Here is a 45,100-nt window from a genome sequence, read left to right as displayed (position 1 = left end):
TCCACGGTTGACCACCGTTTTGGCCGCCCATCACACCTGGCTGGCCTCCGTTTTGGCCGCCCATCATCATGCCTGGCTGGCCTCCGTTTTGACCGCCTATCATCCACGGTTGACCACCGTTTTGGCCGCCCATCACACCTGGCTGGCCTCCGTTTTGGCCGCCCATCATCATGCCTGGCTGGCCTCCGTTTTGACCGCCCATCATCATACCTGGCTGGCCTCCGTTTTGACCGCCCATCATCATGCCTGGCTGGCCTCCGTTTTGGCCGCCCATCATCATACCTGGCTGGCCTCCGTTTTGACCGCCCATCATCATACCCGGCTGGCCTCCGTTTTGGCCGCCCATCATCATACCTGGCTGACCTCCGTTTTGGCCGCCCATCATCATACCTGGCTGACCTCCGTTTTGGCCGCCCATCATCATGAATCCTTCATCTTGTTGAGGCGATTCTACTGACTCATCATCAAATTGATATTGCATCTCCATTCCCATCTGAGACTCTTTAGGTGACATCCCTGGGACCTGTTGCTGTGATTGAACGGATTGATATTGGTGATAATCCGGATGGTAATGTGCATTGGCATCCATCCCTTGGTTGCCCTGATACTGCCCCTTCACTTCCGGCCCATAAGTTCCAAGTAGCCCCTTATTACAACCGCAATCTTCCTCTTCCTCTTCCTCACCGGCAGTCTGGGAAAAATGCTGAGGGAAGTTTTGATTGTATGAAGGCGATTCGCCTGGTGACTCATAATCTTGTTGCATATATGAACCTGCTTGAAGTTGTTGATTCATCCCTCCATAATAATGGTGCGGAACCGGTGCGGAGGCTTGATATGGATAATATTGCTGGCTTGGTGCATACATGCTCGCCCCTTGGACAAATCCTTGATCCATCATTTGCATGTCAGGAGATTCTTCCCAAATATCAGAGCTCTCTTCCATCATTTGATAATCATGCATTTCCGGAGCTGCCTGATACCCTTGAACGCCTTGGTAAGGGGCTTGCATGCCTTGCATGTGCATATGCGCCCACGGTGGCGGTTGAATGCAATAACCGCTTCCAGGCAGGATTGGCGTTACTGGAATGCAATCATCCTCCGGCTCATCCTGAGCTGGCTGTACAGCTGGCTTTTTCTTCTTCTTTTTAGTGACTGCAGGCTCTTCTTTTTTCTTTGGTAATGGTGGTGGTGCAGGAGGCTTTTGCACACTCATATTGGTCATGTTGACCATATAATAATTATTGACATCGATTTCCGGAATTACCGGCATCGGCACCGGCATTTCTTTTGGAACGACTTTTTGCTTTTCTTTAATGATAGGCTTTGGCTGAACGATCTGCTGCTCTTTTTTTGGTTGTTGAACGATTGGCTGCTCTTTTACAGGCTGTTGAAATTTTGGCTGTTCTTTTACTGGTTGTTGAAATTTTGGCTGTTCTTTTACCGGCTGTTGAAATTTCGGTTGCTCTTTTACAGGCTGTTGAAATTTCGGCTGTTCTTTTACTGCCGGTTTTTGCATAATTTGCTGCTCTTTCATAGGTGCTGGCTGAGCCTGATATGGTTGAATTTGGGATTCTTTCATTCCCTGCTGAATATTCACGTTTGGTTTACCCGTTTCTTTTATTACAGCTCCGGATGTCCCTGGTATTTTAATTTTCATTCCGGGCATCATCATGTCCGGGTTGCTCAATTGCGCGTTAACTTTTTTAAGTTCTTCAAAACTTACGCCGTATTTTTTGGCGAGTTTCCAAAGTGTATCGCCTTTTTGGACTATATGAATTTTCACGCTGTTAACCCCTCCTGTGCATATGTCCATATATTCTATGAAGCAGTGGGTGAAATGCTATTATTTTTATCATGAAAACTTATGCGTGAAAAATGACTTTTATGATTGGATCAATGATTTAGGGACATGGAAGCTACTTTTTTGGAGAAGAAATAAATGATATGACTTCTTCAAAAAGGAAATTCAATTCCATTATTAGATATTGGCCCCATTGCATTCATTCCAAGAAAAGGAGGCAATGGTTTTTTAGTTAGGAAGCCATCATGGTTTGAAACGCTTCTTTCAAGCTTCTGTCTAAACTGAAGGAAATCCGGGTATAAGAAAGTAAATGCCTAAGGCTTTATTCAGGTACTTATCTTACATTCCTGGGGGGAATTCATAATGAAATGGAAAGGTAGACAGGCCAGCTCGAACGTCGAGGACAAAAGAGGCATGACCGGAAAAAGCATGGCCGGAATCGGCGGAGGGGTCGGATTGGCAATTGTCTTGATCGTGACGCTCCTTGGCGGTAATCCAAGTGATTTGCTAGGCAGCTTGAAGCCTACTGAATCGAACAATGGCAGCTCTTATGTCGAAACTGATGAAGAAAAGGAACTTGCGCAGTTCGTATCTGTCGTCCTTGCAGAAACGGAGCAGGTCTGGACAGAAGAATTCCGTAAAAACGGACTCGAATATAAGGAACCTAAGCTTGTCCTGTATTCAGGTAGTGTCGAATCGGCATGCGGGATGGCAGCTTCTTCGGTAGGGCCATTTTATTGTCCTGGTGACATGAAACTATATATTGATCTCAGCTTTTATCAAGAGTTGAAGCAAGAATTCCAGGCACCCGGGGATTTCGCCATGGCTTATGTCATTGCCCACGAAGTAGGACATCATGTTCAGACACTTTTAGGGACAACGGAAAAGGAAATGCCAGATCGATCAAAGGTCGGCGAAACGGAATATAATAGGTATTCTGTCCGTCTTGAATTACAGGCCGATTATTTGGCTGGAGTTTGGGCGCATCATGCCCAAGGAGAGAATTTACTTGAAGAAGGCGATCTTGAGGAAGCCTTGAATGCAGCAAGTGGTGTGGGAGATGACCGTATCCAAAAAAAGGCACAGGGTTACGTGGTTCCAGACAGCTTCACGCACGGTACATCCGAACAGAGAAAACGGTGGTTCAATAAAGGATTTAAATCCGGTGATATGAATGAAGGCAATACATTTAAAGCGAATAGCCTATAAAGGTTCTTAAAACAGTAAAATTTGAACGTTGATTGGAACGTAGGGCACTCGCTTTCCGCAGGCGGTCCGCCCTCGGCGCCCTCGGCGCCTGTGGGGTCTCCCTTGGACACGTTTTCCCGCAGGAGTCTCGTACCTTCCGTTCCTATCAACTGCAATCTTTGACATGACTGCAAGTAAAATCACTTTTCTTTGAATTTGTCTTCAGTCTGAAAGGGGGACAAGCTTCCCAAAACCCTCAACAAACAACGTTCCCGCTGATTTCAGCTATATAAAACAGAAAAAATACATAAGGATAACTACGTCTGGTTTTTAAAATCAAGGAAATAATCCCCGTGATAAATCGTGAAAAGGGATTCGGGATAAGACCATTTCAAACCCCATTAGGTCGACTAACTGGGTGTCTTACCCCTTTTTTCTTATGATCCAAAATCTTTTTTTGAAAGCACTGACTCAAACGCGTTCCAGCATTCTGTTTAAAGCCAGGATGGCATTATCCGCAATGCTCTTCTCCACTTTTATCGGATTGATGATTATACCTTCTTCAATGGATTCAAGCGCCCACAGCAGATGAGGCAGATCAATCCGGTTCATTGTAAGGCATGGACACATATTCGGATTTAGCGAGATGATGTTCTTGTCAGGATTATTGGCGATAAGTCGCTTGACAAGGTTCATTTCCGTGCCGATTGCCCAGGAACTACCTGGTTCTGCTCTTTCGATCATATTTATGATGTACGATGTCGAACCCGCATAATCTGACAGGGCGACTACCTCACGGCGGCATTCGGGATGAACGATGATATTCATTTCAGGCTGCTCCGCTCTAAGCGTTTCAATATTCGCCGTAGTGAAATTTTCATGGACTGAACAATGTCCTTTCCAAAGAAGTACCTTCAGATCTTCCAGTTCCCCTTCATAGATCAATTCATCCTTATGCGGATCCCAAACAGCCATTTCATTCAATGGGATTCCAAGGTCAAAGGCTGTGTTCCTCCCAAGATGCTGATCTGGAAGAAAAAGGATTCTTTCTTTTTGCGAGAGGGCCCACGAGACCATCCCTTGTGCATTGGAAGAAGTCACCGTCGCCCCGCCATTTTTTCCTACAAAAGCTTTGATGGCCGCAGTGGAATTAACATAAGTTAGCGGAAGGATCGTATCACCAAATAAATCCTGAAGCTTTGACCACGCCCGTTCCGTTTGTTCAATATCCGCCATATCCGCCATGGAGCAGCCTGCACGCATGTCAGGAAGGATAACCGTCTGCCCTTCTTCCGTCAAAATATCTGCTGTTTCAGCCATGAAATGCACGCCGCAAAACACGATATAATCCGCTTCGCGATTTTGCGCGGAAAGCTGAGCCAATTGAAGTGAATCCCCCGTTGAATCCGAAAATTGAATGACTTCCTCCCGTTGATAATGATGGCCGGGGATATAAAGACGGTTCCCCAGGCGTTTCTTGATGTCATGGACCCGATTCTCCATCTCTTCCTTTGTCATCGTTTTATACTTTTCAGGCAATGTATTTCCTGCTGTTTTAGCCATCTCCAATATGTTCATTTCAATATCCCCTCACGTTCTTTGACCTTTGCGCTAATATCAAGTGCCCTGACACTGTGCGTCAAGCTGCCCAACGAAATATAATCCACCCCTGTTTCCCGATATGAGGCTAGATTGTCTAAATGGATCCCTCCAGAAGCTTCAGTTATGATGTGGTCGGGAACCAATTTAATCAGTTGCTTGATTTCTTCGGGGCTCCGGTTATCGAACATGATGATATCTGCACCGGCTTCCACTGCTTCAAGCACCTGTTGTGGTGATTCCGTTTCCACTTCCACTTTAGTGGTATGTCCCAGTTTGGATTTTACCGTTTGAACCGCTTTCGTTATCGACCCAGCGAAAGAAATATGGTTGTCCTTTATCATGACTGCATCATACAGACCATTTCGGTGATTGTATGCCCCGCCGGAACGGACGGCATATTTTTCAAGCATCCGCAGTCCTGGTGTAGTTTTCCTCGTATCACAAGCTCTCGTCTTCGTCCCCGCTAAAATCATGGCAGCTTTATGAGCCTGTGTGGCAATGCCGGACATACGCTGCACTAAATTCAAAACAACCCGTTCCCCTTTTAAAAGAGAGGCCATATCACCGGTCATTTTTGCAAGCTGCTGTCCTTCTTCAAAAACTTCGCCTTCTTGAACAAAAACGAAAACTTCGATTTGCTCATCCAACAATGCAAATCCCGTCTTGATGACGTCCCCTCCACTAAAGACCCCGCCTTCTTTTGCGATGAATGTCAAAGTTCCTTGTTCACCTTGATCAAAAATCGTATCACTGGTTACATCGCATTCACCTATATCTTCCATTAAAAATTGTTGCAGCATCTGCTTAAGCTTCAATATATTCATATAGTCGTCTCCCTTGTCGGTTTTTCACATCCGTGCAAGCAAGGATAACCGAATTTTCAAGCCATTGGGTGTCATCTTCACTTGGATAGTCACTGCGGAAATGACCGCCCCTGCTTTCCGTCCTGGTCAATGCGGATTCGGCAATCAGCCACGCCACGATTATGGCATTGATTTTCGTTATTTCTTGTTTCGATAATGTCGTTACTTCCATATGCAGCAATTTTTCGATATTAAAAGTCTCAAGATAATCCTTCAGTCGAGTTAAACCCGCTTCATTTCGAACGATTCCCGCTTCTTTCATTAATTTTTCCTGCAATGTCGTGAAATCAGGTAAAAAGGAAATTTGGCTGGAACTCTTGGACTGGTCTTTTTCTTCCGGTATTGACCTTGCCGGCAATTTAGCAAGGAAACGTCCTAGCGTATTTCCAAAAACCAGTCCTTCGAGAAGGGAGTTGCTTGCCAAACGGTTTGCACCATGTACACCCGTGCATGCCACTTCACCAACTGCATACAAAGAAGGTACTGAGGTTTGCCCCGATTCATCCACTTCAATCCCTCCCATTAGAAAATGGTTTCCAGGAGCAACCGGGATTTTCCCCAATTGAAGGTCCAGTCCGCTTTTTTCACATAATGAGGTCACTGTCGGAAAACGATTTTTAAAATCCTTAATCATCGAAATGTCCAAAAATACCTTTTCACCGCGCTGTATATAAGAAAAAATCGTCTGTGCCACAATATGCCTTGGAGCTAGATCCTTCAAGCTATGGACATCCTCCATGATTGGCTTTCCCATTTCCGTCACTAATCTCGCACCATCCCCGCGAACCGCTTCTGATACCAGACCTTGAGCTTTGCCATTTACAAAAAGCAGGGTCGGATGGAACTGTATGAATTCCATGTCACGAACTTTTGCACCGGCCTTGAATGCAAGTGCGATTCCATCACCTGAAACCGTTTGTGAATTTGAAGTGAAATGGTATAGGGAACCACAGCCGCCTGTTGCCAAAACCGTCTGTTCAGCATGATAGGTTACGAGTTCCCCTGCCTTATCAAGTGTTTTGACACCTATGCAAGAATCATCTTTCCCGATGATCAACTCCACTGCAGTAACATTCTCCATCACAGTAATCGATGATTTTTTCAAGCACCCTATAAGATGTTCCATGATGTACTTTCCGGTAGCATCCCCGTGACTATGGAGGATTCTTCGTTCACTGTGGGCGCCCTCCATGCCAAGCAATAGAGTTCCGTCATGATCATGGTCAAATCGCATACCCGATTCTATAAGTTCAGCTATAACCGAAGGTGCCTCTTCGACGAGTTTTTCCACTGCCTTCACTTTGTTATATCTCTGACCAGCCGTCAGCGTATCTTTTTTATGTAGAGATACTCTGTCACGATCAGATATTGCAGCAGCAATCCCGCCCTGAGCTAAATATGAATTACCATGACGGATATTTGATTTTGTGATGAGTATCACATGCTTATGTTCACTTGCTTCCAATGCCGTTTTCAAGGCAGCAATCCCGCTGCCTATCACGATGATTTCCGCTTTTACCATTATTTCATTCCTCCTGTTTATGACAGGTGTCTTGACAACTATATTTACATATTATTAAACTATTATCAAGAGTTTTTTAAGATTAAAGGATGGAAGTGATTTCTTGATTTATTTGGATTACGCCGCTACAACCCCGATTGATGAGGAGGCTCTCGACGTATTCAGTCAAGCATCCCGGAAGTTTTTCGGGAATGCGAGCAGTTTGCATGATATTGGCTCTGAAGCGGCACGTTTATTGGATATGTCACGGCAGCAACTCGCAGAAATGCTGAACATAAAAAAGGAAGGAATCATCTTTACGAGCGGCGGATCAGAAAGCAACATGCTTGCGATAGATACATTCATCGCTTCGAAACCATCCTGGCAGAACCACTTGATTGTAAGCAAAACTGAACATGCATCTCTTGCCAATTGCGTGGCGAAGCTTGAACAAGATGGCTTCGAGGTTACCTATTTACGGCATTTGGAAGATGGCCGTGTTGATATTGAACATCTGCAGGAAAGCATGTCGGAGAAAACATGCTTAGTCATTGTGCAACATGTGAATTCGGAAATCGGGGTCATTCAACCGATTGAGCAAATAAGTGAAATCGTTCGAAAAAAACAGGCTTTTTTTCATGTGGATTGTGTTCAATCATTTGCTAAATTACCGCTTGGCAAGATAGCCGCCTCATGTGATGGACTATCCGTTTCCAGTCATAAAGTTTATGGTCCAAAAGGGACTGGGGCCGTCATTTTCCCGGCCATCCATCAGTTGAAGGCTTCTGTACCCAATATCACTCATGAATATGGTTTCCGACCAGGAACAGTGGACGTCCCTGGAATAGCTTCCTTCGTAACCGCTGCTAAGAAATTGGGCGATATCATGGAAGATGAACGAAAACGGATTTCCGCACTTAGGATGCAATTGATTCAACGGCTGACGGAAAGGAAAATCAATTTTCAAATCATCGAAGCAAAAAGCGAGCAATTGCCTCACATTCTGGCTCTGACCTTCGCTGGATTGCAAGGACAGTACATCATGCTGGAATTAAACCAGAAAGGATTCGCCGTTTCGACGGGAAGCGCCTGTCAAATCGGCAAACAAGATCCTTCAAAAACGATGATGGCCATTGGAAAAAGCGAAGATGAAGCCCATCAATTCGTCCGCTTTTCCTTTGGCAAAAACACGACGGCCGACGACATCCACAAGTTGGCGGACTGCATCGAAGGAATAGTTGCCATTCGATAAAACCCTCCAATCTATGTTAGAATGTTTGTAATTAAAGAGGTGAATGTTTATGGAAAGAAAGAAATTACTTGGGGAAGAAAGACGGACGAAACTCTTACATTTATTGCAAACAAGCGCAGAGCCTGTAACAGGCAGCGAGCTTTCGCAGATAACGAATGTAAGCCGGCAGGTTATCGTTGGTGACATAACCCTTCTGAAAGCGCGGAATGAACCTATCATTGCCACAAGCCAAGGCTATCTTTACTTACAAACGGGGAGCACGCAAAAGCCGGAAAGGATCATTGCTTGCCAACACGATCCTTCCCGGACCCAAGAAGAACTATATTTACTAGTGGATATCGGCATCACGGTGAAAGATGTCAAAATCGAGCACCCCGTATACGGTGACCTGACCGCTTCCATCATGGTCAGCAGCCGTAAAGAGGTCCAGCAATTCCTTTCAAGGGTGACGGCAACGAATGCATCGTTTTTATCGGAACTAACGAGCGGCATTCATCTCCATACACTGAGCGCATCATCCGAAGAACTGCTCGACGAAGCGGAGTGTGCTTTGAGGGATGCCGGCATTTTAGTCGATTGAATGAACGAAAAATCCTCAAAAGCCAACTCTTTTGAGGATTTTTTTATTGGCCCTCATGCTGACTCATCATTGGAATTGCTTTCATTCGAGCTGCCATCCCCGGAGTCTTCATCTTCGTTACTTCTCAACTGCCCAATAAGACTAATGACGGAACCGACCGCCTGTACCCAGCCTCCCATCACTTGGATTAGCTCAGCATCAGATTGCTTCTCTTCCAAATAAGGATATTGATATTTTTGCAGTTCCTGCTCCTTATCTTGTTCTTCTTGTTCTTGATCCTTTTCTTGGTCTTTTTCTAGAATGCTATTTTTAAGTTCGGCAATTCCACCTATCGCTTGCATCGAATTCCCAATCGCCTGCAACAAATTCCCCGTAGCATTGAAGGCCTGCTCCGGTTCATCCGGATTTTCGTATGCCCCCGCCAAAGCGGTTCCACCGCCCAACGCTTGAATCAGATTGCCTTTGATGATTAATTCCTGTTTCGTTATTTCATCAAAATCAATGACTAAGCCTAAGATAACAGTCGAATTCCCGATCGCCTGTATTATATTGCCGAATTTATCCAGAGACCAGGTTTCTTCCGCGTCCGCCAATAAGGCATTTCCTGTTGCTTGAAGTTCATTTCCAATCAAATCCAAGTTCTTACGAAATTCTTCGTCCAAGACATTGGATGGTGTACCAGCAACAGCTGAAATGACGGTTCCTATCGCTTGAGTCCAAGAACCGAAAGTTTCTTTGAATTGACTATCCATCTCTGCTGACCACCACCCTCTCTCTGCATTTTTGATTAAAAAGATGCATCCACTGAATCAGTCCAAAATCATTCTGCCTATTTCTATATTTCATAAAATGACAGCCAACCATTTTAGGAACTTGTACTTAATGGAAATACAAACCTTAACGAAAACTCACAAAAAAAAATGCCCCGGAAAAACTTCCGGGGCACCTTCGTATTCATTGGATAAAACTCAGCCGATGTTGTACCTTATCATTTTTGATAAAATTTCTCAAATGATTATCGTTGCGGTACACCAGTTTGTACTTTAAAGCATGAATAGCTTCCCATGATCGAAACCGTACATCCTAAGGCCTCGAGCTCAGAGATTGCTCCTGGGATGAGGACATCGTCAAGGGACATTTCTATGTCGATGATGAAAAAGTAATTGCCTAATCCTGTTTTCATGGGTCTTGATTCAATCTTGGAAAGGTTAAGTTTCCTCCAGGAAAACGCGGAAAGCACTTGGTGCAGCTGCCCTGAGTGGTCGGCAGGCAGCTGAATCATCAAGGTCGTTTTCTTATCCCCTTCAACGGTCAAATGCCCTTCATAGTCGACTTCACTGTTGGATACGACGATAAACTTGGTATGATTATGCTCGTAATCGTGAATATTATGTTTTGCAATCGTCAAACCGTACACCTCTGCAGCCATATCATTTGCAATTGCAGCAATATTGATATCGGGATTCTCCATCACCATCTTCGCAGCGGCTGCTGTGGATGTGACATACTCATACGGAATGCCCCTTAGCTCATTATGTAGAAATTTGCGGCATTGAGCGATGGCATGGGAATGCGAATAAACCATGTCAGGTTTGAAACCAGGATATGCATGATCCGGATGCACCATATAATGCTGTTGGATTGGAATCGTCACTTCGCCTTTCATCGGCAATGTGACTTCATGGACTAAGTAATCCATCGTTATATTTACCGAACCCTCCAAAGCATTCTCGATCGGCACGAGCGCGTGATTCACTTCCCCGTCCCGAACGGCATCGAGGCAATCCGGAATCGTGTTCATCGGTATTTTTATATCATTAGGAAATAGTCGCGATACAGCTAAATCCGTGAACGTTGCTTTTGGTCCAAGAAATGCAATTTTTGATGTCATATTATAAACTCCTTTTCACGGAAAATCTATTGTTTATGTTATGCCATTTTCTGATTTTTTACAATAGTTAATCGGTAATTTCCTCTTACAAATGAAAACAGCCTGAAGACAAACCCGATAGTAAATGAGTTTGTCTTCAGGCTGTTTTAGGTTTTTAAACTTTGACCGTTGATTTCCGCTCCAGGCACTCGCATTCCGCGGGCTCCCTTGGACGCACTTTTCCCGCAGGAGTCTCGTACCTTACGTTCCAATCAACTTTGTCTATTCAGCGAGATCAACTTGAAATGATTACTAGGACCAGTTGGTCTTTAGGTTACGGTTTCCATGATAAGTGCCTCACTTCTCAACGTTCGGCAAAGTGACCTCTGTTTGAACAGATTTTCTATCGTATCTTAATGATAGCTTCCGGATTATTTCGCGGTGCCACTCGTCCCCAACACCAATCCATTACGGTCTGCGCCGGAAGAAACGAACAGGCAAACTGTTTTGTTTGTTCACCTTTCACATTGCAGCCACTCTCAGGATCAATTAGACCAATTCGAAACCTTTTGTCTATAGACTGACAGCCTGTACATGTGAAATGTACAGGCTGTTTTCATGCGCCGTTACCAATGATTTCGACTTTTTCGACGAACTCCATTTTACGCAGTTTAGTAAGCAAATCATCAATATCCATCGTCATCCCACCCGTATTCAGGGATAGGGTGACATTTGCACGTCCCTGTAAAGGAATCGTTTGGTGGATGGTCATGATGTTGCAACCGGATGAGGCGACGAGCCGTAAGAGCTCCGATAGAGTACCAGAACGATCTTCGAGATAGAAGAACAGTGTAATCAGCTTTTCCTTAACAACTGTATGAAACGGAAAAACCGTGTCACGGTATTTGTAAAAAGCACTCCTGCTTAGGTCCACTCGCTGTACCGCTTCCCAAACTGATTCTGCTTTTCCCCGTTCAATCATTTCTTTTGCTTCCAGTGTTTTTTTCATCGCTTCGGGAAGGACATCCTCTCGAACGAGGAAAAATTTCTGATCGGCCTTATTCAAACTCCGCACGCCTCCTTATGCCTGCCATCATGGTTTACAATCAATCAACAAATTCAAATTCATATTCAAGGATACGGACGATATCGCCATTTGTCGCACCTTTTTGGCGAAGGCCTTCGTCGACTCCGAATGAACGAAGCTGTCTCGCGAAACGACGTACGGACTCTTCACGGGTGAAGTCAGTCATCTTGAATAGACGCTCGATCTTGAATCCTGATACGGCAAAGCTGCCATCGGATTCGCGTTCAATGTTAAATTCATCAGACTGTGATGTATGTTTATATAGAACCCGATGGATTCCAGTATTCTCTTCTTCATGATCAAGAGGGAACTCAGGCGTTTCTTCGATTTTATCAGCAATTGCATAAAGAAGCTCACGGATCCCTTCACGCGTCACGGCAGAAATCGGGAAGACCGGATAGTCTTCTTCCAGCTTTTCTTTGAATGCAGCTAAGTTATCTGCTGAGTCCGGCATATCCATTTTACTTGCAACAATGATTTGCGGACGTTCAGTCAAGCGCAGGTTATACTCTTCCAATTCTTTATTGATTGTTTGGTAGTCTTCATAAGGGTCCCGGCCTTCGAGACCAGACATATCGATTACATGAATGATTACCCTCGTTCTTTCAATATGGCGCAGGAATTGATGTCCAAGTCCCACTCCTTCTGAAGCACCTTCGATCAGACCAGGTAAATCGGCCATGACGAAGCTTCGGTGATCTTCCGTTTCCACCATTCCGAGGTTCGGTACGATCGTCGTAAAATGATATTCGGCAATTTTAGGTCTTGCTGCGGATACGACGGATAGCAAAGTGGATTTCCCTACACTTGGGAAACCAACCAAACCGACATCAGCCAACAGTTTCAATTCCATGATGATATCGCGTTCTTGGCCTGGTTCGCCATTCTCCGCGATTTCAGGTGCAGGATTGGCAGGCGTGGCAAAACGGGAATTTCCCCGGCCTCCGCGGCCACCTTTGGCGATAATGGCGCGTTGCCCGTGCTCAACTAAATCAGCAATGACTTCCTTTGTTTTATCATCAATGACAACGGTGCCAGGTGGAACCTTGATGACCATATCCTTTGCAGCAGCACCATGCATGTTTTTGGACATGCCATGCTCTCCGCGAGGTGCCTTAAAGTGACGTTGATAACGGAAATCCATTAATGTACGCAAGCCCTCTTCCACTTCAAACACGACATTGGCCCCATTACCGCCATCTCCGCCAGCAGGCCCGCCTTTAGGTATGAATTTCTCACGACGATAAGCAACTATCCCGTTACCACCGTCTCCGCCTTTTACATAGACTTTCGTTTGATCGACAAACATGCTATCACTTCCTTGTTTTCTGCAAGTCAATTCTTGCTGTATACTTCTCTAAAAGTTAATATCCATCTTAAAAAATATTTCATCCTCATTACATTCAAGAATTTCAATTGATTGCTCAGCCGTTAATGAACTTTCCAAAAACTCGATCACTGGGGATTGATCAATGAACCTGCCTTGCATATGAAATGTACAGTGCATATCGCTCACTTCTTTTTTACACATAGAAACAGCCAGTATATTTTCAAAAAACGGATCCAGGTTTTTATCCAGAATTTTGAAGAAATCGTTAGTCCAGCGATACATCAGCCCGTCCATCTCGGTTGAGCCTTCAAAAACATCAATGATTTCATATTCGCAATAAAATGATCCATTATTCCAATTCGACGTCAACAACATCTCGGTGAACTTAGGTAAATTCAAACTGGAGAGTCGTGCTTCATTCTGGGTTTCAACAATGATTTCATCAATGATGCCCTTGACACGATCAATTCTGTTCAACTCCAGATTCCCTTTGATGATTTGAATTTTATTCAGCCAGTCATGCCTGGTTTGACGCAGAGTTTCAATAGTCGTCCAATTTTTATCCATTATTAACACCTTCAATTATGATAAAGAAACTTTTTTCAGCTCTATCATGTTGAATACTTCCATTTGTACAGTATATCAAAAAAACAACAAACAGGAAATGAAGCTCGATTCACATGCCTTCACATGAAAGCCCCCGTCCAAAAAATACAGCCGCACACCCTGAGTTCTTTGGACGATGGTAGAGCCATTTGAACTAAAAAAGAGAATGGGCCTTATTTATGCACCAATTGGAGATATTATAGTTGAATTGGAGTGTCTATTTGGTTTAACCAAATCGGATGGATGAGTAATCTTGGATTTCCCCCCTGAAAGTATAAGAAAGCCCGCCTATTGGCGAGCCTTTTGTAAGTCAGAGGTTGTTTTCCCTATACTAATGACTAAAGTCTCCTGCAAAATGCTGGTTCGTTCTATAGTATAAATAAAGGGCCGGACCCCTTCATCACTATATAGCATACCATTATTAAAAATGACGCGGTATATAGTGTCTTGTAGAAGGAATCAGACCCTTTTGAGTCAGCCTCTGTTCAAAGATGCCAATTATGCTTCTTGTGCAACTGGATATACGCTTACTTTTTTACGGTCACGTCCGAAACGTTCGAATTTAACAACACCGTCTACTTTAGCGTATAGAGTATCGTCTCCACCACGGCCTACGTTCTCACCAGGATAGATTTTTGTTCCGCGTTGACGGTAAAGGATAGAACCACCAGATACGAATTGACCATCTGCACGTTTAGCGCCAAGACGCTTGGAGATTGAGTCACGTCCGTTCTTTGTAGAACCTACTCCTTTTTTCGAAGCGAAGAACTGAAGATCTAATCTTAACATTTGTTCCACCTCCTATTGGTTGAGGATAATTTTCATGTATTTACCATAATCACGTTCGATGGTTTGCAGCGATATGAGCATTCCGTTCAAAAGCAGCTGAACCTTCTCTTCCGATTCCGGCGAAAGATTCCCCGGAATGACGCAGCGAAGATAGCCGCCTTCTCTCCCTTGCTCAATCTCAGGCTCTACGTCCGTTAAGGACAAGATTGCATTGACTGCCCCGAAGGAAACAGCCGATACACCTGCACAAACGATATCAGAACCTTTTTTAGCAAAATTAGCATGTCCGCTTAAGGTGAACGAAGTAATCCGTTCCTGCGGAGCATCAAATACAACTTTGATCATCTAGAATCAGCCCTTACGCGTTGATTGCTTCGATAACAACTTTAGTGTATGGTTGACGATGACCTTGTTTTTTACGATTGTTTTTCTTCGCTTTGTATTTGAAAACAGTGATTTTCTTTTGCTTACCTTGTTTTTCGACAGTACCTGTTACAGTAGCGCCTTCAACTAGTGGAGCACCGACCTTCACGTCTTCGCCACCTACGAATAAAACTTTGTCAAATGTAACAGTTTCGCCTGCTTCTGCGTTTAATTTTTCAATGTAAACCGCTTCGCCAGCTGCTACTTTAATTTGTTTACCGCCAGTTTCGATAATTGCGTACATACTTGCACCTCCTTAAATGTCTCAGACTCGCCAATCACAGGCGTTTTACCGGAAAGGCAAAAGCTTAGGACCTGATGTTGAGCGGTTGTAGCACGGGTGCTACAAACATAACATTAAAATCCTAACATGAAACAGGAAAGGCTGTCAATATATTTATAAGAATTCCCTCTCTTCACTGAAAAGCCCGCCCGATTTCCTGAATGCTTCCGAATCGCTTGATTGAATAGGCATTCGTCGAACCTGGGATTAAAGACAGGAATATCTTTTTAGCGATCAATTCCTCCAATGTCGGCCGATATGTTTCCTTTTCACCAAGCAGTACTTCCGCCACCGCTTTACTGACCTCCACCCAGACCGCTTCATCATCCGTCTTCCTGTGTTCCAGCAGTTCACGTTCCAACCGGAAGGCCACCGTTTCCGGGCTCTCGATTTTACCGCTTCCACTGCACACAGGGCAAGGCACCGTCGTCATTTCACTTAAAGATGGGGAGGTTCGCTTTCTCGTCATTTGTAAAATGCCCAGTTCCGTAAAGCCGATGACCTGGATCCGCTTCTCATCCCTCACCGCTTCCTTTTTAACGATTTCAATGATTTCCTGCTCATGCCGTGAGCTATCCATATTGATGAAATCTATCAAGATGATTCCGCTGATATTCCTCAATCTCAGTTGACGGGCTACCTCTTTCGCCGCAGCCTGATTAACCGCAAACAAGGTTGCTTCCTTCGCCACCTTGCCGGTGAACTTACCTGAATTGACATCGATTACGGTGAAAGCTTCCGTTTCTTCAAAAATTAAATATCCGCCATTCTCAAGCCAAACGATTTTCTTGGCCATTTTCTCAACTTGCGCTTCCACATTCCATTCGGAAAAAATATTCTTCGGACCAGGTATATGGGATATTTCCCACTCCTTACGGTTTTCCTGTATCCACTTTTTCAACTCCCGATAAGCTTCGAAATCATCGATGGCAAGTTCCCCGGTCGCCGTTCCCGACATTTCGGAAATGATCATGTCAAGGTATGCGTCCCTCTCATAGAGAAGGGACGGGGCCTTGAGGGACGAAGCCTTGACTTCAAGCCCTTTATGAAGCTCCCGCAATCCAGTTAACCTGTCAAGGAATACCGATTCACTTTCGTTCTCCATCGAAGTGCGGACAATCAATCCCTCATCAGGATTTTTATGTTGCAAAGCCGTTTCCCGCCACTGCTTCTGAAGATCATCGTTTTTGAATTTCTTTGAAACACCAACATAATCTATTCCATGTATGTATACGAGGGAATCTGTTGAAAACTCGATCAACCCAGTCAATTTAGCCCCTTTTGTGCCCGTTTCATCCCGAGTCACCTGCACAAGCAGCTTTTCTCCCTGACGGACAAATTGACTGATGGATGCTTTCCCATCACTTTTTTTTGTAAGCTGGAAAGAGGGAATCTCGTCACGGTGTAAAAAACCATTCTTCTCTGCACCATAATCAATGAAGACGGCATCCATTCCCGGTAACACCTTCGTCACTTTCCCAAGATAAATATTACCGACCGTACTGCGCTTTTGAGGCGGCATGATTTCAAGTTTACGTAAAACACCATTCTCAAGTACGGCCACTCTTTTTTCGCGTGAAGCTAGGTTCGCGATCATTTTTTTCATCAAAAAAAATCCTCTCCTCAATTTGAAGAAAGGATAACATATTTAATAAGAATATAATAGGTCGCCGATTTTCCCGTTTGTCATTTTCTCTGAAAAATAGGCGTGAAGAATTTCCGTTTCATCCAACGAGCCGCTCTCTTTCCCGTTTTTCATGATGATGACGGGGTGTTTACAACCGCGTTGAAACAGTTCTAGCACTTTATAAATCGGTTCTTGTGAATCCACCGATATCGGCTTAAGTTTCGCCAAATCATTCGTATGCCCGTAATGGCGCTGTAAAAGAAAGCGGATGAACGCATAATACCTCTGCCGCCATTCCATGACGAGTGAGAGACATATGAAAAAGGTGATGAGCCAGATGTTCAAATTGAGCGGATCCAGAATGATCCAGGTCAAAAAAGCCAGGACAGCGAATACTGCAGAAAAGTGAAGTGTATGTTTCTGCGCTTCCAAAAAGGTGCAGTATAGGGATACACCGATGAATAACAGCCGTCCTCCGTCCAAGGGCCAAATTGGCAGCAGATTAAAAACCAGCAGCATAAGATTCATATACAAAAAGGGCTGATACAGCTCATAGGGGATAATAGTAAAGAAATAGAGCAAAAAAGCTGCACCAATAAGCCAAACATGTTGAAGCGGACCGGCAAGCACCACCGCCAAATCCTCCTTCAAACTCTTATTTCCGTACTCCTCAGTCTCGACAGCCCCGCCAAAAGGAAGCAGCTGGATTGACTTTATCCGCCATTTGAAGTGCTGGGCACAGACAGCATGCCCCATTTCATGAATGAAGACGATGAGCAGCAGCATCATCATTTCAACGAAATGGGCAGTGAGGATGGCGATTCCAATGACAAACCACAATGTCGGGTGCACCCTGATTTTAAACAGTAATTTCCCATATTCACTCAAATGAAATCACCTTTTTAGGATCGACGAAAGCATCATTTTCTTTTATCGCTAAATAAAATCTGCCCTTGGATCCATCTTCACTTAGTGTAACCTGTCCGACTTCATTGCCCTTTTTAACGAACTCATACAATTTCACATCAATTCCTTCCAGCTGCCCATACCAAGATTCGCTTTTATTGGCATGCTGAATGACGACAGTCTTTCCGATCCCCTCCTTTTCACCGGCAAAAATGACTACCCCTTCATTGACCGCCTCGACCTTTGAGCCTTTGCTCGTTTCCAATATGATTCCCTCACCGTTCGTCTCGAAGGTTTGGGTAATCTTTGCAGAGGCAGGCATTGCATATTCTTCATTCGAATCAACAGTTTCCGTATCGGCATCATTCGGTAAAAAAGCGATTGGTTTACCAAACGCACTTTCATACCAGTTGGAGATTGAAGCGAACTGAAATTCCTTGTTCATGTTCTCCGTGACAAAACTTCTGGCAGGTTCCAGCCGCACAGAAGGGTGTTTGAACATCACCGCGACAATCAGGAACAGGCATACACTGGCAAGGATTTTAAAGAAAAAATATTCTTTCTTGAAGAGCGGATGATCTTTCTCGGAATACCCGTTATATGAATCAATCCCATATGGTTCCTCATTGTTGATCTCCGTCCAACTGCTGCTTCCTGCCGGCTTATCATTAAACTTGCGTCTCTTGGCGATACGATTTCGGATATCTTTCCTGCGATCATCCATTCCAGATTCCCCCCCTGCTCATGTCAAAGCGCTATATTACAACGTATGAGCAACTTGTCCAGACTATGACGGAGAAAAGATTTTCTTTCTGCACATCCTGAAAAAATTTTTCCCAATGAAAATCATCCGGAAACTTATGGATTTCCAAGGAAATTCGGGTATCGATTCAGAAATTCGAATAATTGAGATTGATATTGTTCCCCTGAATTTGTTATAATAAAGTGGTTTTAACATTATTGAGGGGGAACATTTTTTTATGTCAATCGAAATAGGCAGCAAAGTACAAGGTAAAGTAACAGGTATCACTAATTTTGGAGCATTCGTAGAATTACCAGGAGGCTCAACAGGTCTTGTGCATATCAGTGAGGTAGCAGATAGCTATGTAAAAGACGTAAATGACCATCTTAAAGTAGGCGACCAAATTGAAGTAAAAGTGATTAGTGAGAAAGACGGAAAAACTGCCTTGTCCATCAAAAAGGCTATAGATAGACCCGAAGGGCAAACCTCTTCTTATACCAAACGCCCACCACGCCAAGGGGATAGCCGTTCTAAAGATTTTCGTTCAAAAGGTAATTTCCAACCAAAGGAAAATTTCGAAGATAAAATGGTTCGCTTTTTAAAGACTAGTGAAGAAAATTTATCGACTCTTAAACGCAGCACTGAATCAAAACGCGGCGGCAGAGGCGGAAGACGCGGATAACCCGCTGCATTTTAGCATTATAGAACAGGCAAGCCGGCATACGGCTTGCCTTTTTTATTTACATCGCACAGCATAAAAAAAGCGAGGCATCGAATGCTCCCCGCTTCTTGATATGGTATATAGATTTACCGCACGCTAAAGAATTTTTTCAATTTGGACATGAAGCCCTTTGGTTCGCTGCCAATTGGAGTCAAGGGCACAGATTCACCAAGGATCCTTCTGGCAATGTTCCGATAGGCAAGCGAGACTCTATTGTCCGGATTATAGGCAATGGGTTCCTTTTTATTCGCTGCCACAATGACCTGGTCATCATCAGGAATGACTCCGATCAAATCAATCTTAAGAAAATCGGTAACTCCATCGATATCCATTTCTTCATCCTCATGAAGCAAATGGCCGCGTATCCGGTTGATGATCAATTGAGGCGGTTCAATATGCTCTTCTTTTTCAAGCAGGCCAATAATACGGTCAGCATCCCTTACAGCCGGTCTCTCTGCAGTCGTAACGATGATCGCCTTGTCTGCCCCAGCTATGGCATTCCTGAAGCCCTGTTCAATGCCTGCAGGGCAATCAATGATGACATAATCATAGTCAGGCTTCATATCGCTTATGAGTTTCCTCATCTGCTCTTCATTCACTACTGTTTTATCACTATTTTGCGGAGCTGGAAGCAGATAAAGTAAATCCTCGAAATGTTTATCTTTAATGAGCGCCTGGTGTATTTTACAGCGCCCTTCGACCACATCGACCAAATCATAGATGATGCGATTCTCCAATCCCATGATCACATCCAAATTCCGAAGACCAATATCCGTATCAATCAAGCAAACCTTTTTGCCTAGAAGAGCTAAAGATGTTCCTAAATTGGCGGAGGTGGTCGTTTTCCCGACACCACCCTTACCGGATGTTATAACTATTGCCTCTCCCACGATTAGAGACCCCCTTCTAATCTATTTAAATTAGGTCTATATTTCTTTAAAACTTGCAGTTTTTCTATAATGATATTTTCTTCTTCATCCATGAAGGCACATTCCAAGTCATGTCCCCATTTTGTATATTGGTCAGGAGATAAATTCACTTGTCCGGCAATGCGCAGCTGGGCAGGTTTCATGACAGAGGCAGCTATGATGGCTTCATTATTCCCTTTATATCCGGCATGGGCTATTCCCTTTAGCTGTCCCATGATATATATGTTGCCACCCGCACGAACCGTTCCGTCGGGATTGACATCCCCAATTAAAAGCAAGTCACCTGGAACTTCAAAAACCTGTCCCGACCTTATCACCTTGGTCACGGTCGTCACTTGGTTTTCATCTTTCCATCGTTTCGCTTCATCCTTCGTCAGGACATTCGAAATCATCTCATCTACGAAAAGCTTCTTCTTTTTATGGATGACCTCTTTAATCTTTTCTTCTTGTTGTTCATCAAGATAGCGGTTCCCTGTATGTACTTTTACGGAAATGGACGGGTCATTTTCTTGAAACTGATAGTTTGCCGAAAGCTTCACTTCTAACTCTTTCAATAATTCGGAAAATGAGCAAGAATCATCGAGATGAAGCATAAACCCGTCTTTTGTTCCCTTAATCATGACATTTTGCTGAATTCTTTTATTCATGACGTTTGTTTCACCTCAATGAAATATAATTCGACACAGGAAAACAAATTTCCTTTTTCTACGTACACGGAAAAGAGAAAATACATTTCCCACCTGCTTCTTAAGATACAGGGACGTTATTCCGTTTCTCCTTGCAAATCAAGCATTTCAATCATTCTCTTTAAAGGATAGCAGCTGATAATAATGAATGCGAGATTCAATAATAAGGTCGGGATCAATCTCCGTTCCGCAAATTCACCAAATCCCATATCTGCAAATGACAGGATGATATTCATCTGAAAGATGACAACCTCTAAAACTGCCGTGGATAAAAGGGCAGTAAGGCAGGCAACCAAAATATTATTTTGCAGGATCTTCATGCTTTTCGATATCAGATAGGCAAGAAAAGGCAGCAGGAACATGTAAATTCCAAGGATTTCCGTATATACGACATCATAAGTCAACCCAAGAATCGCCCCATAAAGCATACCCATTTTCCTGGACCCGTACATGGTCAGGAAAAAAACGAATATCATCATGAAATGGGGCACGAGGATTTTGTCGGTCCCGAATGCATCTCCAGCGAACATCTGGGCGAAGATGCTTTCAAAAACAAAAAAAACCAAGGCTATAAAAGAAAGGATGAAATATCTCACTCAGCTTCATCCTCCCCTTCACTTTCTTTCGGTACACCGTCCACTTCGCGCTGAACGACCATGACATTATTAATATCATAAAAATCCGTCGAAGGTTCAATATATGCAGTCTGGTTCAATCCATATTGATCCACTTTGACATCGACAACTTTCCCGATCAGCAGACCTTTAGGAAAGATTCCTCCATAACCGGATGTGATGACCAATGAATTTTTCTTGATCTTTTTATCATATGGAATCCGTTTCATCAGCAAAAGGTTCTTCTTATCATCAAACCCTTCAATCAAGCCATATGCTTTATCATCACCTTGAACGATGGCCGAGACACGGTTGGCTTTGTCGATCGAACTTAAAAGTTGAACCGAGGCCGTGAAATCCGTCGCTGATTTCACCTTACCGACTAACCCATTGGACGTTATGACAGCCATGTTTTTTTCTACCCCATTACGCTTCCCTTTATTGATCGTCAGCATTTCATGCCAGCGGTCGGGATTACGCCCAATGACCGTCGCCTGAGTGGGCGAATACTTCCGCAGGTCATCTTCTTTTTTGAGGTTATCGCGAAGTTCTTCATTTTCTTCCTTTAAATCTTGGACTTGGGTTTTCAATAATACATATTCATCCAAGCGGGCTTTCAATTTTTTGTTTTCATCGTATGTATGTTGAAGGTCTTTTAAGCCCCCTACAAAACCTGTTATACCCGATACTGGCTTATTAAACACATTTCCGACCCAGCCTGTCGTATCTTTCAGGAATTGCTCCGGCCAGGTCAACTCTTCTCTCTCCCTTAATGAAAAACCGATCAATGCCACGAGAACGATAATACTAACGAGCAAGAGAAGGAGCTTTTTATTAAAAAACTGTGGCATGGTGTTTACACCTCTATCTAAAAATTTACTCTATGGATTTAATTAAACAGCAAAACATAAGAAAAACCGGCTCAAAATTGCACCTTTTGTTGAGCCGGCCCTATTTGAGAAGTAATGCTTATCGCGAATCTCTTGATTTGGTCTTGAATAAATGAATGTGGTCCAGCGCTTTTCCCGTTCCGATCGCAACACAATCCAGCGGATTTTCAGCGATGATCACCGGCATTTGCGTTTCTTCACTGATGACTTTATCCAAATTGCGCAGCAAAGCACCCCCGCCTGTCAGTACAATGCCTCTGTCCATGATGTCAGCGGCTAATTCAGGTGGTGTTTTCTCTAAAGTGTTTTTCACGGAATCCACAATTGCAGAAACGGTGTCGCTTAATGCTTTGGATATTTCCTCAGCTGTAATTTCAATCGTTTTCGGTAATCCAGTCAATAGGTCACGGCCGCGAATTTCCATGTTTTCTACGCCTTCCGTGTCTCCAGCAGAACCAATTTCCATTTTGATCGCTTCAGCAGTACGCTCACCGATCATCAAATTGTAGTTCTTACGGATGTAAACGATAATGGCATCATCCATTTCGTCACCGGCAATACGGATCGATTGGCTTGTAACGATTCCGCCAAGTGAAATGATGGCCACTTCCGTCGTTCCTCCGCCGATATCAACGACCATGCTTCCTGTAGGCTCCCAAACAGGAAGGTCCGCACCGATCGCTGCTGCAAACGGTTCTTCGATAGGATATGCGTCACGGGCCCCAGCTTGTCTAGCTGCATCGATGACTGCACGCTGCTCAACTGCCGTAATTCCAGAAGGCACACAAATCATGACATATGGCTTGTTGCCGAATACGCCCTTCTTTTGAGCTTCCTTCATATAGTACTTCATCATGGTAGCCGTCGTTTCATAATCGGCAATTACTCCATCCTTCATCGGGCGTAGGGCAACCACGTTACCAGGTGTACGGCCGATCATGTTTTTCGCATCGTTTCCGACTGCAACGATTTGCTTTGTATCTGTTTGCACAGCTACAACCGATGGTTCACGTACTGCGATGCCTTTTCCCTTCACATAGACAAGCGTATTCGCCGTTCCTAAATCAATCCCTATATCTCTAGCTCCAATTCCAAACATTATGGTATCTCCCTTTCGTAAACAAAAATGCCTTTTTATAAGTTCAAATAATAATTTGTCGTTTTTTGACAATAAGAGTTTTGAAAAAGTTTCCTCTTTTAAAAATCATAAACAATATTATATCGTATCGTCAAAAATTTTGATAGTGTCATAAATAACCTTTTTCCTTCAAGCTAACATATTTATGCTCCCCGATGATGATATGGTCCAATATTTCAATCCCGATTATTTTACCACATTCGACTAACCTTTTCGTCACTTCAATATCTTCTCTGCTGGGAGAGGGGTCTCCGGAGGGGTGGTTATGAAGACAAATGATAGAGGCAGCTGACCTTTTGAAAGCCTCTTTAAAGACCTCGCGTGGATGCACGATCGAGGCATTGAGGCTGCCGATGAATACCGTAGTTTTTTGAAGCACTTGATTTTTCGTATTTAAATAGAGACAGACGAAATGTTCCTGTGATAGAAACCGCATTTCCTCCATGCAATAATTAGCTCCATCTTCAGGGGAACGAATCACATAACGGTCTTGATCATTCAGATTGTTAATTCTCCTGCCAAGTTCGACAGAGGCCAGGATTTGTATCGCTTTTGCTTCACCAATCCCTTTAATCACGATCAGTTCTTCCACAGACGCTTCTTTTAGCAGGCGCAGGCCCTTGAAGGAATTGATGAGCCTGCAGGATAGTTGCAGGACAGATTCTTCCCTTGAACCCGTCCTCAAAAGCAAAGCAAGCAATTCCTGATTGGAGAGGCTTCTCGGCCCGTCCTGCAGAAACCTTTCGCGCGGCCTCTCTTCTTTCGGGTAATCCCGTATTAACATTTTTTCGCTCAATAGATCAACCCTTCCTTAAAAAAGGGAAGATGCCAGAGGAAATCAGGTTATCCTAACTCTTCCTGCATCGCTTTAAGTTCCCGGGCCAGTCTTGAGACCGGAAGCCCGACGACTGAGAAATAGTCCCCTTTGATTTGTTCGACAAGAAGAGATCCGTATCCTTGAATCCCATAGCCGCCAGCTTTGTCAAAAGGTTCCCCGCTATCCAGATAACGTTCGATTTCAGCTTCTGGCAGCTCCCAAAATGTCACTTCCGTTTTTTCTGCGAATACTCTGCGATGCTTGCCGAATAGGATGGCGACACCTGTGTATACTTCATGTGTCCGTCCTGATAACATTTCCAGCATTCTTTTTCCATCCGCCCGGCTTGCCGGCTTACCCAAAATCTCACCATCTAGGACTACAACGGTATCCGAGCCGATTACCCAGCTTTCCTGAAACTTTGCTGCGATGGCTTCCGCTTTACGGGATGCCAGTTCTTTCACCGCTGCATCAGGACACATGTTTTCATCAATACTTTCATCAATATTGGAATTCATGCTTTCAAAGGGGATTTGAAGAAATTGCAGAAGTTCTTTACGACGTGGTGATGAAGAAGCTAAAATCAATGGCTGCATAATATAAAAGTCACCTTTCTTTACATAGGGAGATACATATCTATCCTATCAAATAATGGTGCAATCCACAATTATTGTTTACTAGGAATCGACAAATGCCTGTAAGTATTTCCCGGAAAATAAAAAAGGTGTCACAGATGGTTTCATATTGGGGAGCTTGTCCCATTAGGCAGCCCCCCTTTTTTCTTTACTTAACTCGATATGTTTTGGTAATTCAATAAAAAACTCAGAAGACTTTCTTGTGCCTGGAATAGCTTTTCTTCATTTTTGGAAGTCTCATATTCATCAATCGACTTTGCCGCAGCAGTCAGGTCATCGTTCAACTTTGAAAACCCCGGCGATAATTTCCCCGCCTTCAGTTCATCCATGTTTTTTTTCAGGGCTTCTTCGTTTACCGTCCCTGCCTTTCCACGAAGCTTTGTTGCGGATGTTTCTGCCAACGAAGCATATACGGTCTTCATCTTGTCGAGGGTTTTCTCATCTTCTTGGCTTGTCCCTGCCGCTTCAAAATTGATTTCCTTCCAATATACATCTACATCATATGACTTTAAGAACAAGGCCAGCTCTTTACTTGCAGCTAGACTCTCTGCCGATCCCAAGAATAGATAATAGCTGTCTTCCATTTTGAAAATTTCAGCAGGAACCTGCTTTTCAATGATTTTCTTTTGTATTTGCCTTGCCGCATCCTCGCTGCTGAATACTCCTCCCTGTACAAGGAATGTCTTCAGCTGATTTACCGGTTCAGTCACTGCCGGTTTTTTATCTTCAACAGTGGCTTCGGTTGGAATCGGGGTCTCGACCGAAGATACTTCGGCTTTTTCCTTTGTAATCGTTTTAACGGCGATCAAGCCAAGAATCGACCCAAAAAAAACAGCACAAATGACAGCGATCATGAATGTCTTGATTGGTCTTTTATCCGAGCTTTTCAGTGAACCGGTACCAAAACCGATGAGCTTCGGCATTTTCTTCTTTGGCGGTGAGGGAACCAATACGATCTTGTTTTCATTTGAATCCTCAGGGAGTATCCATTCGAAACTCTCATCTGTGTGTTCCTGTTCCTGCTCCTCGCTCGCCGCCTCTTGACTTTCAATCTTTTTATCGGCAAATACTTTTTCTTCCCCATTTATTTTAATCGTTACACCCTTGCTTTGTCCCGGCTTGCCCAATTTTTTTCCTCCCCTCCAGATCATTTTTTTCATCCTAACATAGAGGTAAAAAAAAATAACAAGACTTTTGTCGTCTTGTCATTAATAGGTTTCGTCAAATTTCCCTATTCATATATGGGTAACAAAAAAGGAATTCCAGGTACTGGTACTTTCGCTTCATGAACCATTCAATTTCACCTCTCACCAATTACATATATCCCTCCATCATTTCATATACTCTTGAAGCCAAATGGGGATAGTTCCCTACTGCGCTATTGTTCAGGTGATTTTTGACAAATTCCTCTTGGATCAGGATGGCCCTTTAAGCTCATCTTAAAAATGTTACATACCAATATAAAAGGGAATCGCCCCAAAAATAAGCAGTCAATGTCCCAAAAACGATATACGGTCCGAAAGGAATAAGGGTTTTCTTTTTTAGGATTCCGGTCTGCAACCCGATGATGCCAAGCAACGCCCCATAAAAGCACGCAAAAAGCAACGATAGCAGCACCATCTTCATTCCCAATACGAAGCCAATCACTGCAAACAGCTTGATATCACCGCCACCCATGCCCCCCTTACTCACGACAGCGATTGATAACAGCAGGCTAAAGCCAACAGCTGCCCCGACAATTGTATCCCACCAGGGCGTCAGTGGAAATGAGACTCTTAAAACGATAAAAATCACCATAAAGAAAAGCAGTATTTTATCGGGTATGAGCATATAGGCGACATCAGTGACGAAAATGATCATAAATAATGAAATCAATGTCCAGCCAACCATGAGTTCGCTCGACCAGCCAAGGAATATTGGAGCAGAGGCAAACAAAACACCGGTCAGCATTTCCACTGTCGGATAAAGGGGGGAAATCCTTGCTTTACAGCCCCGGCATTTACCGACTTGCAACATATAAGAAATAACCGGTATCAACTCGAAGAATGTCAATGTACGCCCGCAAGAGGGGCAGGAGGAGCGCCGATTTGCAAATGAATGACCAGCTGGAACACTTAAACCGACAACATTAAAGAATGAGCCTAAAATTAAGCCCAATACGAAGAGATAGATATAGATAGCCATCATTTATTCAAAGTGCATGAGGATTCGATTGCCTTTCTTTGAAACCCTGATATAAAAGTCCCTTCAGCCATGTAATTAACAATTGGGTTCTTCATGATCATTCCTTCCTCCCGTCATTTTATTAAGTAGATCCTACTATTCATCAATCATATTGAATTCAATATATAAACATATTTTAACAAATATACTTGGTGATTTGTTATCAATCATTCTATTGAAGTTTTTTCTTTTCAAGAGACTCTGATAACAAGAGGACCTTGAAAAAAGGTCCCCTCAGGCTACTCATTAAGTTGATCATCCACTAGTTCTCTCTGCGTAGTAAGGAATTACAATTGGTCCACCGGATCCCATTAGGCATCTTCTCTGATTAGGAACTCCCTTACAAGTGAAAGGAAATGAAGGGACCCCGTAATAACAAGAATCTCTTTATCCCCTGTTTTCCTTCTACCTTCCGTTATTGCCGCCTGCCAATCCTTGTTTATGCTTTTATTTGGATGACTGCATTTTTCATAAAGCGTTCTCGCATCCGCCGCCCGTTCATGGTCGAATTCGGTAATGATGATTTCCATCGCCCCCGTTTCCAGTCCATGAAGCATCTCGGAATAGTTTTTATCTTTAAATGAGCTGAATACGAATCGGTACTTATAGTCGGGGTAATGCACTTTTAGCGTTTCCTTCAGTACGTCGATGCCGGCAGGATTATGTGCACCATCAATGATCACCAATGGCTCATCCGATATTTTTTCAAAGCGTCCATCCCATTTCGCTTCCCCTATTCCTTTAAGGATGCTTTTTTCATCGATATTTTCCATTCCTACTGTGACAGCTGCAATAGCCAGTGCCGCATTCTCCATTTGATGACGGCCTAGCATCCGCATTTCCACATTTTCGATGGTCCTGTCGGCAAGCGAAAATGAGAAACTTTGCCCCCGTTCACTTTGCTTCAAATTGCCAACATGAAAGTCTTTACCTAGTTGGTAATAAGGTACGCCTAAAGATGACGCTTTTTCTTCAATTACTTTTGCTGGTTCCCCGGCTGTGACTCCGCTGATGACCGGCGCCCCGCTTTTAATGATGCCCGCCTTCTCAAAAGCAATTTCCCCAAGTGTGTTACCCAGGATGTTCGTATGTTCCAAAGAAATCGAGGTAATGATCGAAAGAAACGGCTGGATTACATTCGTTGTATCAAGCCTGCCTCCCAAACCCGCTTCCATCAAAACCAAATCGACTTCCTTTTTGCTAAAATAAGAGAATGCCATTGCAGTCAAAATTTCGAACTGAGTGGGACCATTCCCCTTACTGTCCATCTCATGGATGATCGGCCAAAGCTTCTGGAAGACAGCGATAAAATCCTGATCACTGATTTCATCCTCATTTATCTTCAGCTGTTCATTCATCCGTATTAAATAAGGAGAAGTGAAGGAAGCGAACCGAATCCCTTGGGCAAGCAGGATTTCTTTAATATATTGCAGTGTCGATCCTTTCCCATTGGACCCTGCAATATGAATATACTTTAGCGCCTTGTGCGGGTCACCTAATTCAGTTAACAATGTTTCCATCCGTGACAGGCCAAAATTCATGCCCAATTGAACTTGGCGCCGTTCAAAAAAATGATTGATTTCTTTCATGGTTGTAACCATTATCGTGGAGCCTCCTCTTTCTTTATACCGCTCTTATGCGTTAAGATTATTTTATCAATATATGAACGATTAACCTAGATGAAAGGTAGTGTTTTACCATGAAACCTTCAGATTTTCACTGTTGGATTGTCGTCAACGGCTATTTACAGCATGATAAGTTTTCCAGTTTAGCTTTGTTCATTAAAGAGGCGGCTGAAAGGAAAGATATCATGGCAACCCTTATCCGCAATTCAGATCTCATTCCCATAATCGAAAAAGGAGTGCCACTGCTTAAAGGAACCTTTGATAAGCTGCCAGATTTTGTGCTGTTCATGGATAAAGACATTCATTTGGCACGCCATTTGGAATTGCTCGGCATCCCCGTATATAACAGCAGTACAGCAATCGATATTTGCGACAGCAAAGCAAAAACACATCAAGCATTAACAGGGCATGGCATACCGATGCCGAAGACCTTATTTCCCCCTTTTACGTACGAAGGGATTGAAAGGGTCAATATGGAAGCTTTTATCCAAATCGGCAATGAACTTGGATATCCTCTTATCGTAAAGGAAGCATACGGTTCTTTTGGGGAACAAGTATATTTAATCCATACAAAGGATGAGTTACTAAAGACGGTTCGTAATCTTGGCCACAAACCATTTATACTCCAGGAATTCATCGAGCACAGTAAAGGTCGGGATATTCGCGTGAATGTCGTGGGCAATCAAGTCATAGCAGCGATGCAACGTCATTCCGAGCAGGACTTCCGAGCTAATATGACTGCCGGGGGGCAGGCTGCACCATATATACCCACCAGTGAAGAAGCACAACTTGCCATTCGATGTGCGCAAATTCTGGGTGCCGACTTCGCTGGCGTCGATTTGTTGTTCGGTGAAGAAGGTCCGCTTTTGTGCGAAGTGAATTCCAATTCGCATTTACTGAACATTTATGAATGTACAGGCATCAACATCGCTGATAGCATGTTCGATTATATCTTGAAAGAATTAGGAAAAGGAAGTGCATCTGATGAAAAGACAAGCAGGCTGGTTGATTTATAACCGTGAGGATGCCTTGAAAAATAAAGGATACATAGATTGGATGCTTAACGAAGCCAGTAAGCTTGATCTTGATTTACACTTTCACTTTCGGGAAGACCTTAGGATCGGTCATCGTTTCAGCAAGTTGTATGTAGAACATGAGACACGGCCAATTTCATTGCCAGACTTTGCTATCGTCCGGACCATCGATCCTTTTTTTACAAAGCAACTTGAGCAACTGGGGATTGCTTGCTTTAACTCCTCCTTCGTATCGGAAATCGCGAATGACAAAGCAAAGACGCATCAATATTTGTCCTCGCTGGGGATACCAATGGCCGATACCGTATATTGTATCGGAAGGCCGAGTGCCGATGACATGGAGCTCCCTTTCATTGCTAAAGAAACACGCGGCCGCGGCGGGAAACAAGTATATCTAATCGAGCATGCCGATGATCTAGCCGAACTGAATGATGGAAATTGGATAGTCCAAAAACCTGGCTTATTCGGTAGGGATATCCGCGTTTTTGTGGTTGGTAATAAAGTGAAGGCTGCTGTACTCAGGGAATCCGCTTCCAGTTTCAAGGCAAATTATACGCTGGGCGGATCTGCTTCTCTATATGAGCTGACTGCATCTGAATTAGCCCTTGTTGAAAGAGTAATGATGTCGTTTGATTTTGGCCTGGTCGGCATCGATTTCATATTTGCCGAAGATGGCAGCCTCATGCTGAACGAAATAGAGGATGTCGTCGGGAGCCGTACATTAAGTGCACTAAGTGATATGAATATCGTATGGGAGTACCTTACATTCATAAAAGAAAGAATATCCTCCAAACGGAATATTTTTCTTGAATAGCGTTTAAACAGAAAAAGGATGAACCGGCTTCAAGCTGGTTCATCCTTTTATTTTACAGTTGTTTCAGTTCATTGATCCTGTGGATTACAGAGTCGCGTTTTTCGCTATAGTCTTTTTCCTTGGCACGTTCTTCTTCGATGACGCTTGCCGGCGCCTTTTTAACGAAGCCCTCGTTGCCTAATTTTTTCTGTACACGCTCAACTTCTTTATTAAGTTTGTCGAGTTCTTTTTCAAGACGTTTCACTTCTTCGTCAATATTGATCAGTCCTGTAAGCGGAAGGATTAGTTCTACGCCAGTTACGACAGCGGTCATGGCTTGAGCAGGTTCTTCGACTTCGATTCCGATCGTCAATTGTTCAGGATTACAGAAACGCTCGATATAGCTGCTGTTTTTCTGTAATGTCGCTAAGATTGCCTCATCTTTCGCTTTTAAAATCAAATTGATTTTTTTGCTTAGCGGTGTATTCACCTCAGCACGGATATTACGGACGGAGCGGATGATTTCAACAAGCAGCTTCATTTCCTCGGCTGCCGCTGTATCTGTCAACTCTTCATTCACTTCCGGCCAAGCGGCAACAGTGATGGACTCACCTTGATGCGGTAGGTTCTGCCAGATTTCTTCGGTAATGAATGGCATGAACGGGTGTAACAATCTCATTGTGTTATCCAGTACATAAGCCAAGATCGAGCGCGTCGTTTTCTTAGCCGCTTCGTCTTCTCCATATAGCGGAAGCTTCGCCATTTCAATATACCAGTCACAGAAGTCATCCCAAATGAAGTTGTAAAGCACACGGCCCACTTCACCAAACTCATAACGGTCCGCAAGTCTGGTTACGTTGGAAATCGTTTCATTCAGACGCGTCAAGATCCATTTATCGGCTACAGACTTCTCACCGCTTAAATCGATTTCGTCATAAGTCATGCCATTCATGTTCATCAAAGCAAAACGGGATGCGTTCCAAATCTTATTGGAGAAATTCCAAACTGCTTCGACTTTTTCCGTACTATAACGAAGGTCCTGGCCTGGCGAACTGCCCGTAGATAAGAAGTAACGCAGGGAATCGGCACCGTATTGATCGATGACATCCATCGGATCGACGCCATTGCCAAGCGATTTACTCATCTTGCGCCCCTGTTCGTCTCGAACCAGACCGTGGATCAGCACATCTTCAAATGGTCGTTCACCTGTGAACTCAAGAGCTTGGAAAATCATCCGCGATACCCAGAAGAAAATGATATCATAGCCTGTCACAAGTGCCCCGGTTGGATAGTAACGTTGGAAATCGACACTGTCCTTGTCAGGCCAGCCCATAGTCGAGAACGGCCATAATGCCGAGCTGAACCATGTATCAAGGACATCTGTATCTTGTTCCCAGTTTTCAGCGTCCGCAGGCTCTTCATGACCTACATACACTTCACCTGTTTCTTTATGGTACCAGGCTGGAATGCGGTGACCCCACCAAAGCTGACGGGAAATGCACCAGTCGCGGATATTTTCCATCCAATGCAGGTACGTTTTTTCGAAACGGTCCGGTACGAAATGAACTTTTTCCTCATCGGTTCCTTTTTGAAGCTCAACGGATGCATCAGCCAGCGGCTGCATCTTAACGAACCATTGAGTCGAAAGATATGGTTCAACAACTGCACCGCTTCTTTCTGAATGGCCTACTGAATGAAGGTGATCTTCGATTTTGAAGAGTACTCCTTCTTCCTGAAGGTCCTTGACGATTTGTTTACGGCATTCAAAACGGTCCATGCCTTCATATTTACCGGCCTTTTCATTCATCGAGCCATCTTCATGCATGACAAGGATGCGCTCCAAATCATGACGGTTCCCGATTTCGAAGTCATTCGGGTCATGAGCCGGAGTAATTTTGACCGCGCCTGAACCGAATTCCATATCGACATAATCATCACCGACAATCGGGATTTCCCTGCCTGTAATTGGCAAGCGGACCTTTTTGCCGATCAAGTGTTTATAACGGTCATCTTCAGGGTGTACGGCAACAGCAGTATCGCCAAGCATCGTTTCTGGACGGGTGGTGGCAATTTCAATTTCACCCGATCCGTCAACCAACGGATATTTCATATGGTAAAATGCGCCCTGCACATCTTTGTAAATGACCTCGATATCGGATAACGCCGTTTTCGTTGATGGATCCCAGTTGATGATGTATTCGCCGCGATAAATCAAGCCTTTGTTATAAAGCGAAACGAACACTTCACGCACTGCTTTTGAAAGCCCTTCATCAAGAGTGAAGCGTTCACGTGTATAATCAAGTCCAAGACCAAGCTTTGACCATTGTTCACGGATATGGCTTGCATATTCCTCTTTCCATTTCCATGTCTCTTCCACGAATTTTTCACGACCAAGGTCATAACGGCTTACGCCTTCCGCACGAAGTTTCTGTTCTACTTTCGCTTGAGTGGCGATACCGGCATGGTCCATGCCTGGCAACCATAAAACATCATAGCCTTGCATCCTTTTCATGCGTGTCAATATATCTTGAAGTGTCGTATCCCAAGCGTGGCCAAGATGCAGCTTACCTGTAACGTTAGGCGGCGGGATGACAATCGTATACGGTTCTTTTTTATCGTCACCCGTCGTTTCGAAAAACTTTCCATCAAGCCACCATTTGTAGCGGCCTTTCTCTATCGTCTGCGGATCATATTTAGTCGGCATAGAAATTTGGTTCTCTTCCATATCATTTCCTCCTTTTTGGGCATAAAAAAAACTTCCATCATCACAAAAGGACGAAGGAAGTTGTTCGCGGTGCCACCTTTTTTCCGAAAAAGAAAAAAATCTCTTTCGGCTCTCAAATCGGATAACGGCTCTTCACCGGCCTTCGCTACTAAGTGGTTCACGAAGACTGCTCGCGGACGACTTCGGATGCTGCTGCCTGGAAACCTCGCACCAATTTGGTTTCCTCTCTGAAAAGTGCATTTCATCTTACTATTTCCGGTCTTTGCATTGATTTATATTCATATGTAAAAACATTGAATGCATATAGTATATAGTACAAAAAACATGGGGTTCCAGTCAATCATCTTTTCGCTTACTTTCTCAGGAATCATCCCATTTGATGCATTCAAGTTCATTTTCTTTATTTTATCCACCAGGAACAGTGAATGTGACGGCTGTTTCACCTTTTTCACTGCCCACCCATAGAATATAAGAAGTCCTAAAAAGGAAGGTAATAATATGAAGCGAAGATATACTCCCTATACTTTACCGCCTTGGGTGAAAAAATTCCGCGGTGTCTGCCAGCAGTTCATCGTCCCCTTTATCGTATTCCAAGGATTACGTACGCTGATTTTCCCGACATTCTTCGATATGCTCCTGCTGATCGCCTTTATTTTCCTGGCCATGTCTTTGTATTTCGACTGGATTTAATTCTTCCCTTAAAGCAAAAAAATATACATGACTGGAGATCATCCAATCATGTATATTTAGCTTGGGGGTGATTGTTCTTCTTTGGCAGCCTCGGCAGCAGCCTTCTTCTGCTGTTCGATTTCTTCGATTCTCATCACCATATATTCAATATTTTTCAAAGTCCAAAATTGCCGCTGCAGTTGAGTAACATTATCAAGCTCTGAACGATGGCCCCTGCCATCGGAATAACCCTTCACTAATTCCAAAGCTGATCCAGGGAATGCCAGATAACTTTGCATGAGCAGCAATTCTTCTTCTTTCAACGGAAAATAACGAAAATAGTTATATAGCCAGTCAACACAGTCATCGCATTGGACAGGATAGGTCCTAGCCGATTTAACGAGAAATGGCAGTAAATCGAAATGCGGCGGAGCCGTATTCGAATTCTCAAAATTGATGAAGTAGCCATATCCCCGCTCATCATAAACGAAATGCTTCAAAGAAACCTTTCCGTGCGTTACCACGGTTCGAACCTTTTCACTATCCTTCGTTTTTTCATACCAGGTTTCAAACTTCTTAATCGAGTACTTCAGCGCCTGTGAAATATCAGTGTAGAAAGAACAAACCGTCAGTTCGAATGGAGACATATACCACTTCTTTTCACAGCTGACAATATACTCATCCATAAAGTCCTTTTCGTTATTCCAGGCATCAAGCGTCCGCTCATAATGGGCTTCCCGTTCCTCAATATCCACTTGTATTTCCTTAACGGAAAGTGTATGCATCCGAGCAAGCTCCCTGAACATTTGCTTATGCTTTTCATCGCGCTCCCCGTTCCTTTCATCATTGAGCCAGGGCATCAGATAATACAAATGTCCATTATGAAGAACGGCGTAACGCTGATCCATCGTTTGATAAATGGGGACGATTCGATTATAGCCGCGATGGTACAGTTTTTGAACATTTTTGATAAAATCAATGCCGTTCTGCGGTACCATGGATTTCAAGGCAAATGTACCGCGATCACTGTATACTTTTTTTACACGCCCGAAGTCCTCAATATATTGTACATTCATGGCATATTCCTTCAATACGGTCTCCGTGTCCCGATCCCGATTGGCAGGCTGCTGATTCTCGTTTTCCCTCACGAGACCCACTCACTTTCTCTAAAAAAACTAAACAATCCGATTCCTCTAGCATTTAAAAAACAGGAGCAGAGCATACGCCCTGCTCTCTGTCCTGATCAATTCTTATACGCAACCGCCTTCGGTATATAAATGACTTGCCCTTCATGGACGTTCTGATTCGACTCCAATTCATTGCTGAAAAGTATCGATTGAACCGTAACATCATATCGTTGAGCCAAGTCATCAAGCGTTTCCCCTTGCTGAACAATGCAAACCTTCATCCTTACCAGTTCTTCTTCTTGTTTCCGTCCGAATAAATCCATGATGGAAAGCTGCTTTTCATCATGATCGGCCGTTTCTTTTTCATCACGTTCCGCTGCTTGTTTCCTGCCTTTGAAATTCTTACCCTCCTTAGCTTGAGGCGCAGGTCTTTCCCTCTTTTTGAATAGATCGCTTATGGACGAATTGGATTCCTCTTCCTGCTCCACCTTCACATTCTCATTAAGGATAGGACCCGCTGTAACGGCATCTTCTTCCTGCCGGATGACATCCTCGGTTTCTAAATTTGAAACTGGGCTACTTTGATGTTTGGTTGCTTGACCTGGCTCTTCTACTACTTCTTCTTCTATAAATGTCACTCTAGGAATTTCCGTCTTCTCCGTGGAATCCTGCCTGCTTGGTTCTTCCTCCAATTTCGCCTCTCCCATGAAAGGGACCTTTTCCGTGGAGTCAGGCGGATCACCAATTACTTCTTCCTCTACAGCTTCAGCTTCTTCCTGTCTATGCACTTCCGTTTCCCATTCCTCCTCTTCAGGATATGGTGAAACGGGAATTTCAAAAACGGGAGCATTATGCTGATCGCTTAAATAAATAGGTTCTTCTTCTTCTTCTTCGTTTGCTTCAGAAACCCGTTTTGCCTCTGCAGAAAAAGGCGCGTATAACTCTTCTTCCTCCTCATCACGGAAAACAGGCTGAAAATCCGGGATTGGCGGCACTGCAGCTGCATAAGGAATATATGACTCATTTTCCCCATCCGTTTCTTCCTGATCCTCCGTTTCCCCAACTTCCTGTTCAGTATCGAACCGTTCTTCCACATATGAATCATTATAGATTCCGGTTATCAAAAGGTCCGCCTGCAATTTCAAGCAGTTATGCTCTGGCATGGCATAATCAAAGCTTTGAATCGAGACATCGACCTCATCCAAAGAGGCAATCCGATTATTCGGAATCGTTATATCAACCGGAAAACGGTGTGTGAACTCATTAAGTCCATTGAGATGCCTCTCGACCTTTTGAACCGCTTTTGGCAAAAAGGTCTGCGAAAACTCCTCTTCTTCACCATTTTGCGAGTCTTTGTATTCACCGCTTAAATCCAACGAGCCTCGTATAAAAACATATTGATCACTTTCTTGAATCGACACATTTGGATCAAGGGAAATCGAATATAGCTCAGCCACTTCCTGTCCCTTCTGGAACCAAACGGATTCCTCTAAAGAAAATCGTAAATACGATTCATTTTCTTGCGACAAGACAACTCCTCCTTTCAGCTTCATGAAACGGTACCTATACCAATATCAATCTATGAAGGAAGGAAGCTGTTTATTCCTTAATTTAGTTTGCAACACTCCTTAGACATTCCCTGAACCTTTTAAAAGAAGGAGATTCAATTTTCAGTCTAAAATTAAGCTGGATTGCATCAACCCGCTTCGACATGAAGCCATTTAATCGGCCTGCAGCCCTATTAAATCCACTTCAGCCTATTAATTCTGCTTTCTACCAATTATTTCGATCTACCCCTAATTAATTCATTCTTCTACCAATCGATTCGGCCGTCAACGCGTTTGATTCGGTTCTTCCACGTACTGATTGAATTCAAAAAAACTGGCTACCTTTCTCCAAAAGTTTTTGGAAAAATGGTAGCCAGTTCAAATTTATCAATATCGAATTTCGCGGTAGCTCATGAAGCCTTGAATCATTTTTTTAATTTGGCAAAAGCCTGTTCTGCAGCTGCAATGGTTTTTTCGATATCTTCATCACTATGTGCAGTGGAAAGGAATAACCCTTCAAACTGTGACGGCGGCAAGTAGATGCCTTGATTCGCCATTTCCCTATAGTAGGAAGCAAAGAACTCTAAATCGGATGTTTTTGCTGTATCATAGTTTACGACTTCTTCATTAGTAAAGAAAAGTCCAATCATGGAACCGGCACGGTTGAATGTATGGGGAACTCCGTACTTTTCCGCTGCTGCTCCAATTCCTTTTTCGAGCATATCCCCTTTTCGGGTGAACTCATCATAAGATTCTGGAGTCAATTGGCTCAGCGTTTCAAGGCCGGCCGTCATGGCAAGAGGGTTACCTGACAATGTTCCTGCCTGATAGATTGTCCCGCTCGGGGCAATTTGTTCCATGAATTCGCGCTTGCCTCCGAATGCTCCTACTGGCAAACCGCCGCCAATTACTTTCCCAAGGCAAGTCAGGTCAGGTACGATTCCAAAATAGCCTTGTGCACAATTATAGCCGACACGGAACCCTGTCATAACTTCGTCAAAGATCAATAGAGCCCCGTATTGCGTCGTCACTTCACGTAAGCCTTCGAGGAAGCCAGGTTGTGGCGGAACCACGCCCATGTTCCCTGCAATAGGTTCTACGATGATACAGGCGATATCTTCGCCAAATTGTTCAAACGCATATTTGGTTGCAGCAAGATCATTATATGCTACGGTTATCGTATTTTTTGCAATGCCTTCCGGTACTCCAGGGCTATCCGGTAAACCTAATGTTGCAACACCGGAACCCGCTTTGATCAGCAATGAATCGCCATGGCCATGATAGGAACCTTCGAATTTCAGGATTTTATCACGGCCTGTAATGCCTCGTGCCAGCCTTAGCGCACTCATCGTCGCTTCGGTTCCTGAAGATACCATCCGGATCATTTCAATCGAAGGCACCCGTTCAATGACCAGCTTGGCCAGTTCATTCTCAATCAGCGTAGAGGTTCCAAAGCTTGTACCTGACTCCGCTACTTTTTTCAATGATTCCACGACACGGTCATTCGTGTGACCCAGGATGAGCGGTCCCCATGAAAGAACATAGTCGATATATTCATTTCCATCGATATCATACATTTTTGAGCCTTTTCCACGCTCCATGAAAATGGGATCCATGTCCACAGATTTGAAGGCGCGTACCGGGCTGTTCACGCCGCCTGGCATCAAATTTTTTGCTTCGGCAAACGCTTTTTTCGATTTTTCATATGACCGCATGATTCAATCCCCTTTTCAATTACAGGTTATATTTTATATCATTGATTATCTTCGTTTATCCAGCGTGCTACCTCTTTTGAAAAATACGTAATGATCAAGTCGGAACCTGCGCGTTTCAAGCCTGTCAGCATTTCCATCACTATCGCTTTTTCATCAATCCAGCCATTTTGGGCAGCAGCCTTGACCATTGAATATTCACCGCTGACATTATAGGAAACAATAGGAAGATTAAAGTTATTCTTAACGTCCCTGATGATGTCCATGTAGGAAAGGGCTGGTTTCACGATTAGGAAGTCCGCACCTTCAGCAACATCGGATTCAGCTTCACGAAACGCTTCAAGGCGATTGGCGGGATCCATCTGGTAAGTTTTCCTGTCTCCAAATTGCGGCGCACCATTCGCAGCATCACGGAATGGGCCGTAAAAAGCCGAAGCATATTTCACCGCATAGGACATGATCGGAATATCTTCATAACCCGCTTCATCCAGACCTGCACGGATGGCCGCAACGAAACCGTCCATCATATTGGAAGGCGCAATGATATCTGCGCCGGCCTCTGCCTGGCTGATTGCCGTTTTGGCAAGAAGGTCAAGAGAAGCGTCATTGAGGATTTTTTCCCCTTCAACGACCCCGCAATGGCCATGACTTGTATACTCACACAGGCAAGTATCCGCTATGACAATAACTTCAGGATATTGTTTTTTAATAAAGCGGGTTGCCTCTTGCACAAGCCCGTTGTGATGGAATGCCCCTGTTCCCTGTTCGTCTTTATCATGATCAAAAGGGACACCGAATAAAATGACTGATTTAATGCCCAGACTCACGACTTCATCCATTTCGGCCCCCAGATTATCCATGGATAGCTGATAGATACCTGGCATGGAGTTGATTTCATTTTTCACATTTTCCCCGTCGATGACGAAGATCGGATAAATCAAATCCTCTTTATGCAATTGTGTTTCACGGACTAAAGCCCTCATGCCAGCACTTGCACGCAAGCGACGGTGGCGATTGAATGGAATGTTTTTCATTTGAAAGTTCCTCCCTTTTTACTTCTTTTCAAGATGAAGCGTATTAACTCCGCAACCATGGCATCCGTCGTATAAACATCTGGACAGACATCTACGGATAGCCCATGTTTTTCAGCCGTTTTAGCGGCAATCGGCCCGATGCAGGCAATGATGATCCGGTCTATGTATGTATCCAGTTCATGGCGTTTCATGATCTGTAAAAAATGATTGACCGTCGATGAACTCGTAAAGGTCATGATGTCGATTTCATGGTTCCTTATAAGCTGCACCAGTTTTTTTTCACTGCTTCGAGGAAGCACTGTATGATAAATAATCACTTCATCACAGGATGCACCGGCTTTCTTGATCGCTTCCGCAATAACCGCCCTTGCGAGATTTCCTTTTGCCAGCAACACGCGGGCCCCCGGATCAAGCAGGGTACTGAACTCCGCCACGAACCCTTCGGCAACAAATTGAGCTGGAACGAAATCCGCCTTAAATCCATGTCGTTTCAGGGCCGCTTCTGTTTTGGAGCCGATTACGGCTATTTTCGGAAGCTTCGAAGGCTGGTTTCCAAGAAGCTTAAAGAAGAAATCCACCCCATTTTGACTGGTCAGAATGATCCAGTCATATGTAAGCAACTCTTCAAACCGCTGTTGGACATCTTCCATATGATCAGGAAGAGTGAACTCAAGCAATGGCACAAGAAGCGGCGTTCCGCCATTTTTTTCGATCGATTCTTTTAAACCATCTGCCTGTCCTTTCCCTCTGGTGATTAATACCTGATAATCCTTAAGAGGTTGAACTGGATTCATTACTGATCAAGCTCTTCTTTTACGCGATCGATCAATTCTTTACCGCCCATTTCGCTAATTTGTTTGGCAGCAGCATGCCCAACCGCCTCGGGATCAGCACCCTCAACCATTTCTTTATATATCACCTTTCCATCCGGAGCAGCGACCAAAGCCGTCAAGGAAACGGATCCATTATCTTTTGCCACCGCAAATCCGGCAATCGGCACCTGGCATCCGCCTTCCATTTTATCCAAAAAGGCACGTTCCGCTTCAACCGTTCTTTTGGTTTTTTCACAGGTCAATTTCGCAAGTTCCGCCAGCAGTTCTTTGTCGTCTTCGCGGCATTCAATGGAAAGTGCTCCTTGTCCAACTGCCGGAATGCAAATATCTTCATCTAAAAATTCCGTTACGATGTCCTGCTCCCATCCCATTCTTGATAGTCCGGCTGCTGCTAAAATGATAGCATCATAATCTTCCGTTTTCAGCTTATTCAGACGGGTATCGATATTACCGCGAATCCATTTAATTTCAAGGTCCGGCCTTCTAGCCAAAATTTGCGCGCCACGTCGCAGGCTGCTTGTACCTATGATGGAACCGGGCTTCAGTTCGGAAAGGGTTTCATGGTTCTTTGAAATCAAGGCATCCCGATGGTCCTCCCTCGGTGGTATGCAGCCTATCGTCAAGCCTGGAGGCAGCACTGCCGGCATATCCTTCATACTATGTACTGCCATATCAATTTCTTTATCCAACATCGCTTGTTCGATTTCTTTAACGAATAAGCCCTTTCCGCCTACCTTGGAAAGTGTTACATCAAGGATTTGGTCACCCTTAGTGACAATTTCCTTCACCTCGAACTCGTATGGGACCCCAAGTTCTTTAAGTTGAGCGATAACCCAGTTCGTTTGGGTGATCGCTAATTTACTACGTCTAGAACCGACAATTATTTTTCTCATAGTTTCCTCCTATGTATTCCAAAAGTGGAATGTTGAAAGGCTTCCGAAAAGGAAAAAGTTAATTAACACAATCATGAAAGATCCAATATTCAGAAAGGCTAGCGTCCTTCCATACATTTGTTTCCGAATTTTCAAGTATAAAAACACACTGTAAGCAATAAGCAAAATAAATGAGCCGATGATCTTCATGTCCAGCCAGGATACCCCCGGGACTTTTATATAAGCCCATTGAATCCCCAGGATAAGGGAGACCACTAATAATGGAACACCTATAACTGCGAGGACATAAGACATATGCTCGAGCTTTGTTAAATCGCCGAGTCGAAGCAGGCGTTTTCCCCACTTCTTCCGTTTCAATAAATCATATTGAATTAAGTATAAAAGTGAAAAAACGAAAGAAAGCGTGAATGCCCCATATGATAGGATGGCAAAAGTGATATGTATGAGCAATAACTCTGAAACCAGGCGCTGTGCAAGCACTTGAGATTCTATCTGAACAGGTGCAAAGGTATGGATGGCCATAACCATGAAACCTAATACATTCGTAAAAAAGACCGTAAAATCGACTCTTAGCAAGCGGTTAATGATTAAAGATAGCGATATGAGGACCCATGCATAAAAATATAAGCCTTCAAAAATCGTCAATACCGGGAACCTTCCCGTTTTCAACACATACAGAAACAAAAAAATTGTTTGCAGTACCCAAACAATAGAAAGCAACCAGAAGGCGACCCTGTTCGCCTTCTGGTTATTATTAAGGAAATCAATAAAATATAAAAGCATACTGATGGCATACAACAAAACAGTGGCTTCATGCAATCTTGTCATTAGTAATTCCATATCTACCTCATTACTGGACAGGAACTGGATTCAATAGGGATGACTTGGAGCTGTTCCGTTCTTTTTCATCCGCAACCAGCTGGTCTTCAATCAATTCCTCTAAATGGAAGATTTTCACGAAATTATTCAATTGCTCTTTTGCATTCGGCTCATCTGCCAGTTCTTTTGCATAAAGAATCGGATCTTTCAACAGTTGGTTGATAATGCTTTTCGTATGCTTGTTCAGGACTTTTTTGTCACGTTCGCTTAAATGCGGAAGCTTTCTTTCGATGCTTTCCATCGTTTCCTTCTGTATTGATAGGGATTTTTCTCGTAAAGAAGAAATGACGGGAACCACACCAAGCAAATTAATCCATTGGTTGAAGTCCACAATTTCTGATTCAATCATCAATTCTATTTTCTCGGCAGCTTTTTTACGTTCTTCGATATTGGCTTGCACGATCCCTTCAAGATCGTCAATGTCATACAAGAAGACATTTTCCAGCTCACCCAGTGTTGGATCGAGGTCACGCGGCACTGCGATATCGACCATGAAAATAGGACGGCCTTTACGAAGCTTATTGACGAATGACATCATTTCTTTTGTTACAAGAAGATCTTTTGATCCAGTTGAAGTAATCAGGATATCAGCATCCACTAAAGCGCATTGCAGCTCTTGAAGCTGTTTCGCCGTACCATTGAATCTCTCGGCCAGGTCGACCGCTTTCTGGAAGGTACGATTAATGACTGTAATGCTGTCGGCGCCATTGCTATGCAGATTTTGAATGGCCAGCTCACCCATCTTACCGGCCCCAAGAATTAAGACATTCTTGCCGTTCAGGCCACCAAAGATTTTTTTTGCAAGCTCGACTGCCGCATAGCTGACGGAAACGGCATTGGTATTGATTTCGGTTTCCGAATGAGCTTTTTTAGCTAATGTAAGGGCTTGCTTGAAGAGATGGTTAAAAACGGTGCCGATCGTATCTTCCTTCTGCCCTAACAAATAGCTTGAACGTACTTGTCCCAAAATCTGAGTTTCTCCCAGTATCATGGAATTCAAGCCGCAAGTAACAGAAAATAAATGCTCGGCAGCCCCATCGCCTTCATAAATGAACAGATATTTAGAAAATTCTTCTTTATCGATATTAAACCATTCCGAAAGGAATTCCTTAATATAATACCTGCTTGTATGGAGCTGGTCACCGACCGCATATATTTCCGTTCTGTTACATGTTGAAATAATAATATTTTCCAAGATGCTTTTTTTATTTTTAAGAGCTTTCATTGCCTCGGCAAGTTCGGCTTCGTTAAACGATAGTTTTTCCCGAATTTCTACAGGGGCAGTTTTGTAATTTATACCAACCGCTAGAATATGCATCCTTTTGTTTTGCACCCCCAAAATTTTTCATGTAAATTTATTATACCATGTACTAAAATGGATTCACGCAAATAATATGAACAGTTTATGAAAACGTATGCTACCATGAAAAGACAGCCAAAACGCCTGAATGCTACAAAAGGTGTCTAAGCGGGATTTGTAAGTTACATACATATTTCGACATTGTGTACAAAAGTACCATATCAAAAATGGCAAAAAACTTCAAGTAATCGAACTGCATAGGAGGATAAAATGAAAACGCATCGTATTTTCCCAGGAATCGTTTTAATCGGTTTCGGGCTCTATTTTTTTCTTGAACATTCCCAAATCGAAATCTTTCCAGGCTTTTTCAGCTGGCCCACTTTATTATGTATAGTTGGTGCCGCCTTCCTGATTCAGGCATATAGCGGTAATGACCATGAGTCCATCCTGCCAGGCGTCATCTTACTGGGATTCGGTTCTCACTTCCACATCGCCGAGAACCTGGAGATTTGGCCGGATAATATAGGTATCTTTATTTTAATCATCTCACTAGGATTTATTCTCCGGGCACGTAAAACAAATTCTGGAATGTTTCACGGGATGGTAATATTCATCGTCTCGATCACATTCTTATTCTATGATAAAATCACAACGTCTTTCGGGATTGTTGAAACAAGCACCGCGAACATCGAAAGGTTTTGGCCATTTGCCTTGATGGCGATCGGCATTTATTTTCTGGTTCGAAAAAAGTGAAAATTACCGATTCCATAATGAAAAAGGGTATTCCAGATGCGGAATACCCTTTTCTTTTACATATATTTCTTAAGGACGCCCCATGCTTGTTCCTTACCTTCGCCTGTTTCACCAGAGAATAGAAGCAATTCATCTTCTTTTTCCATATTTAACGTTTGGCGCGTGATTTTCAAGTGTTTCTGCCATTTGCCTTTTGGAATTTTATCCGCTTTGGTGGCAATGACAATCCGGGGCAAGTCATAATGCTTCAGGAATTCATACATTGCGATATCATCCTTTGTCGGCGGATGACGCAAATCGACGATCAGAAGCGCAGCGCGGAGCTGGTCACGGGAAGTGAAGTACGTTTCGATCATCTTCCCCCAAGCATCACGCTCCGTCTTGGAAACTTTTGCATAACCATAACCCGGTACATCCACAAAATGGAGTGCTTCATTTATGATATAAAAATTCAAGGTCTGCGTCTTACCCGGTTTAGAGGATGTTCGCGCCAAGTTTTTTCGATTGATCATTTTGTTGATGAAACTGGATTTCCCAACGTTGGAACGGCCTGCCAAAGCAAATTCCGGTATTGGAGTATTGGGATATTGTTCAGGCTTCACGGCACTGATGACAATATCTGAACTCGTTACTTTCATTCGTTCACACCTACCAATGCATGCTCAAGGACTTCATCGACGTGTGAAACTGGAACAAAAGTTAATGCTTTACGGACACTTTCCGGGATATCATCAATATCCTTTTCGTTATTTTGCGGGATGATGATTTTCGTAAGTCCTGCGCGATGGGCCGCTAAAGATTTTTCTTTAAGCCCGCCGATCGGAAGAACCCGTCCGCGTAATGTAATTTCGCCTGTCATGCCTACCTCTTTTCTGATCGGCCTATTTGTAAGGGCCGATATTAACGCTGTTGCAATCGTGATCCCTGCAGAAGGGCCATCTTTTGGGACCGCGCCTTCGGGGACATGAATATGAATATCATATTTTTCATGGAAGTTCGCATCAATCTGAAGCTTCTCGGTTTTTGAACGGACAAAACTGAAAGCGGCCTGGGCTGACTCTTTCATTACATCG

At 43.6% G+C, this 45,100-nt stretch carries 44 protein-coding genes and 2 other annotated features (1 of these 46 cut by a window edge); of the genes, 8 read left to right on the top strand and 36 right to left on the bottom strand.

Going from position 1 to position 45,100, the window contains the following annotated elements:
• Nucleotides 1-1,783, bottom strand: a 1,783-nt coding sequence (safA, locus tag ACIQ0C_RS01060) for a SafA/ExsA family spore coat assembly protein (protein WP_403056097.1), incomplete at its 3' end; no start/stop codon positions are given.
• Between the two features lie 381 nt (nucleotides 1,784-2,164).
• Here safA and ypfJ point away from each other — a divergent pair.
• Nucleotides 2,165-3,010, top strand: coding sequence for a KPN_02809 family neutral zinc metallopeptidase (gene ypfJ, locus ACIQ0C_RS01055; protein WP_403056094.1), 846 nt, complete (start codon nucleotides 2,165-2,167; stop codon nucleotides 3,008-3,010).
• 450 nt (nucleotides 3,011-3,460) lie between these two features.
• Here ypfJ and nadA read toward each other — a convergent pair whose 3' ends face one another.
• Genes nadA through nadB form a run of 3 tightly spaced genes read right to left on the bottom strand, consistent with a single transcriptional unit; the run spans nucleotide 3,461 to nucleotide 6,976 of the window.
• The gene (nadA, locus tag ACIQ0C_RS01050) at nucleotides 3,461-4,567 is read right to left on the bottom strand and encodes a quinolinate synthase NadA (protein WP_403056091.1); all 1,107 of its coding nucleotides are present in this window, start codon (nucleotides 4,565-4,567) and stop codon (nucleotides 3,461-3,463) included.
• Nucleotides 4,564-5,415 (bottom strand): carboxylating nicotinate-nucleotide diphosphorylase, encoded by an 852-nt coding sequence (gene nadC, locus ACIQ0C_RS01045; protein ID WP_403056088.1) that lies wholly within the window; start codon nucleotides 5,413-5,415, stop codon nucleotides 4,564-4,566. Before nadC ends, nadA begins: the two co-directional genes overlap by 4 nt.
• On the bottom strand, nucleotides 5,396-6,976 hold the full coding sequence (nadB, locus tag ACIQ0C_RS01040; protein ID WP_403056085.1) for an L-aspartate oxidase: 1,581 nt from the start codon (nucleotides 6,974-6,976) through the stop codon (nucleotides 5,396-5,398). Before nadB ends, nadC begins: the two co-directional genes overlap by 20 nt.
• Before the next feature lie 103 nt (nucleotides 6,977-7,079).
• On the opposite strand from nadB, the gene ACIQ0C_RS01035 reads away from it, so the two are divergent.
• Nucleotides 7,080-8,207 (top strand): IscS subfamily cysteine desulfurase, encoded by a 1,128-nt coding sequence (locus ACIQ0C_RS01035; protein WP_403056082.1) that lies wholly within the window; start codon nucleotides 7,080-7,082, stop codon nucleotides 8,205-8,207.
• A 49-nt stretch (nucleotides 8,208-8,256) separates the two neighbouring features.
• Nucleotides 8,257-8,787 (top strand): transcription repressor NadR, encoded by a 531-nt coding sequence (locus ACIQ0C_RS01030; RefSeq protein ID WP_101222780.1) that lies wholly within the window; start codon nucleotides 8,257-8,259, stop codon nucleotides 8,785-8,787.
• A 53-nt stretch (nucleotides 8,788-8,840) separates the two neighbouring features.
• Here ACIQ0C_RS01030 and ACIQ0C_RS01025 read toward each other — a convergent pair whose 3' ends face one another.
• The 11 genes from ACIQ0C_RS01025 to ACIQ0C_RS00975 form a co-directional block, all read right to left on the bottom strand.
• Nucleotides 8,841-9,539: a DUF6944 family repetitive protein gene (locus tag ACIQ0C_RS01025; RefSeq protein ID WP_403056079.1), complete on the bottom strand. Its 699-nt coding sequence runs from the start codon at nucleotides 9,537-9,539 to the stop codon at nucleotides 8,841-8,843.
• A gap of 263 nt (nucleotides 9,540-9,802) precedes the next feature.
• Nucleotides 9,803-10,678: a prephenate dehydratase gene (gene pheA / locus ACIQ0C_RS01020; RefSeq protein WP_402835207.1), complete on the bottom strand. Its 876-nt coding sequence runs from the start codon at nucleotides 10,676-10,678 to the stop codon at nucleotides 9,803-9,805.
• 595 nt (nucleotides 10,679-11,273) lie between these two features.
• Nucleotides 11,274-11,723 carry an ACT domain-containing protein gene (locus ACIQ0C_RS01015; protein WP_402835208.1) on the bottom strand — a complete coding sequence of 150 codons (450 nt, stop codon included), beginning with the start codon at nucleotides 11,721-11,723 and terminating at the stop codon, nucleotides 11,274-11,276.
• 40 nt (nucleotides 11,724-11,763) lie between these two features.
• Nucleotides 11,764-13,053, bottom strand: a complete 1,290-nt coding sequence (obgE, locus tag ACIQ0C_RS01010; RefSeq protein WP_402835209.1) for a GTPase ObgE — start codon at nucleotides 13,051-13,053, stop codon at nucleotides 11,764-11,766.
• 48 nt (nucleotides 13,054-13,101) lie between these two features.
• Entirely contained in the window at nucleotides 13,102-13,641 is a 540-nt protein-coding gene (locus ACIQ0C_RS01005) for a Spo0B domain-containing protein (RefSeq protein WP_054400099.1), read from the bottom strand.
• A gap of 537 nt (nucleotides 13,642-14,178) precedes the next feature.
• Nucleotides 14,179-14,469 carry a 50S ribosomal protein L27 gene (gene rpmA / locus ACIQ0C_RS01000; RefSeq protein ID WP_048688955.1) on the bottom strand — a complete coding sequence of 97 codons (291 nt, stop codon included), beginning with the start codon at nucleotides 14,467-14,469 and terminating at the stop codon, nucleotides 14,179-14,181.
• Nucleotides 14,470-14,481: 12 nt separating this feature from the next.
• Nucleotides 14,482-14,814: a ribosomal-processing cysteine protease Prp gene (locus ACIQ0C_RS00995; RefSeq protein WP_403056075.1), complete on the bottom strand. Its 333-nt coding sequence runs from the start codon at nucleotides 14,812-14,814 to the stop codon at nucleotides 14,482-14,484.
• Between the two features lie 13 nt (nucleotides 14,815-14,827).
• A complete protein-coding gene (gene rplU / locus ACIQ0C_RS00990; protein WP_034308849.1) occupies nucleotides 14,828-15,136 on the bottom strand; it encodes a 50S ribosomal protein L21 in 309 nt (102 codons plus the stop codon).
• A gap of 13 nt (nucleotides 15,137-15,149) precedes the next feature.
• Nucleotides 15,150-15,233 (bottom strand) — a sequence feature (ribosomal protein L21 leader region).
• Between the two features lie 75 nt (nucleotides 15,234-15,308).
• The gene (locus ACIQ0C_RS00985) at nucleotides 15,309-16,781 is read right to left on the bottom strand and encodes an Rne/Rng family ribonuclease (protein ID WP_403057082.1); all 1,473 of its coding nucleotides are present in this window, start codon (nucleotides 16,779-16,781) and stop codon (nucleotides 15,309-15,311) included.
• Nucleotides 16,782-16,823: 42 nt separating this feature from the next.
• Nucleotides 16,824-17,690 (bottom strand): M50 family metallopeptidase, encoded by an 867-nt coding sequence (locus tag ACIQ0C_RS00980; RefSeq protein ID WP_402835212.1) that lies wholly within the window; start codon nucleotides 17,688-17,690, stop codon nucleotides 16,824-16,826.
• Complete coding sequence (locus tag ACIQ0C_RS00975; protein WP_403056072.1) at nucleotides 17,683-18,432, bottom strand: peptidoglycan DD-metalloendopeptidase family protein; 750 nt, start codon at nucleotides 18,430-18,432, stop codon at nucleotides 17,683-17,685. Before ACIQ0C_RS00975 ends, ACIQ0C_RS00980 begins: the two co-directional genes overlap by 8 nt.
• A gap of 256 nt (nucleotides 18,433-18,688) precedes the next feature.
• Here ACIQ0C_RS00975 and ACIQ0C_RS00970 point away from each other — a divergent pair, with 256 nt between their 5' ends.
• Nucleotides 18,689-19,132, top strand: a complete 444-nt coding sequence (locus ACIQ0C_RS00970; RefSeq protein ID WP_034308861.1) for a S1 domain-containing RNA-binding protein — start codon at nucleotides 18,689-18,691, stop codon at nucleotides 19,130-19,132.
• A gap of 125 nt (nucleotides 19,133-19,257) precedes the next feature.
• On the opposite strand, the gene minD is transcribed toward ACIQ0C_RS00970, so the two are convergent.
• The 10 genes from minD to ACIQ0C_RS00920 all read right to left on the bottom strand — a co-directional run bounded on the left by minD (nucleotide 19,258) and on the right by ACIQ0C_RS00920 (nucleotide 28,704).
• Nucleotides 19,258-20,061 carry a septum site-determining protein MinD gene (gene minD / locus ACIQ0C_RS00965; RefSeq protein ID WP_403056069.1) on the bottom strand — a complete coding sequence of 268 codons (804 nt, stop codon included), beginning with the start codon at nucleotides 20,059-20,061 and terminating at the stop codon, nucleotides 19,258-19,260.
• Between the two features lie 2 nt (nucleotides 20,062-20,063).
• Nucleotides 20,064-20,747 (bottom strand): septum site-determining protein MinC, encoded by a 684-nt coding sequence (gene minC, locus ACIQ0C_RS00960; protein ID WP_063232834.1) that lies wholly within the window; start codon nucleotides 20,745-20,747, stop codon nucleotides 20,064-20,066.
• 116 nt (nucleotides 20,748-20,863) lie between these two features.
• Nucleotides 20,864-21,382 carry a rod shape-determining protein MreD gene (mreD, locus tag ACIQ0C_RS00955; RefSeq protein WP_403056066.1) on the bottom strand — a complete coding sequence of 173 codons (519 nt, stop codon included), beginning with the start codon at nucleotides 21,380-21,382 and terminating at the stop codon, nucleotides 20,864-20,866.
• A complete protein-coding gene (gene mreC / locus ACIQ0C_RS00950) occupies nucleotides 21,379-22,251 on the bottom strand; it encodes a rod shape-determining protein MreC (protein ID WP_034308869.1) in 873 nt (290 codons plus the stop codon). Before mreC ends, mreD begins: the two co-directional genes overlap by 4 nt.
• A 118-nt stretch (nucleotides 22,252-22,369) precedes the next feature.
• Nucleotides 22,370-23,389, bottom strand: a complete 1,020-nt coding sequence (locus ACIQ0C_RS00945; protein WP_034308871.1) for a rod shape-determining protein — start codon at nucleotides 23,387-23,389, stop codon at nucleotides 22,370-22,372.
• A gap of 148 nt (nucleotides 23,390-23,537) precedes the next feature.
• A complete protein-coding gene (radC, locus tag ACIQ0C_RS00940; RefSeq protein ID WP_403057079.1) occupies nucleotides 23,538-24,212 on the bottom strand; it encodes a RadC family protein in 675 nt (224 codons plus the stop codon).
• Nucleotides 24,213-24,271: 59 nt separating this feature from the next.
• Nucleotides 24,272-24,841 carry a Maf family protein gene (locus ACIQ0C_RS00935; RefSeq protein WP_403056063.1) on the bottom strand — a complete coding sequence of 190 codons (570 nt, stop codon included), beginning with the start codon at nucleotides 24,839-24,841 and terminating at the stop codon, nucleotides 24,272-24,274.
• Nucleotides 24,842-25,032: 191 nt separating this feature from the next.
• Nucleotides 25,033-26,007, bottom strand: a complete 975-nt coding sequence (locus ACIQ0C_RS00930; protein WP_403056060.1) for a hypothetical protein — start codon at nucleotides 26,005-26,007, stop codon at nucleotides 25,033-25,035.
• A 307-nt stretch (nucleotides 26,008-26,314) separates the two neighbouring features.
• The gene (locus ACIQ0C_RS00925) at nucleotides 26,315-27,067 is read right to left on the bottom strand and encodes a prepilin peptidase (RefSeq protein ID WP_403056057.1); all 753 of its coding nucleotides are present in this window, start codon (nucleotides 27,065-27,067) and stop codon (nucleotides 26,315-26,317) included.
• A 347-nt stretch (nucleotides 27,068-27,414) separates the two neighbouring features.
• Nucleotides 27,415-28,704 (bottom strand): bifunctional folylpolyglutamate synthase/dihydrofolate synthase, encoded by a 1,290-nt coding sequence (locus tag ACIQ0C_RS00920; RefSeq protein ID WP_403056054.1) that lies wholly within the window; start codon nucleotides 28,702-28,704, stop codon nucleotides 27,415-27,417.
• 98 nt (nucleotides 28,705-28,802) lie between these two features.
• On the opposite strand from ACIQ0C_RS00920, the gene ACIQ0C_RS00915 reads away from it, so the two are divergent.
• Both ACIQ0C_RS00915 and ACIQ0C_RS00910 read left to right on the top strand, forming a co-directional pair.
• A complete protein-coding gene (locus ACIQ0C_RS00915) occupies nucleotides 28,803-29,744 on the top strand; it encodes an ATP-grasp domain-containing protein (RefSeq protein WP_403056051.1) in 942 nt (313 codons plus the stop codon).
• Nucleotides 29,713-30,576 carry an ATP-grasp domain-containing protein gene (locus ACIQ0C_RS00910; RefSeq protein ID WP_403056048.1) on the top strand — a complete coding sequence of 288 codons (864 nt, stop codon included), beginning with the start codon at nucleotides 29,713-29,715 and terminating at the stop codon, nucleotides 30,574-30,576. Before ACIQ0C_RS00915 ends, ACIQ0C_RS00910 begins: the two co-directional genes overlap by 32 nt.
• A 52-nt stretch (nucleotides 30,577-30,628) precedes the next feature.
• Here the strand turns inward: ACIQ0C_RS00910 and ACIQ0C_RS00905 are convergent, their stop codons facing one another.
• Nucleotides 30,629-33,280 carry a valine--tRNA ligase gene (locus ACIQ0C_RS00905; protein ID WP_403056045.1) on the bottom strand — a complete coding sequence of 884 codons (2,652 nt, stop codon included), beginning with the start codon at nucleotides 33,278-33,280 and terminating at the stop codon, nucleotides 30,629-30,631.
• 43 nt (nucleotides 33,281-33,323) lie between these two features.
• Nucleotides 33,324-33,552: a binding site (T-box leader), on the bottom strand.
• Between the two features lie 226 nt (nucleotides 33,553-33,778).
• On the opposite strand from ACIQ0C_RS00905, the gene ACIQ0C_RS00900 reads away from it, so the two are divergent.
• A complete protein-coding gene (locus ACIQ0C_RS00900; RefSeq protein WP_377391689.1) occupies nucleotides 33,779-33,970 on the top strand; it encodes a hypothetical protein in 192 nt (63 codons plus the stop codon).
• A 56-nt stretch (nucleotides 33,971-34,026) separates the two neighbouring features.
• Here the strand turns inward: ACIQ0C_RS00900 and ysxE are convergent, their stop codons facing one another.
• The 8 genes from ysxE to hemA all read right to left on the bottom strand — a co-directional run bounded on the left by ysxE (nucleotide 34,027) and on the right by hemA (nucleotide 43,292).
• Entirely contained in the window at nucleotides 34,027-35,097 is a 1,071-nt protein-coding gene (gene ysxE, locus ACIQ0C_RS00895; protein WP_403056042.1) for a spore coat protein YsxE, read from the bottom strand.
• A gap of 95 nt (nucleotides 35,098-35,192) precedes the next feature.
• Complete coding sequence (gene spoVID / locus ACIQ0C_RS00890; RefSeq protein WP_403056039.1) at nucleotides 35,193-36,605, bottom strand: stage VI sporulation protein D; 1,413 nt, start codon at nucleotides 36,603-36,605, stop codon at nucleotides 35,193-35,195.
• A 443-nt stretch (nucleotides 36,606-37,048) separates the two neighbouring features.
• Nucleotides 37,049-38,338 (bottom strand): glutamate-1-semialdehyde 2,1-aminomutase, encoded by a 1,290-nt coding sequence (gene hemL, locus ACIQ0C_RS00885; protein ID WP_403056036.1) that lies wholly within the window; start codon nucleotides 38,336-38,338, stop codon nucleotides 37,049-37,051.
• Between the two features lie 38 nt (nucleotides 38,339-38,376).
• Nucleotides 38,377-39,369, bottom strand: a complete 993-nt coding sequence (gene hemB, locus ACIQ0C_RS00880; protein WP_072273336.1) for a porphobilinogen synthase — start codon at nucleotides 39,367-39,369, stop codon at nucleotides 38,377-38,379.
• Nucleotides 39,366-40,163: a uroporphyrinogen-III synthase gene (locus ACIQ0C_RS00875; protein ID WP_402835228.1), complete on the bottom strand. Its 798-nt coding sequence runs from the start codon at nucleotides 40,161-40,163 to the stop codon at nucleotides 39,366-39,368. Before ACIQ0C_RS00875 ends, hemB begins: the two co-directional genes overlap by 4 nt.
• The gene (gene hemC, locus ACIQ0C_RS00870) at nucleotides 40,163-41,095 is read right to left on the bottom strand and encodes a hydroxymethylbilane synthase (protein ID WP_377391705.1); all 933 of its coding nucleotides are present in this window, start codon (nucleotides 41,093-41,095) and stop codon (nucleotides 40,163-40,165) included. The genes ACIQ0C_RS00875 and hemC overlap by 1 nt, the downstream gene beginning before the upstream one ends.
• A gap of 9 nt (nucleotides 41,096-41,104) precedes the next feature.
• On the bottom strand, nucleotides 41,105-41,935 hold the full coding sequence (locus ACIQ0C_RS00865; RefSeq protein WP_048688893.1) for a cytochrome C assembly family protein: 831 nt from the start codon (nucleotides 41,933-41,935) through the stop codon (nucleotides 41,105-41,107).
• Between the two features lie 10 nt (nucleotides 41,936-41,945).
• Nucleotides 41,946-43,292 (bottom strand): glutamyl-tRNA reductase, encoded by a 1,347-nt coding sequence (gene hemA, locus ACIQ0C_RS00860; protein ID WP_402835229.1) that lies wholly within the window; start codon nucleotides 43,290-43,292, stop codon nucleotides 41,946-41,948.
• 252 nt (nucleotides 43,293-43,544) lie between these two features.
• Here hemA and ACIQ0C_RS00855 point away from each other — a divergent pair, with 252 nt between their 5' ends.
• Nucleotides 43,545-44,027: a LiaI-LiaF-like domain-containing protein gene (locus tag ACIQ0C_RS00855; protein ID WP_402835230.1), complete on the top strand. Its 483-nt coding sequence runs from the start codon at nucleotides 43,545-43,547 to the stop codon at nucleotides 44,025-44,027.
• A gap of 56 nt (nucleotides 44,028-44,083) precedes the next feature.
• On the opposite strand, the gene yihA is transcribed toward ACIQ0C_RS00855, so the two are convergent.
• Both yihA and lon read right to left on the bottom strand, forming a co-directional pair.
• Nucleotides 44,084-44,665, bottom strand: a complete 582-nt coding sequence (gene yihA, locus ACIQ0C_RS00850; RefSeq protein WP_034308918.1) for a ribosome biogenesis GTP-binding protein YihA/YsxC — start codon at nucleotides 44,663-44,665, stop codon at nucleotides 44,084-44,086.
• Nucleotides 44,662-45,100: the 3' end of an endopeptidase La gene (lon, locus tag ACIQ0C_RS00845; protein WP_403056031.1), read on the bottom strand. 1,883 nt of this gene lie beyond the right edge of the window; only the last 439 of its 2,322 coding nucleotides appear in the window; its start codon lies off the right edge, out of view — the gene reads right to left on this strand; it ends in the stop codon at nucleotides 44,662-44,664. Before lon ends, yihA begins: the two co-directional genes overlap by 4 nt.

It is taken from the genome of Peribacillus sp. NPDC096448, assembly GCF_044762675.1.
GTDB lineage: Bacteria > Bacillota > Bacilli > Bacillales > DSM-1321 > Peribacillus > Peribacillus frigoritolerans_B.
The sequence above is the reverse complement of the archived record's forward strand: the minus strand, read 5'-3'. Positions and strand labels throughout refer to the sequence as shown.

Excerpts from the sequence above, each read along its gene's own strand:
- ACIQ0C_RS00985 (WP_403057082.1), bottom strand. The coding sequence starts at position 16,781 with ATGAAAAAAATGATCGCGAACCTAGCTTCACGCGAAAAAAGAGTGGCC.
- ACIQ0C_RS00910 (WP_403056048.1), top strand. The coding sequence starts at position 29,713 with ATGAAAAGACAAGCAGGCTGGTTGATTTATAACCGTGAGGATGCCTTG.
- rpmA (WP_048688955.1), bottom strand. The coding sequence starts at position 14,469 with ATGTTAAGATTAGATCTTCAGTTCTTCGCTTCGAAAAAAGGAGTAGGT.
- ACIQ0C_RS00905 (WP_403056045.1), bottom strand. The coding sequence starts at position 33,280 with ATGGAAGAGAACCAAATTTCTATGCCGACTAAATATGATCCGCAGACG.
- hemA (WP_402835229.1), bottom strand. The coding sequence starts at position 43,292 with ATGCATATTCTAGCGGTTGGTATAAATTACAAAACTGCCCCTGTAGAA.
- yihA (WP_034308918.1), bottom strand. The coding sequence starts at position 44,665 with ATGAAAGTAACGAGTTCAGATATTGTCATCAGTGCCGTGAAGCCTGAA.
- ACIQ0C_RS00920 (WP_403056054.1), bottom strand. The coding sequence starts at position 28,704 with ATGGTTACAACCATGAAAGAAATCAATCATTTTTTTGAACGGCGCCAA.
- ACIQ0C_RS00925 (WP_403056057.1), bottom strand. The coding sequence starts at position 27,067 with ATGATGGCTATCTATATCTATCTCTTCGTATTGGGCTTAATTTTAGGC.
- ACIQ0C_RS00935 (WP_403056063.1), bottom strand. The coding sequence starts at position 24,841 with ATGCAGCCATTGATTTTAGCTTCTTCATCACCACGTCGTAAAGAACTT.
- minC (WP_063232834.1), bottom strand. The coding sequence starts at position 20,747 with ATGAATAAAAGAATTCAGCAAAATGTCATGATTAAGGGAACAAAAGAC.
- ACIQ0C_RS01025 (WP_403056079.1), bottom strand. The coding sequence starts at position 9,539 with ATGGATAGTCAATTCAAAGAAACTTTCGGTTCTTGGACTCAAGCGATA.
- radC (WP_403057079.1), bottom strand. The coding sequence starts at position 24,212 with ATGTTAATACGGGATTACCCGAAAGAAGAGAGGCCGCGCGAAAGGTTT.
- nadB (WP_403056085.1), bottom strand. The coding sequence starts at position 6,976 with ATGGTAAAAGCGGAAATCATCGTGATAGGCAGCGGGATTGCTGCCTTG.
- obgE (WP_402835209.1), bottom strand. The coding sequence starts at position 13,053 with ATGTTTGTCGATCAAACGAAAGTCTATGTAAAAGGCGGAGACGGTGGT.
- ACIQ0C_RS00900 (WP_377391689.1), top strand. The coding sequence starts at position 33,779 with ATGAAGCGAAGATATACTCCCTATACTTTACCGCCTTGGGTGAAAAAA.
- mreC (WP_034308869.1), bottom strand. The coding sequence starts at position 22,251 with ATGCCACAGTTTTTTAATAAAAAGCTCCTTCTCTTGCTCGTTAGTATT.
- hemL (WP_403056036.1), bottom strand. The coding sequence starts at position 38,338 with ATGCGGTCATATGAAAAATCGAAAAAAGCGTTTGCCGAAGCAAAAAAT.
- ACIQ0C_RS00875 (WP_402835228.1), bottom strand. The coding sequence starts at position 40,163 with ATGAATCCAGTTCAACCTCTTAAGGATTATCAGGTATTAATCACCAGA.
- ACIQ0C_RS00995 (WP_403056075.1), bottom strand. The coding sequence starts at position 14,814 with ATGATCAAAGTTGTATTTGATGCTCCGCAGGAACGGATTACTTCGTTC.
- ypfJ (WP_403056094.1), top strand. The coding sequence starts at position 2,165 with ATGAAATGGAAAGGTAGACAGGCCAGCTCGAACGTCGAGGACAAAAGA.
- ACIQ0C_RS00975 (WP_403056072.1), bottom strand. The coding sequence starts at position 18,432 with ATGGATGATCGCAGGAAAGATATCCGAAATCGTATCGCCAAGAGACGC.
- hemC (WP_377391705.1), bottom strand. The coding sequence starts at position 41,095 with ATGAGAAAAATAATTGTCGGTTCTAGACGTAGTAAATTAGCGATCACC.
- nadC (WP_403056088.1), bottom strand. The coding sequence starts at position 5,415 with ATGAATATATTGAAGCTTAAGCAGATGCTGCAACAATTTTTAATGGAA.
- ACIQ0C_RS01030 (WP_101222780.1), top strand. The coding sequence starts at position 8,257 with ATGGAAAGAAAGAAATTACTTGGGGAAGAAAGACGGACGAAACTCTTA.
- ACIQ0C_RS00945 (WP_034308871.1), bottom strand. The coding sequence starts at position 23,389 with ATGTTTGGAATTGGAGCTAGAGATATAGGGATTGATTTAGGAACGGCG.
- ACIQ0C_RS01005 (WP_054400099.1), bottom strand. The coding sequence starts at position 13,641 with ATGGATAAAAATTGGACGACTATTGAAACTCTGCGTCAAACCAGGCAT.
- ACIQ0C_RS00915 (WP_403056051.1), top strand. The coding sequence starts at position 28,803 with ATGAAACCTTCAGATTTTCACTGTTGGATTGTCGTCAACGGCTATTTA.
- rplU (WP_034308849.1), bottom strand. The coding sequence starts at position 15,136 with ATGTACGCAATTATCGAAACTGGCGGTAAACAAATTAAAGTAGCAGCT.
- ACIQ0C_RS00970 (WP_034308861.1), top strand. The coding sequence starts at position 18,689 with ATGTCAATCGAAATAGGCAGCAAAGTACAAGGTAAAGTAACAGGTATC.
- pheA (WP_402835207.1), bottom strand. The coding sequence starts at position 10,678 with ATGACATCAAAAATTGCATTTCTTGGACCAAAAGCAACGTTCACGGAT.
- nadA (WP_403056091.1), bottom strand. The coding sequence starts at position 4,567 with ATGAACATATTGGAGATGGCTAAAACAGCAGGAAATACATTGCCTGAA.
- ACIQ0C_RS00865 (WP_048688893.1), bottom strand. The coding sequence starts at position 41,935 with ATGGAATTACTAATGACAAGATTGCATGAAGCCACTGTTTTGTTGTAT.
- hemB (WP_072273336.1), bottom strand. The coding sequence starts at position 39,369 with ATGAAAAACATTCCATTCAATCGCCACCGTCGCTTGCGTGCAAGTGCT.
- ACIQ0C_RS00855 (WP_402835230.1), top strand. The coding sequence starts at position 43,545 with ATGAAAACGCATCGTATTTTCCCAGGAATCGTTTTAATCGGTTTCGGG.